This is a genomic window from Caenispirillum bisanense (assembly GCF_039523075.1).
GTDB lineage: Bacteria > Pseudomonadota > Alphaproteobacteria > Rhodospirillales > Rhodospirillaceae > Caenispirillum > Caenispirillum bisanense.
This window is the reverse complement of record NZ_BAAAEP010000034.1, coordinates 1-50,780: the sequence shown is the minus strand read 5'-3', so window position 1 is coordinate 50,780 and position 50,780 is coordinate 1. Positions and strand designations below refer to the sequence as shown.

Sequence of the window (50,780 nt, the reverse complement as noted above, 5' to 3'; positions counted from 1 at the left end):
CGCAGCACGCCGCCCCGGCGCCGCAGCCGGCCCTCCACCGCCCGGTGACCGCGCCGCCGCGTCCGCAGCCGCTGCAGGCGGCGGTGCAGCCGCGCCCGCAGGCCGCCGCGCCGATGGCCGCCGAGCCGGAAGAGCACCGCACCCTGGCCCAGGGCCTGCTCGCCCGCATGACCGGCCTCGCCCGCCGCACCACCGGCACCGCGGCGCCGCACCAGGAACCGGAAGTGCGCACCGCCGCCCCGGTCGGCCATCCCCAGGCGCCGCAGCCGCGCGCCACGGCCGCCGACCAGATGCGCCTGAACGTCGACCCCGATGACCGGGTCCAGACCTCGTCGCAGGACGACGATGAGCTGGAGATCCCGGCTTTCCTGCGCCGTCAGGCCAACTGACCTGACCGGCGCCCCCGGCAGCCTCTGCCGGACGTCTGAACCAAACTTGTCGGCCCGCCCGCAACGGCGGGCCGATCCTTTTTCCTCCGGCGCCATCTCCACGCTTGCCCGTAACATTCTGCAACAATGATTGATTTGTGCAGTTGCGAGCCCGGGCGTTAGAACAGCAGCGTCAAGAACCCAGAACGGAGCAGGGCCCGCCGCCTCCCCATCCCGGCACACGATCATGCCGGCCAGCGAGTGAGGGCGTGCCTGCCGAAGGGAAGAGAGAATGTTTGACGAGACCGCTCGTGACGACATGTCCACCTGGACGGCGCCGGCCCGCGACGACAGCCGCGGCGTTGCCCATGCCCGCCAGCGGACGCTGAAGAGCGCCATCTCCTGCACCGGCACTGCCCTGCACTCGGGCCAGAAGGTCACCATGACCCTGCTGCCGGCCGCCCCCGACACCGGCATCATCTTCCGCCGCACCGACATCGCCGGCCGCCGCGCCGAGATTCCGGCGCTGTGGAACGCGGTCGCCGACAGCCGCCTGTGCACCGTCATCGCCAACGCCGATGGCGTCACCGTCGCCACCATCGAGCACCTGATGGCCGCCCTGGCCGGCTGCGGCCTCGACAACGTGGTGGTGGAGCTGAACGGCGGCGAAGTGCCGATCATGGACGGCTCTGCGGCGCCCTTCGTGTTCCTCATCGAATGCGCCGGCACGGTGGAGCAGGAAGCGGTGCGCAAGGCCATCCGCATCCGCCGCGCCGTTTCTGTCCGCAACGACCAGACCGTCGCCTCGCTGGCGCCGGGCCGTGGCGGCCTGACCATCGACTTCGAGATCGACTTCGCCGCCCGCGCCATCGGCCGCCAGCGCGATGCCTATCTGGTGACGCCGGCGACCTTCAAGCAGGACATCGCCCGCGCCCGTACCTTCGGCATGCTGGAAGACATTCCGAAGATGCGCGCCGCCGGCCTCGGCCTCGGTGGGTCGCTGGACAACGCGGTGGTGGTCAACGACGACCAGATCCTCAACGAGGACGGCCTGCGCTTCAGCAACGAGTTCGTCCGCCACAAGATCCTCGACGCCGTGGGCGACCTGGCGCTGGCCGGCTACCCCATCATCGGCCGCTTCGACGGCGTGCGGTCCAGCCACGCCCACAACAACAAGCTGCTGCGCGCCCTGTTCGCCGATACCACCGCCTGGACGCTGGAGCCCATGCCGGCCGCCCAGTCGGCGGCCCCGGCGCCCGCCGGGCGTGCCCTGGAGCGGCTGAGCGCCTGAGGCGCCCGCCCCCACATCCCTGCCAGAGGGCGGCCTTCGGGCCGCCCTTTGCACGTTTCGCGGCGGGAAACGCGGACTGTTGCCCGCGCCCCACACTCCCTGCTGACACCTCCGCCGCCAGTGCGGTATAGTGCCGCGCTGCCGAACAGCCTGCGAACAGTAGCGAGCCGAGATGACCGTCGAGTTCAGCCCTTCCGCCGCCGGCCTCCGTTGGATGCGCCGTACCGTCGTCGCCGCCGCCGTGGTCGCCGCGCTGGCCGCCTGCTCCGGCAGCGACCCCGAGCCCTATGTCGAGCGGCCGGTGGAGGAACTCTACAACATCGCCATGTCGGAAGTGGGCAGCGGCAACTACAAGGCCGCCGCCAAGGCCTTCGACGAGGTGGAGCGCCAGCACCCCTATTCGTCGTGGGCGACGCGGGCGCAGCTCATGGCCGCCTATTCCTACTACGAGGCGGAAGACTACGACGACGCCATCATCGCCCTTGACCGCTTCATCCAGCTGCACCCCGGCAACCCGGACGTGCCCTACGCCTACTATCTGAAGGCGCTGTGCTATTACGAGCAGGTCAGTTCGGTGGCGCGCGACCAGAAGATGACCCGCCTCGCCCACGATGCGCTGCAGGAGGTGGTCAACCGCTTCCCCACCAGCGAATACGCCCGCGATGCCAAGCTGAAGCTGGACCTGACCGTCGACCACATGGCCGGCAAGGAAATGGACGTCGGCCGTTACTACCTGCGGCAGAAGCAGTATCTGGCCGCCATCAACCGCTTCAAGGCGGTGGTGGACGGCTTCCAGACCACCAGCCACGTGCCGGAAGCGCTCTACCGCATGGTGGAGGCCTATTCCCTGCTCGGCATGCAGGAAGAGGCGATGAAGACCGCCGCCGTGCTCGGCCACAACTATCCGGGCAGCGAGTGGTATGAAGACGCCTATTCGGTCGCCCAGGGCGGACAGCCGGTGACCGATACCGCCCGTTCCCGCGGCTGGCTGCCGAGCCTGCCGTCCCTGTGGTAGGCCCTGCGCGGGAGCCATCATGCTTGTCAGCCTGTCGATCCGCGACGTCGTCCTGATCGACCGCCTGGACCTCCACTTCGAGGGCGGGCTGGGCGTGCTCACCGGCGAGACCGGCGCCGGCAAGTCGATCCTGCTGGACAGTCTCGGCCTCGCCCTCGGTGATCGCGCCGACAGCGGCCTGGTGCGCCACGGCGCCGATCAGGCCTCGGTGACCGCCGTGTTCGACCTCGCGCCCGACCACCCGGCCCGCGCCCTGCTGAAGGAACAGGGCCTGGATGGCGGCGAGGACGTGCTGACGGTGCGCCGCATCGTCAGTCGCGACGGCCGCTCACGCGCCTTCGTGGACGATCAGCCGGCTTCCGTCGGGCTGCTGCGGCGGCTGGGCGACACGCTGGTGGAGATCCACGGCCAGTTCGACACCCACGGCCTGCTCAACCCCGCCACCCACATGGGCGTGCTGGATGCCTACGCCGCCCTGGAGCCCCAGGCCGCCGCCGTGCGCACCGCCTGGAAGGCGTGGCGCGATGCCGCCGCCGAGCGCGCCCAGGCGGAAGCAGACCTGGAGAAGGACCGGCAGGAGGAAGAAGCCCTCCGCCATGCCGTCGAGGAGCTGCGGGCCCTCAGCCCCAAGGCTGGCGAGGAAGCCGAGCTTGCCGCCCGCCGCAGCCAGCTGATGCACGGCGAGCAGATCGCCGAAGGCCTCAACGGCGCGCTGGCCGCCGTCACCCAGGCCGCCGACGTGGAGGCCGCCTTCCGCACCGCCCAGCGGTCGCTGGAACGCATCCTCGACAAGGCGGAGGCGGTGGCGCAGCCCATCCTCGACGCCCTCGACCGCGCCGCCATCGAGGCGTCGGAAGCCCTCAACCTGTTGGAACGGGCCGCCGCCGAGATCGACCTCGATCCCCGCCACCTGGAACAGGTGGAGGAACGCCTGTTCGACCTGCGGGCGCTGGCCCGCAAGCACGGCGTCGATGCCGACGGGCTGGCCGAGGTGCAGGCGCGGCTGGAGAAGCGTCTGGCGGCGCTGGAGGGCGGCGGTGCCGACATCGCCCGCCTGATCCGCGCCGAGCAGGCCGCCCGCCAGACCTACGTCGAAGCCGCCCGCGCCCTGCACAAGGCCCGCGCCGCCGCCGCCGGCACCCTGGATGCGGCGGTGAAGACCGAACTGGCGCCGCTCAAGCTCGACAAGGCCACCTTCATCACGCGGGTGGAGGAACTGCCCGAGGACGGCTGGAGCGCCGACGGCCTCGACCGCATCGCCTTCGAGGTCGCCACCAACCCCGGCGCACCGCCCGGCCCCATCGCCAAGATCGCCTCGGGCGGTGAGTTGTCGCGCTTCACCCTGGCGCTCAAGGTGGTGCTGGCGAGCATCGGCCCGGTGCCGACCCTGGTGTTCGACGAGGTCGACGCCGGCATCGGCGGCGCCACCGCCGCCGCCGTCGGGGACCGCCTCGGCCGGCTGGCCCAGGGGCTGCAGGTGCTGGTGGTCACCCACAGCCCGCAGGTGGCGGCCCGCGGCGCCCACCACTACCGCGTCTCCAAGCGGGAGGCCGACGGCCGCGTCACCACCACCGTGGAGCGCCTGGACGCCGCCGCCCGGCGCGAGGAAGTCGCCCGCATGCTGGCCGGCGAGCGTATTACCGACGAGGCGCGCGCCGCCGCCGACAGTCTTCTGAACACGACAGCCGCATGACCGACAGCACCCTCCGCAGCAAGGACCCGGCCGACCTCACCGCCCAGGAGGCGGCCGAGGAACTGGCCGCGCTCGCCGCCGAACTGGCCGAGCACGACCGCCGCTATCACGCCGAGGACGCGCCGGCCATTTCCGACGCCGCCTACGACGCGCTGAAGCGCCGCAACAGCGCCATCGAGTTCCGCTTCCCGGAACTGATGCGCGACGACAGCCCCTCGCGCTCGGTCGGCGCCGCGCCGGCCGCCGGCTTCGCCAAGGTGCGCCACCGGGTGCCCATGCTGTCGCTCGACAACGCCTTTTCCGAAGAGGACGTGCGCGATTTCGTCGGCAGCATCCGGCGGTTCCTGTCGCTGGGCGAGGATGCACCGCTTGAGATCGTCGCCGAGCCCAAGATCGACGGCCTGTCGTTCAGCGCCCGCTACGAGAATGGCGTCTTCGTCCAGGGCGCCACGCGCGGCGACGGTCAGGAGGGCGAGGACATCACCGCCAACCTGCGCACCGTCGCCGAGTTGCCGGAGCGCCTGAACGGCGACGCCCCGGCGGTGCTGGAGGTGCGCGGCGAGGTCTACATGAGCCGCGACGCCTTCTTCGCGCTGAACGAGCGGCAGGAGGCGGCGGGCGGCAAGATCTTCGCCAACCCGCGCAACGCCGCCGCCGGCAGCCTGCGCCAGAAGGACCCGGAGATCACCCGGTCGCGGCCGCTGTCGCTGTTCGCCTATTCCTGGGGCGAGGTGGTGGGCTACGAGGCGACCACCCACTGGGACTATCTGCAGCAGTTGCACGCCTGGGGCCTGCCCACCAACCCGCTGGCCCGCCTGTGCCGGTCGGTGGAGGAGGTGATGGACCTCTACCGCACCGTCTTCGAGCAGCGGCCGAGCCTGCCCTACGACATCGACGGCGTGGTCTACAAGGTCAACCGTATCGACCTGCAGAAGCGCCTCGGCTTCGTCAGCCGCAGCCCGCGCTGGGCCATCGCCCACAAGTTCCCGGCCGAGCAGGCCCATACGGTGCTGGAGAAGATCGAGATCCAGGTCGGCCGCACCGGCGTGCTGACCCCGGTCGCCCATTTGGCGCCGGTCACCGTCGGCGGCGTGGTGGTCAGCCGCGCCACCCTGCACAACGAGGACGAGATCAGGCGCAAGGGCGTGCGGGTGGGCGACACCGTCATCGTCCAGCGCGCCGGCGACGTCATCCCGCAGATCCTCGGCGTGGTGGAAAGCCAGCCGCGCGGGGCGGCGGAGTACGAGTTCCCGGAGGTCTGCCCGGTGTGCGGCAGCCAGGTCAACCGCGAGGAGGGCGCCGTGGCGCGGCGCTGCACCGGCGGTCTGGTGTGCGCGGCCCAGGTGGTGGAGCGCCTGAAGCACTTCGTTTCCCGCGACGCCTTCGATATCGAAGGGCTGGGGGCGAAGCAGATCGAACTGTTCCACGAGCGGGGCTTCCTGAAGGCGCCGGCCGACATCTTCCGCCTGCGCGACCTGGAAACGCCGGGGCAGAAGCGCATCAGCAGCCTGCCGCGCATCGGCGAGAAGTCGGCCCAGAACCTGTTCGACGCCATCGACGCCCGCCGGCAGATCGGCCTCGACCGCTTCATCCACGCGCTCGGCATTCCGCAGGTCGGCCAGGCGACGGCCCGGCTGCTGGCGCGCGTCTACCGCGACCTCGACACCCTGACCGACGCCATGCGCGCCGCCGCCGACAAGGACAGCGACGCCCACAAGGAACTGCTCGGCATCGAGGGCATCGGCGAGAGCATGGCCGACGACCTCACCGGCTTCTTCACCGAACAGCACAACATCGACGTGCTGGAGGACCTGAAGGCGGCCGGGGTGAGCGTGCTGCCGTTCGAGCAGCAGGTGGCGAGCGACAGCCCGATCAAGGACAAGACCGTCGTCTTCACCGGCACGCTGGAAACCATGAGCCGCGGCGAGGCCAAGGCGCGCGCCCAGGCGCTGGGGGCGAAGGTGGCCGGGTCGGTGTCGAAGAAGACCGACCTGGTGGTCGCCGGCCCCGGCGCCGGATCGAAGCTGAAGCAGGCCCAGGACCTGGGCGTCGCCACCATGACCGAAGCCGAGTTCCTCACCCTCATCGGCGGCTGAGGGCGGCGGCACTCCCGCGCCCTCCCCTCCTCTCCTTCCGCACTCCTGCCCAAAGAAAAACCGGCGCCCCCTGTGGGAGGCGCCGGTTCATCCGGTCACGCGCGCGGCCCGAAGGCCGCGGAGTGTCAGCCAGCGATCTCGGTCTGCGCGAAGAAGAACGAGATTTCGCGAGCGGCGTTTTCCAGGCTGTCGGAGCCGTGGACGGAGTTCGCTTCGATGCTCTCGGCGAAGTCCTTGCGGATGGTGCCCTCGGCGGCGTTGGCCGGGTTGGTGGCGCCCATGATCTCGCGGTTGCGGGCCACCGCGTTCTCGCCCTCAAGCACCTGCACCACCACCGGGCCGGAGATCATGAAGGAGACCAGCTCGCCGAAGAAGGAGCGCTCGCGGTGCACGTCGTAGAAGCCTTCGGCCTGGGCCTGGGTCAGCTGCAGACGCTTCTGGGCAACGATGCGCAGGCCGTTTTCTTCGAAACGGGCGTTGATCTTGCCGGTCAGGTTGCGACGGGTGGCGTCGGGCTTGATGATCGAGAGGGTGCGTTCGATAGCCATTACGGTATCCCTGCGTTTGTTGTGCGGCCAGCGGCCGGGCTGTGGCGGGTCGCGGTCGCGACGCGGCCGTTCGCGACAGACTCCATACACGGTCTTTGCACCGGCCGCAAACGGTGCGCGGTTATACAGAACGCGCCAGCCCCTGACAACCGCCAAACCATTACGCCTTCCGGCCGGGCCGGACGTGGCCGTTTCCGGCGGCGTCGAGGTATGGTAGGAAGCGGTCCATGCTGCACGTCAACGACCTCGTCTATCGCATCGGCGGCCGAGTCCTGCTCGACGGCGCCACCGCCCACATCCCCGCCGGGGCGCGGGTGGGTCTGGTGGGCCGCAACGGCACCGGCAAGTCGACCCTGCTCAAGCTCATCCTCGGGGAGATCGCCCCGGATGCCGGCGACATCACCGTGCGCCCGCGCGCCAGCGTCGGCCGGGTGGCGCAGGAAGCGCCGGCCGGCGACCGCACGCTGGTCGACTGCGTGCTGGCCGCCGACCTGGAACGCGACCGCCTGCTGGCGGAGCTGCCCGCCGCCGAGGCCGCCGCCGACGCCCACCGCATCGCCGAGATCCACGAGCGGCTGAACGCCATCGACGCCCACTCCGCCCCCGCCCGCGCCGCCAGCATCCTGGCCGGCCTCGGCTTCACGGCGGAGGCACAGGAGCGGCCGGTGGGCGACTTCTCCGGCGGCTGGCGCATGCGCGTGGCGCTGGCCGCCGCCCTGTTCGCCCGCCCCGACCTGCTGCTGCTGGACGAACCGACCAACCACCTGGACCTCGAAGCCACCATCTGGCTGGAGAACTACCTGGCGGTCTACCCCGGCACGCTCATCATCGTCAGCCACGACCGCGACCTGCTGAACAAGGTGTGCCAGCGCATCGTCCACCTGGACAAGGGCAAGCTGGTTTCCTACCAGGGCGGCTATGACGACTTCGCCCGCCAGCGGCGCGAGATGATGGAACTGCGCGAGAAGGCGGCGGTGAAGCAGGAAGCCCGCCGCGCCCACCTGCAGTCCTTCGTCGACCGCTTCCGCGCCAAGGCCACCAAGGCCCGCCAGGCCCAGAGCCGCCTGAAGATGCTGGAGAAGATGGAGCCGGTGGTGCCCATCGTCGAGGATCGCGGGGTGTCGTTCGACTTCCCCCAGCCCGACGAACTGGCGCCGCCGCTGATCCAGGTGGAGGCCGGCAAGGCCGGCTACGACGGCCGCCCGGTGCTGTCGCGGCTGTCGTTCCGCATCGACATGGACGACCGCATCGCCCTGCTCGGCGCCAACGGCAACGGCAAGTCGACGCTGGCGAAGATCATCACCGGCCGCCTGGCGCTGATGGACGGGGAGATGAAGGCCAGCCCCAAGCTGCGCGTCGGCTACTTCGCCCAGCACCAGACCGAGGAACTGAACCCCCAGGGCACGCCGTTCCAGCACATGGCGAAGCTGATGCCGGGGGTGGCCGACGCCAAGGTGCGCGCCCACCTCGGCCGCTTCGGCTTCGGCGCCGACCTGGCCGACAACCGGGTGGAGCAGCTGTCGGGCGGCGAGAAGGCGCGTCTGCTCATCGCCCTCATGACCCACGACGCGCCGCACATCCTGGTGCTGGACGAACCCACCAACCACCTGGACATCGACACCCGCGACGCCCTGATCGAGGCCCTGAACACCTTCGACGGGGCGGTGGTCATCATCTCCCACGACCCGCATCTGGTGGAACTGGTGGCCGACCGCCTGTGGCTGGTGGCCGACGGGCGGGTGATGCCGTTTGACGGCGACATGCAGGACTACCGCAAGCTGCTGCTCGACCGCGCCCGCGATGCCCGCCGCGAGGCCAAGGCGGAAGCGCGCGCCGACGCCGAGGCGCCGGCCCAGTCCGCCGCCGCCCGCAAGGAGGACCGCCGCCTCGCCGCCGAACTGCGGCAGAAGGCGGCGCCCCTGAAGAAGCAGGCGCAGGCGGCCGAGAAGAAGCTGGAAGACCTGACCGCCCGCCGCGCCGGCGTCGAGGCCAGGCTGGCCGACCCCAAGCTCTACGACGGCCCCGGCGACAAGGTGGCGGCCCTGCAGAAGGAACTGGGCGAACTGTCCAAGGCCATCGAGGAAACCGAACTGGCCTGGATCGAAGCCCAGGAAGCCTACGAAGAGGCGATGGCGGCGGCCGGCTGAGCATCGCCGCCGCCGCCGCCCTTGCCCCCGGTCCCGCCGAAGCCCGCCGTCGTCAGCATCAGCCAGAAGTCGCGGACGGCGGTTTCCTTGTGGGTCGGGTCCTTGATGTCGGCGGTGAAGTCCTCGATGAAGTTCGGCCGCTTCAGGTGCTCGACCACGCGGGAGCGGGCCAGCGCCATGGCCTTGCCCTCGATGAGCAGGCCGGAGGCGACGAAATGCACCAGCCGCTTGGCGCGGATGCGCAGGGAGTCGGTAGGGTCGTCCAGGCGCTCGATCACCCGTTCCTGCACCAGATAGCGCGCCACCAGCGTATCCAGCCGGTCCACCAGGGCATCGCGCAGCTGCGGCGGCAGCGCCGTGCCGCGCAGCGCCCGCTGCAGGGTGCCGATGGCGGCCAGCTTCTCGTGGGCGCTTTCGTCGACGCGGACGAAGGCGTGGATGTCCGCCGCCTCCATCACCGTCATCTGGATGGCCTGGCCCAGCATCGGCAGGCACTGGCGACCGCTTTCGGTCTTCAGCATGTCGAGGTAGTAGTGCACCCGGCGCGAGCGGTCGGCGATCATGCCGCCCATGGTGCCGATGGCCAGTTGCAGGCCGGTCTTGCCGCCTTCGGCGAACTGGCGGCTGCAGCGACTGGTCAGGGCTTCCGCCATCTGCGGCCCGGTGCCGAGGCGCGGGAAGCGCAGCAGGCGGGTGACGAGCGCCTGGAACGCCTCCGTCTCCTTGGCCGGGTCGTTGCGCGACAGCGGCCGGGCGCCCGACACCTCGTTGACCACCCGGTCGCGCAGCACCAGCCAGGCGGACTTGAGCCGCCCTTCGGCCATCATGCTGCGCAGCACCGCCACCGTTTCCGGCTCCCGCCGGCCGGCGGGCGGCTTGCCCTCCATGATGTCGATGAGCGCCACCAGCGCGGCCGACAGGTTGGGCCGCTCGCCCAGGATGTCCTGAATGGTCTGCGGCGAGCCGAGGACGTCGGCGATGAACTCGTCGAGGATGCCGAAGTCTTCCTCGCATAGGTCGGGGGTCACCGTCGCCAGCAGCACGTCGAGCTTGGCGAGGTACGACCCCTGGCCGATGAGGTCGCGGGCAACGGCGCTGCGGATCAGCAGGGCGCGGTCCTGCGGCACCCAGGCCACCTGCTCGGCGGTGCGGCAGAGCTTGGCATAGCTGGCGAGGCCGAGCTTCCACACCGCCTTTTCCCCCTCCGCCCGGCGGGCGCGGGAGGCGGCTTCCTCGACCAGCCGGTACAGCTCGTCGCGGCGCTGGCGGGCGTCGGTGCCGCGCGCCTTGGCCTGCAGGGTGGCGACCCGGTCCACCGCCGAGGGGTAGACCTGCGGGTCGGAATCCATCAGCCGGCTGAGGGCGCGGTAGTTGTGCAGGGTCTCCAGCGGCGTCAGCTTGTTGGCGTCGAGCCAGCGGCGCAGCACCTTGGCCGCCGTCATGCGGGCGGGCAGCGCGTAAAGGTCTTCGACGTCGGCGCAATCCGCCGCCTCGGTGATCGCCGATGCCGCCACGTTGGCGCCATTGGCGCTGCCGCCGCGGTCCTTTTCGTAAACGGTGGTCTCGCGCCCCAGGCGGTCGCGCACCACCCGCACCGCCTGACAGTTGGCGCGGGCGAGGATCTTGTCGGCCTCGCGGATGGCCGGACCTTCGTCCTCCACCACGGCCTCCACGATCCAGCGGCCGTCGCGCTGCACCTGGACCTCGAACTTAGCCCGACCCATTCCCCTGTCCCCCTGGTCCGTTCTGGACCCGCCCTCTCGTCCCCCGACAAGTGGATGCGGTATCGTCCTGTTTACCGACAGAGCCCGGCGAAAAACAGGCGCAGATGTTCGACCGACAGTTCAGCGGCCGGCGGGGGCGGCGACGCCGATGTTCGCACTGGCCTTTTCGGTCCAGCCGCCGCGTTCGGTCTGCTGCCAGTAGTGCAGTTCCCAGCCGGCATCCCGGCAGGCGACCCAGCGCCGGCGGGCGGCCTCCACCGCCGAGTCGTCGCGGCCGTCGAACAGGTCGAGGCAGCGGTCGTACTCGTCCATGCGGGCGGTGGTCATGCCGTCGGTGAGGAGAAGGATGCCGGCGCCGTTGGGGCGGTCGTCGCTGTCGGTCAGCCAGACCGGCTGGTCGGCCTCGAAGCCGTCGCCGGGCACGCCGTGGGGCAGCCAGCCGTCGGGGCGGAAGGTCCACAGCACCGCCGACAGGGCCTCGGCCCGCGGTCGCGAGGAGGTAAGGACCACGGCCCGCTGGCCGCTCTCCAGCACCTTGCCGAGCAGGGGCGGCAGCGCCTGTTCCAGCGGCCATTGCAGCAGATGATAGAAATCGACGCGCCTCATGCGGCGCAGTCTAGCCGAGGCGGCGGCGGGCGGAAAGTGGGGCCGCCGGGCGGCGGCCCCCTTTCTTCGTTCTTCTCCCGCCGGATGGTCACGCGCTCAGCGCGGGGCGCCGGCGGTGGCTTCCAGGAACGCCCGCAGGGCCTTGCGCTGGCGCTGGTCCAGCTTGAGGTAGTCGTTGGCCAGCTGCACCACCTCGGTGGAGGTCATCGGGTCGCTGCCGGCATCCACCGGGCGCACCAGGCGGGTGCGGCCGGGGCGGGAGGCGGCGGCACCGGCACGGGCGGCGCGCTCGCGCACCACCTCTTCCGGCAGGTCTTCGAAGAAGAAGGCCACCGGCACGCCCAGCACGCAGGCCATGTCATACAGGCGGGAGGCGGAGATGCGGTTGGTGCCGCGTTCGTACTTCTGTACCTGCTGGAAGGTGACGCCGATGGCATCGCCGAGCTGCTGCTGGGTCATGCCGAGCAGGGTGCGGCGCAGACGCAGGCGGACGCCGACGTTGACGTCGATGGGATCGGGGGCGCTGTCGTCGGCGGCGGCGTCGATCGGACGGATGGAGCGGGCGGTGAGGCTGGACATGATGGTGTCTCCGGCGGTTGGGGGTGTGACAGCCATCACATAGCAGCCGGCGTGCCATCCGCCGCCGACACCCGCCCGGCGTTTGCCACCGCCGCCACAAGTGGAGGGAAAACTTCACTTTTCACGGAAGTGTAACGATGCCGCCCGACCCGCCCCGCGGCTGTACCGCCATACCGCCGGCCGCACCGTGCCCATGCAGCCTGCGGTTTTGCGTCGCTTCCTGAGAGAATTTCCAAACTGCAAAGGGCCTCCCGGTTTCCCGGAAGGCCCCTTGCCATGGTCGGACATGGGCGGGCGATCAGCCCTCGGTGATGCGCACCGCGACGAAGCGGCTGCCGGCCTCGCTCTGCACCATCAGCAGCACGGACTTGCGGCCAGCCTTGCGCGCCGCATCCACCTGGGTGCGGATTTCGTCGGCTGAGGTCACCTGCTTCTGGTTGACCTCGACAATCACATCGCCCGGCCGAATACCCTTCTGCGCCGCATCACTATCGGCATTGAGATCGGCCACCACGACGCCACGGCCGACGTCTTCGGGGATCTGGAAGGTGGTGCGGGCCTGGTCGTCCAGCGGCTGCACCGACAGGCCGAGGGCGGGGATGTCGGCCCCGGCCGCCGGACCGGCCGGCGGGGCGCCGTTCTCCTCGGTGGCGAAGGCGGTCTCGGCTTCCTCCTCCAGCTCGGCGACGGTGACGCGCACGGTCTTGCGGGCGCCGTCGCGCCACACGTCCACCGCCACGGCCTTGCCGATTTCGGTTTCGGCCACCGCCTTCGGCAGGTTGCGCATCTCGCGGATGTCGTTGCCGTCCCAGGTGAGGATCACGTCGCCGGCCAGGATGCCGGCTTCGGCCGCCGGGCCGCCCTCCTGCACGCTGGCCACCAGGGCGCCGCGCGGGCGGTCGAGGCCCAGGCTGTCGGCGATTTCCTCGGTCACCGTCTGGATGCGCACGCCAAGCCAGCCGCGCTTCACCTCGCCGTACTTGCGCAGGTCGTCGATGACGGCGCGGGCCAGGTTGGACGGGGTGGCAAAGCCGATGCCCACCGAGCCGCCGCCGGCCGGCGAGTAGATGGCGGTGTTCACGCCGATCACCTCGCCCCGCATGTTGAACAGCGGGCCGCCGGAGTTGCCGCGGTTGATGGAGGCGTCGGTCTGCAGGAAGTTGTCGTAGGGGCCGGCATTGATGTTGCGGGCGCGGGCGGAAATGATGCCCGCCGTCACCGATCCGCCCAGGCCGAACGGGTTGCCGATGGCGATGACCCAGTCGCCGACGCGGGCCTGCTCGCTGTCGCCGAACTTCACGAACGGCAGGTCGCGCTCGGTGGTCACCTTCAGCAGCGCCACGTCGGTCTTGGGGTCGCGGCCCACCACCTCGGCCTTCAGGGCGGTGTCGTCCTGCAGGATGACGGTGACTTCCTCGGCGCCCTCGATGACGTGGTTGTTGGTCACGATGAAGCCGTCGGCGGCGATGATGAAGCCGGACCCGAGGGAGGTCGCCCGCCGCGGCATGGACGGCGCCTGCTGGCGGTCGAAGAACTCGCGGAAGAAGTCCTCGAACGGGCTGCCGGGCGGGAACTGCGGCATCTGCGGGCCGCGCTCGCCGGTCAGGCTCTGGGTGGTGGAGATGTTCACCACCGCCGGCAGCAGCTTCTCGGCCAGGTCGGCAAAGGACTCGGGCGCCTCGCGCGCCGCCGCCGGGGCGATGCCGTGACCGACGGCCAGGGCGACGAGCACCACCAGCGACGCAAGCCAGCGCACCGCAGCGGCCCGACCGGCGCCCCGCCGGCCGGAGGACATGCGCTGGTCAGCCGGCGCGGGGGTTCGGAACGATCCTCTCACGGACACTTCTCCATTACAGCGGACGCAGACAGGCCGGCTCTCCACCAGACCCTGAAGAATCATGGCTTCCAATCTAGGACGGCAACCGGGCGGGTTCCAGAGACACTATGCTTTTCAGGTAAAGGACGTTGCGGCAAGTGCGGAAACCGCCGCCGCGCCCTGCCCCTGTGGCCGGTGCCCCCGGCCTCAGCCGCCGCCCGCCCGCAGCAGCCATACCGCCGCCACGCCAAGGGCGCAGCCGACGACGCCAGCGGCGCGCAGGGTGCTGTCGGGCAGGGTGAGGATCTGCGCCAGCATGGCCTTCATGCGGCCGGGAAACAGGGCGTAGACGGCGCCTTCCAGGGCGATGGCGAGGGCAAGGGCGGTCAGCAGGTCGGTCATCGGATGTCGTGTCGTGTCGTGGCGCCGGCAGGAAAAAGGGGCGCGCCCGGCAGGAACCGGACGCGCCCCGAGGATAGGGAACCCTTAAGGCAGCCGTCGTCAGCGCTGGGCCGCCGGCAGCGGGCTCGGCAGGTTGCCGCCGGCCGGACCCTGGCCGAAGAAGCGGAAGAAGTCGCTTTCCGGGCTCAGGACCATGGTGGTGGTACCGTTGCCCAGGGCCTCGCGGTAGGCCTGCATGGAGCGGTAGAAGGCGAAGAACTGCGGGTCCTGGCCGTAGACCTCGCCCAGGATGCGGTTGCGGTCGCCGTCGCCCTGACCGCGGAGGATTTCCGCCGTCTTGCGCGCCTCGGCCAGGATGACGGTGCGGTCGCGGTCGGCTTCCGCCTCGATCTTGGCCTTCAGCTCGGCGCCTTCGGCGCGCAGCTGGGCGGCCTGGGCGATTCGGCTGGAGCGCATGCGGTTGAACACCGACTGGCTGGTTTCCTGCGGCAGGTCGGTGCGGCCGATGCGGACGTCCACAACCTCAATGCCGAACTCGCCGGCGCGGCGGCGCACGGTCTGGGTGATTTCCGACATGACGCGGCCGCGGCTCTCGGCCAGCAGGTCGGTCAGGTCGGCCTCGCCCAGCTGGTCACGCACGGCCGAGTTGAGGATGGAGCCGAAGCGGTCGCGCAGGCCGGCTTCGCTGCGCACCGTCTGGTAGAACGCCAGCGGGTCGACGATGCGGTAGCGGGCGTAGGTGTCGACGATGATGCGCTTCTGGTCGCGCAGCGGCACTTCCTGGCCCGGCGGGTCCAGGTCGAGCGTGCGGCGGTCGTAGGTGATGACGTTCTGGATGAACGGCATCTTGAACTTCAGGCCCGGTTCCGTCTCCACCCGCTGCGGGCTGCCGAACTGCAGCACCAGCGCCTGCTGGGTCTGGTGGACGGTGAACATGGAGCTGAACAGGATGACGGCTGCCACCGCGATGATGACGCCGACGACGGCGAGACTGGTCCGTTTCATCGAGCGGCCTCCTGCTGAGCGGACGAGAGCGTGGGCGCCGGCCGGTCATTGGGAGACGGCTGGGAGAAGGTGTTGGGCGTGGCCGAAGAGCCGGCCGCACGGGCCGCCGGCACCTGCTGGGCGCGGCGCTGCAGTTCCGGCAGCGGCAGGTAGGGCACGACGCCGTTGGTCCCGGCGGCGCCGTTCTGGCCATCCACCAGCACCTTGTCGCTGCGCGACAGGACGTCCTGCATGGTTTCGAGATAGAGACGCTGGGTGGTCACGTCCTGGGCGGTCCGATAGCTGTCCAGCACCGAGCCGAAGCGGTCCGCCTCACCCTGGGCGGCGGCGATGACCGACTGCTTGTAGGCCTGGGCTTCCTGGATCATGCGTTCCGCCTCACCCTTGGCGCGCGGCACGATGTCGTTGCGGTAGGCCTGGGCTTCGTTCTGCAGGCGCTCCTTGTCCTGGCGGGCGCGCTGCACGTCGTTGAAGGCGTCGATGACTTCCGCCGGCGGGTCGGCCTTCAGCAGCTTCACGTCAAGGACCGTGATGCCCGAGTTGTAGCCGTCGAGGATCTGCTGCAGCAGCCGGGCGGAGCGGGCCTGGACCTCGGCACGGCCTTCGGTCATGGCGGTTTCCAGCGGCGTCTGGCCGATCACTTCACGCATGGCGCTTTCGGACGCCGCCTTCACCGTCGCTTCCGGGTCGCGGATGTTGAACAGGAAGTTGCCGGCGTCGGAGATGCGCCACTGCACGATGAAGTCGGTGTCGATGATGTTCTGGTCGCCGGTCAGCATCATGCTTTCCTGCGGCACGTCGCGGGCGCCGCCGGAGCGCGGATCAGCGCTGCCGCGGAAGCCGATGGTCAGCTGGTTGGTCAGCGTGACCTTGGGCGTCTGCACCTCGCCGATGGGGCCGGGGAACCAGTAGTTCAGGCCGGGCCCGGTGGTCTTGACGTACTTGCCGAACAGCAGCTCGACGCCCTGTTCGTCCGGCTGCACGCGGTAGAAGCCGGTCAGGCCCCAGGCGATGAGCACGCCCGCCGCGATCAGCACCACCGTGCGCGCGCCGATGCCGCCGCCGCCGCCGCCACTGCCGCCGCGACCGCCGCCCGGCACCCACTTGCGCAGGCGTTCCTGGCTCTTGCGCAGCAGCTCCTCCAGGTCGGGGGGCTGCTGACCGCCGCCACCGCCGCCGCCGCCGTTGCCGCCGCCGCCCGGACCCCGGCCACCCCATGGGCCGCCGCCGTTGTTACCGCCGCCGCCCCAGGGGCCGCCCTGTTGATTCCAGGCCATTGAACAAATCCCTCTTCGCTTACAGATACCCGAGCGTTTAAGGTGCACAACCGGATCGCCCGGAGGCTTCCTCCGTGCGATCCCGTGCCGGAAGCCCGCCTGCGCGGACACGAAACCATCCCTGCCTTATAGGGCACCAGGATAACCCGTGCAACGAAGGGGGGTTCCGACGATCCCTTCACGCGCTACGCGCCCGGTCCTTCACGCGCTACGAGACCCGGTCGGCACAACGCGCCACTCGGGTTGAGATATCGGGCAGTCTCAGGAGTTTTCAAGGATGGCGGAAATCGATAAGGGTGCAGTGGTAGAGGCACTGAAGGCCGTGCGGGTGGACCAACTGGGCACCGACATCGTCTCGGCCGGGTGGGTACGGGATGCGGTGGTGAGCGGCGGCCACGTCACCTTCGCCATCGAAGTCCCGCCAGAGCTGGGCCCGCAACTGGAACCCGTGCGCGCCGAAGCGGAGCGCGTGATCGCCGCCCTGCCCGGCGTGGCACAGGTGACGGCGGTGCTCACCGCCGACCGTGCCGCCGGCTCCGCCCCGCCGCCGCCACCGCCACCGCCGCCCGCCGGCGCCGCCGGCCATGGTCACGGGCACTCGCACAGCCACGCGCCGCGCGGCCCGGCGCCGGGCATGATGGGTCACGGCGGCGGCACCGGCCGGCTTGAGCTGCCCAACATCAAGCACATCGTCGCCGTCGCTTCCGGCAAGGGGGGCGTCGGCAAGTCCACCACCGCCGCCAACATCGCGCTGGCGCTGGCCCGGCTCGGCCTCAAGGTCGGCCTGTTCGATGCCGACATCTACGGCCCCAGCGTGCCGCGGGTGATGGGGCTCGCCGGCCAGAAGCCCATGGCCCGCGGCGACCGCATCGTGCCGCTGCGCAACCACGGCGTCACCGTCATGTCCATCGGCTTCATGGTCGAGGAGGATTCGCCGGTGGTCTGGCGCGGCCCCATGGTGGTGGGCGCCCTGGAACAGTTGCTGCGCGACGTGGAGTGGGGCGAGCTGGACGTGATGATCGTCGACATGCCGCCCGGCACCGGCGACACCCAGCTGACCATGAGCCAGCGCGTGCCGCTGGCCGGCGCCGTCATCGTCTCGACGCCGCAGGACATCGCCCTGCTGGACGCCCGCAAGGGCCTGTTCATGTTCCGCAAGGTGGAGGTGCCGGTTCTCGGCATCATCGAGAACATGAGCTACCACCAATGCCCCAAGTGCGGCCACCGCGAGGAGCTGTTCGGCCACGGCGGCGCCCGCCGCACGGCGGAGGAACTGGAAGCGCCGTTCCTGGGCGAGATCCCGCTCGACCTGAAGATCCGCGAAGCCACCGACGCCGGCCGCCCCATCGTGGTCGCCGAGCCGGACGGCCCGCACGCCACCGCCTACCTCGACATCGCGAAGTCGATCTGGAGCACCCTGAGCGGCGACAGCCCGGAAGCCCAGCCGGCGAAGAAAAAGCCGCGGTTCTGGTTCCGCTGAAAGCGGGTCAACTCCGCATCAGGCGCGGGTCCAGGGTGGCGGGTGTGATGCCCGCCACCCGGACCAGCCCTCACCCTTCGCGGTCGAGGCTGTCCATCAGTTCGCGCCATTCCCGCGGCGACAGGCCGGAGGTGGCCTGCGTCACCGGCTCGCCGGCCAGCAGGCGGCGGACGATGTCCAGACCGCCGCGCGACAGGTGGACGCCGCCCATGCGGTAGTCGCTGAAGGCCTCGTGGGTCAGCGGCACCCAGCGCTTCACCGTCTCCAGCATGGCTTCGGCGTAGACGCGGATTTCGTACTGGGCGTGGCTGTCGGCGCGCAGGGACAGGAAGTGCAGCAGGTTGTGCAGGTCGATCTTCCAGTACCACTGCGTATAGCAGTTCATGGTCAGGTTCATGCGCGCCAGCTCGCGGGCGAGGCCGCGGCGGGAGGGGTCCTGGCCCTCGTTCAGCATCCATTCGTAGTTGGCGTAGCAGCGCTCGGCATCCTCGCGCAGCAGGGTGAGGACGCGGTGGGCTTCCTCGCCGGTCAGGGGCTCGCCCTCGGCGCGGCCCTGGTGGTTCTGCTTGGACTGCGGCGCCAGCGCGTCCGGGCCCGGTATGTAGAATTCCTTGTCGAGGATGGAGTACCGCGCCGAATACTCGTTCACGTTGGCGGTGCGGTGGCGGATCCACTGCCGCGCCACGAAGATCGGCATCTTCACGTGGTACTTGATCTCGCACATCTCGAAGGGCGTGGTGTGGCGGTGCCGCATGAGGTAGCGGATGAGGCCGCGATCCTCGCTCACCTTCTTCGTCCCCTTGCCGTAGGAGACGCGCGCCGCCTGCACCACCGCCGAGTCGTCGCCCATGTAGTCGACCACCCGCACGAAACCGTGGTCGAGCAGCGGAATCGGCTCGTACAGAATGTCCTCCAGCGCCGGCACGGTGGCGCGGCGGGTGGGAGTCTCGATCCCCCGCAGCTGGGCGATCTCTTCCTTCTGCGCGTCGGTGATCGACATGGGCGGCCGGTTCCTTGGTATGAGGGCGTCGCGCCCTTTCTAGACCGACAGGGCAAGCCGTGGAAACCCTCTTTGCAAGTCGGGGCGCCCGCTCTATATAGAACCCGTCGGGGCAACCCGACTATGGGGCTAAACCCATTGCGGAATAAGCGTTACGGACCCGGGGGCAGTACCCGGCGGCTCCACCAGTTCCGCCGGCGCAGCACGCGCCGGCTTTCGGGGCCGACACAGGATCGACGTGCGTGGTAAAGGCATTGGCTGTCCCCGGCATGGCTCCACCGTTATCGGGCCGAACGCAATAGTTGCCAACGACAACTTTGCTGAGGTTCGCGCTGCTGCGTAATGCGGCATCGTAAACCACCTTAAAGCCCTGGCGGTTAGCCCCGTCAGGCGGGGTTCGGGAGGCACCTGGCAACAGAAGCCTCCCACTTCTCTCGCCTCCGGCCCCCTGCCGGGATACCCGGTGGCAGTAGCGCGCATCACCGGAGGGGACACGAGGCCTTGAACGAGCACGACGACCAGACCGACGGCTTCAACTACGAGGAAATGGTCGAGGATGCCCTGCGCGGCGTCCTGCGTCGCGCGCTCGAAAAGACCGCGGCCGAAGGCCTGCCCGGCCAGCACCACTTCTACATCACCTTCCGCACCGATGCGCCGGGCGTCACCCTGCCCGACCGCCTGAAGGCGCAGCACCCCGAAAGCATGACCATCGTCCTGCAGCACCAGTTCTATGACCTGGGTGTCACGCCGGACGAGTTCACGGTGACGCTGTCGTTCAATTCCCGCCTTGAAAAGCTGGTGATCCCCTTTGCGGCGGTCACCGCCTTCGCCGACCCCTTCGCCAAGTTCGGCCTGCAGTTCCACGTCGGCCTCGACGACGACATGGACGAACTGGACGACGAGGAATTCGAGGACGAGGACGACGACGACAGCCTGATGCGCCACGAAAACGCCGACGACCACCCCGAACAGGCGGGTGACGGCGAGGACGACAAGGGCGGCGACAACGTGGTCACCCTGGACGCCTTCCGTAAGAAGTGATTTCGCGGTAAACACTCCCTCGCAGAGTTCCTGATCCTACCCGCTCGGGCGGGCGGACCGTCCGTCGGGACGGCCGCCGCCGGCGGGCGCCGCCTGTGTCGCGAACCCGAGTGCGAGGCCTCATCGCCATGACCATCGACGTCGCTTTCTCCGAAATGTTCCCCCTGGGCAAGGACTCCACGCCCTACCGCAAGCTCACCTCCGACTTCGTGTCGGTGGATACGGTGGGCGGCCGCGAGGTGGTGGTGGTCGACCCGCGGGCGCTCACCCTGCTGGCGGAGGAAGCCTTCCGCGACGTCAGCCACCTGCTGCGGCCCGGCCACCTGGCGCAGCTGCGCAAGATCATCGACGACCCCGAGGCGAGCCCCAACGACCGCTTCGTCGCCATCGAGATGCTGAAGAACGCCAACATCTCGGCCGGCGGCATCCTGCCCATGTGCCAGGACACCGGCACCGCCATCATCATGGGCAAGAAGGGCCAGGCCATCTGGACCGGCGCCAACGATGCCCTGGCGCTGTCGGAAGGCGTCGCCAATGCCTACGCCAGGCTGAACCTGCGCTACTCGCAGATGGCGCCGCTGACCATGTATGACGAGGTCAACACCGGCAACAACCTGCCGGCGCAGATCGACCTCTACGCCACCGAGGGCGACGCCTACAAGTTCATGTTCATGGCCAAGGGCGGCGGCTCGGCCAACAAGACCTTCCTCTACCAGCAGACCAAGGCGCTGCTGAACCCGGCGTCGCTGCGCAAGTTCCTGGACGAGCAGATCCGCACCCTCGGCACCTCTGCCTGCCCGCCCTATCACCTTGCCATCGTCATCGGCGGCACCTCGGCGGAAACCTGCCTGAAGACCGCCAAGCTGGCCTCCGCCCGCTACCTCGACAGCCTGCCGACCGAAGGCAGCAAGGCCGGCCACGCCTTCCGCGACCTGGAGGCCGAGGCCATGGTGCTGGAGATGACCCAGCAGATGGGCATCGGCGCCCAGTTCGGCGGCAAGTACTTCTGCCACGACGTGCGCGTCATCCGCCTGCCGCGCCATGGCGCCTCCTGCCCGGTGGCCATCGGCGTGTCGTGCTCGGCCGACCGCCAGATCCTCGGCAAGATCACCCGCGACGGCGTGTTCCTGGAGCAGATGGAAACCGACCCGGCCAAGTACATGCCGGAGGTGAAGACCGAGAAGCTGTCCGACGAGGTGGTGAAGATCGACCTCAACCGCCCCATGGACGAGATCCGCAAGACCCTGTCGCAGTACCCGATCAAGACCCGCGTCAGCCTGACCGGGCCGATGATCGTCGCCCGCGACATCGCCCACGCCAAGCTGAAGGAACGGCTGGACAAGGGCGAGGGCCTGCCCGAGTACTTCAAGCAGCACGCCGTCTACTACGCCGGCCCGGCCAAGACCCCGGACGGCATGGCCTCCGGCTCCTTCGGCCCGACCACGGCGGGGCGCATGGACGCCTATGTCGAGCAGTTCCAGGCCGCCGGCGGCAGCATGGTGATGATCGCCAAGGGCAACCGCAGCAAGGCGGTGACCGAGGCCTGCCACAAGCACGGCGGCTTCTACCTCGGCTCCATCGGCGGTGCCGCGGCCATCCTGGCGCAGAACTCCATCAAGAAGGTGGAGGTGCTGGAGTACGCAGAACTGGGCATGGAAGCCATCTGGAAGATCGAGGTGGAGGACTTCCCCGCCTTCATCATCGTCGACGACAAGGGCAACGACTTCTTCCAGAAGCTGTAACGGCCGGGTGACCTCGGCCTGAGGGAAGGGCGCCGCTCCACCAGGGGCGGCGCCCTTTGCCGTTGCGGGCCGCGCCCTACGCCATCACCTGCCGCGCCACGTCGCGCACCTCCGGCCGGATGGCGCCGGTGGTCGGGGTGTCGGCGAGGGTGGTGAACCACTCCTCCGGCGGGTTGCGGCCGCGGCGGTGCGGCCACCACAGGCCACGCAGCACGCTTTCCGCCGCCGCCGGCAGGCGCTCGGGGATCGGTAGGCCGTTCAGGGTGGCCCACACGCCGGTCCAGCAGCGCGCCACCGACCACGGGTTATAGCCGCCGCCGCCAAGCACGATCACCCGCGGCGCCAGGTCCTTCAACCGCGCCACCGCCTGCCAGTAGCCGCGGTTAGACAGTTGAAGCCGGCTCTGCGGATCGTCGGCGAGGCCGTCGCAGCCGCACTGGATCATCAGCGCCGCCGGCTGCAGACGCTCCGCCAGCGGCACCAGCACCGTCTCGGTCAGGTAGTCCAGTTCGCTGTCGGTGAACCCCGCCGGCACCGGCAGATTGCGCGCGGCGCCGCCGGCGCGGTCGTCCGCCGCCCCGGTGCGGGGCCAGCGGCCGGCCTCGTGGATGGAGACGGTGAACACCCGCTCGTCGGCATGGAAGGCATCCTGCACGCCGTCGCCGTGGTGGGCGTCGAGGTCGATGTAGAGAATCGGCGCCACCCCGAGATCGAGCAGCCGCAGCAGCCCCAGCACCGGGTCGTTGAGGTAGCAGAAGCCGCTCGCCTGCGCCGCCCGGCCGTGGTGGGTGCCGCCGGGCGGATGGTGGACGATGCCGCCGTCGCGCACCAGCTCCGCCGCGCGGATGGAGCCGCCGCAGGCGGTGGCGGGGCGGCGGAAGACTTCCGGGTAGATCGGGTTGTTGTTGACGCCGATGTTGTAGCGCGCCCGCAGCTCCGCCGGCAGGTCCTGGTCGCGCTCCGCCGCCTGCAGGGCGGCGACATAGTCGGGATCATGGAAACGCGCCAGCTGCTCCGGCGTCGCCTGGGGGCTGTCCACATACTGCGCCTCCGGCAGCCAGCCCAGCGCCCGCCCCAGGTCGAGCACCGTCGACACCCGCGGGATGGCGAGCGGGTGGCTGCGGCCGTAGCGCGACAGGCGGTAGATCTCGTGGGCGATGAGCAGCGGGCGGGACAGCATGCCGCTGAAGGTAGGATGCCGGGCCAGCCGCCTCAACGGGCGTCGGGCAGGCCGCCGCTGTTGAGGGCCATCTGCAGATAGCGGTCGGTGATGACCTCGGCGGTGCGGTCGGAGCCGGTGATCAGGCCGGCGCGGCGCAGCAGCAGGTCGTGCCGCCGCACCGACCGTTCCAGCGGCCCGCCGGCGACGAACAGGAAGCGCTGCTCCGCCGAGCGCAGGATCTTCATGCTCGCCAGCGCCTGTTCCATTTCCTCGACGCTGACCTTCTCGCGCTCGGCCATGCGGCGCACCGCCTCGTCGTGGTTTTCCCGCCACCACACCACCGCCCGGTCCCAGGCGCGCACCAGGGCTTCCGCCTGCGCCTCGCGGCCGGTCAGCCAGTGGGGGTCGATGGCCACCACGTCCACCACCTCCCCCGGCACGTCGGCGGAGGAGAAGATGGTGCGCAGGCGGCCGCTGCGGGCGAGGTCCAGCGCCGCCGGCGGATAACTGACCACCGCGTCGATGCGGCCGTCGCTCACCGCCTTGAGCATGTCGCGCTGCCGCAGCGGCACCACCGTCACGTCGGCCAGGCTGAGCCCGGCCGTTTCCAGCGCCCGCGACAGCAGGAAGGTGGTGGCCGAGTCGGGCTCCACCGCCACGCGCCGGCCGCGCAGGTCGCCGGGCACCTTGATCGGCGGCACCGCCATCACCACGTCGGCGCCGTCGGAATAGTCGGCGGCCAGCACCACCCGCGGGCAGCGGGGGCCGCGGTCGCAGGCCTGCAGCACTTCGGTCAGGGTGACGGTCATGGCGTCGGCCTTGCCGCCTTCGAAGGCGGCGCGGACGCTGCCGAGGTCCGGCCGTTCCACGAACTCCACCGTCAGGCCCTCTTCCTCCAGGAAGCCGAGGTCGCGGGCGAGGTAGAGGAATTCGTACCCGGGCCAGGGGTTGATGGCCAGCCGCAGGGTGGCGGAGTCGTCGTCGCGGCAGGCCACGACCGCCAGTGCCGTCAGCGCCGCCACGGCGACGGCTGCTGCCAGTCTGCCAATGCCGCCGCGCAACCGCGCGTGCCCCTGCATGATCGTCCCCCGCCTGCCGACGCCTCTCCCCTTAAACCATAGGCACGGCGCGGACACCCGGAAAGCACTTTTTACCTCAAAAGTTCAGGATGAACGTCGGGTCATGAAGGGGTTGGGCGGCGGCGGGGCCGCCCGCCCCTCCTGGCCTGCCGCCGTTACAGACGCTCCAGACCGCACCAGCGGGCGATGAACAGGGCCAGCACCTTGGTCACCGTGTGCAGGCTGTCCAGGCTGACGCTTTCGTCGATGCCGTGGATGCGCGTCGCCTCCGGCCCGTAGCAGGTGGCGGGGGTGTCGCCATAGAGGATGAAGAAGCGGGCGTCGGTGGTGGCGGTGGAGGCCAGATGCTCGATGGTGCTGCCGGTGATTTCCTGGTGGATGGCCGACAGCGACTTCATCATCGGCCAGTCGAGGTCCATCACCGCCCCTTCGGCATGGAAGCCGCCGTAGGAGACGGTGGCGGTGATGCCGTTGGGGGTGCCGGCATGGATGGCGTCTTCCACCTCGCGCTTCACCTCCTCCAGCGGCTTGCCGGGGAAGAAGCCGACCCGCAGGTCGAAACGGGCGACGGCCGGCACCGACGACGTCCAGTCGCCGCCGCTGATCTTGCCGACGTTGAAGTTGATGGGGTGGCGGTGGCCCTCATAGCAGGCATGGCGGCAGTCGGCGCCGTTCCAGGCTTCCTCCAAGCGCTTGAGGCTCTGGACGATGGGGAACAGGGCCTCGATGGCGTTGCTGCCGGCGGAGGTGTCGAGCACATGGGCCGGCGTCCCCTGCAGGTCCACCGTGAACCACATGACGCCCAGCTGCGCCGTCATCAGGGAGTGGTTGAAGGGCTCCGGGATGATGGCGGCATCGGCGCGATAGCCGCGATGCAGGCAGGCGAGCGCGCCGTTGCCGGTGCATTCTTCCTCGATCACGCTCTGCAGGTAGACCGGCGCCGCCGGCCGGAAGCCGAGCCGCGCCAGCGCCTTCATGGCCGCCACATAGGCGACGATGCCGGCCTTCATGTCGCCGCCGCCGCGGCCATACAGGCGGCCGTCGCGCACCACCGGCGAGAACGGCGGATCGGTCCACTGGCTTTCATCGCCCGGCGGCACCACGTCGATATGGCCGTTGAGGATCAGGCTGCGCCCCCGGACCGGGCCCTTGGGGCGGCTGATGCCGACCACGTTCTCCCGCCCGGAATAATCCACCAGCGGCGGCGAGAAGCCGGGCAGGTGGGAGATGGCGGCGAGGTCCACCTCGAAGCGATCCACCTCCAGCCCCATGGTGCCAAAGACGCCGGCCATGATGTCCTGCGCCCCCTGCTCCTGCCCCAGCATGGAGGGCTCGCGCACGAGGTCGGCCAGCAGGTCCACAGCGTCCGCCTGTTCGGCGGCGACGGCTTCGAGAATGGCGGCATCGGTGGGGGTGGCGGTGGAGGTGTCGGGGGCCATGGTCACACGATCCTGTCTGGGGAGAGGGTGGTTTCGGTGATGCCGCGGGCGGCGATATGCTCCGGCACCGGCTTGCCCTGGGCCAGCGCCGAGGCCAGCTCGCCCATGGCGGCGCAGGTCTGGATGCCGTAGCCGCCCTGCCCGGCCAGCCAGAAGAAGCCGGGCTCGCCAGCACGGGCACCCACCACCGGCACGCCGTCGGCGACGAAGCTGCGCAGGCCGGCCCACTTGTGGTCCACCGCCCGCACGTCGAGGTCGAGCGCCCCCATCAGCCGGTCGATGGCGATGGCGACGTCCAGTTCCTCCGGCTGCACGTCGTGGGCCGGCACCGGGGTGGCGTCGGCCGGGCTGACCAGCAGTTTGCCGGCGTCGGGCTTGGCGTAGAAGGTTTCCTCGGCGTCGAGCACCATGGGCCAGCGGTCCGGGCTCATGCCCGCCGGCACCGACACCAGGCAGGCGGTGCGGCGCTTGGGCTGCAGGCCGATGGGGCGGACGCCGGCGAGGCTTCCCACCTCGTCGGCCCAGGCACCGGCGGCGTTGATGACCACCGGCGCGGCGAAGCTGTCGCCGGCGCGGGTGGTGACGGTCCAGCCGCTGTCGCTGCGGGTGACCGCCTCCACCTCCGCCCGCGTCACGATCTCGCCGCCGTGGCGCTTCAGCAGGCGCAGGAAGCCCTGGTGCAGGGCGTGGACGTCCATGTCCTTGGCGCCCGTTTCCAGCATGGCCGCCTTCACCTGGTCGCGGCGCAGCAGCGGCAGCAGGGCGCAGGCCTCCTCGGGCGTGATCTCCGTCAGCGGCGCCCCGGCGGCGCGGCCTTCCTCGGCGGCTCGGGCGAGCGCCGCTTCCTGTCCCTCCGGCGCGAAGAACAGCACGCCGCGGTCGGTCAGCACCGGCGCCTCCGTCAGTCCCTCCGGCGGGTTTTCGAAGAACGGCCGGCTGGCGATGGACAGGGCCCGGATGGCGCGCGGGCCGTAGTTTTCCGTGAACAGGGCGGCGGAGCGGCCGGTGGAGTGGTAGCCCGGCTGCGCCTCGCGCTCCAGCACCGCCACCCGGCGGCCGTCGCGGGCGAGGAAATAGGCGGCGGAGGCACCGGCAATGCCGCCGCCGATGATGACGAAATCAAACAGCCGGGTGTCGCTCATGGTGGTCCTGTTCACTGTCCTGGGTCGGTCGGTCGCCGTGGCCGCCGGGCGGGCCATCAGAACGCTACGAGATCAGCCCCCTTGAGGTCGAGCATCGTTCTGGCTTCGGCGGGGGAGGCCACTTGCAGGCCGAGGCTTTCCAGGATGCCGCGCACATGGCTCACCTGCTCGGCGTTGGAGACCGCCAGCCGCCCCGGCCCCATGGTCAGGCTGTCCTCCAGCCCGACGCGGACGTTGCCGCCCATCACCGCGCCCATGGCGGCAAGGCCCATCTGGTGGCGACCGCCGCCGAGCACGCTGAAGCGGTAATCGCCGCCGAACAGGCGGTCGGCCACCGACTTCATGTGGGTCAGGTTGTCGGGGTCGGCGCCGATGCCGCCCAGGATGCCGAAGATGAACTGGCAGAACAGCGGCGTCCTCACCAATCCCTTGTCGAGGAAATGGGCCAGGGTATAGAGGTGGCCGACGTCGTAGCACTCGAACTCGAACCGGGTGCCGCAGCCTTCGCCCAGGTCCTTCAGGATGCGTTCGATGTCGCCGAAGGTGTTGCGGAAGATGAAGTCCTTGGAGCCTTCGAGGAACGGCTTTTCCCAGGCGTGCTGCCAGTCGCTGTAGCGATCCGCCAGCGGGTGCAGGGCGAAGTTCATGCTGCCCATGTTGAGCGAGCACATCTCCGGCTTCGCCGTCAGCGCCGCCTGCATGCGGTCCTCCACCGTCATGCCCTGGCCGCCGCCGGTGGTGATGTTCACCACCGCGTCGGTCTGCTGCTTGATGCGCGGCAGGAAGCGCATGAACACGTCCGGGTCCGGCGACGGCCGCCCCGTCTCCGGGTCGCGGGCGTGCAGGTGCAGGATGGCCGCCCCCGCCTCCGCCGCCGCCACCGCCTGCTCGGCGATCTGGTCGGGGGTGACGGGCAGGTGCGGGCTCATGGTCGGCGTGTGGATGGAGCCGGTGACGGCGCAGGTGATGATGACCTTCTCCCGCCCGCGCTTCTGGCGGCGCGGCGGTGCGGGAGGGGGGGACGTTTCCAGGGCTGCCATGGGTGTCAGTACCTTCCCGCGATCTCGGTCTGAAGGGCGCGCAGGGCGTCGCGCAGGCGGTTGAGCATCTCGTCCACCTCCGCCGCCGTAATGGTGAGCGGCGGCGTGACCATGATGTGGTCGCCCTCCGCCCCGCCGCGGGTGCGGCGGAAGTAGACGATCAGGCCGCGCTCGTAAGCCAGGTCGACCAGCCGGTTGGCGGCGTTCAGGCCCGGCGGCAGCACGGCCAGCGTCTCCCGGTCGGCGACCAGTTCCAGGGCCTGCAACAGCCCCTTGCCGCGCACGTCGCCGATGAAGGGGAACTCGGCCATCAGCGCCGTCAGCCCCGCCATCTGTCGCTCGCCCATGGCGGCGGCATTGGCGCAGAGGTCGCGGTCGACGATTTCCCGCACCACCGCCCGCCCAGCGGCGCAGGCGATGGGATTGCCCGCATACGTATGACCGTGGGCGAAACCGCCGGCATCCAGCACCGGCCGCACCATGCGCCCCGGCGCGATCATGGCGCCGAGCGGCGCGTAGCCGGCGGCGAAGCCCTTGGACATGGCGACCAGATCGGGCGTGATGCCCCAGTGCTCGGCAGCCAGGAAGCGGCCAGTGCGGCCGACGCCGGTCATCACCTCGTCGTAGATCAGCAGCACGCCGTGGCGGTCGCAGATCTCGCGGATGCGCGGGTAATAGCTGTCGGGCGCCACCACCGCGCCGGTCGAGGCCCCGCCCACCGGCTCCATGATGAAGGCGAGTACCGTCTCCGGCCCCTGCCGGAGGATTTCCTGCTCCAGCAGATCGGCCATGCGGCGGCCGTAGGCGTCGGGGTCTTCGCCGCGCCCGTCGAGGTAGTGGCGCGGCGTGGCGATCTTCGGCATTGCCCGCATCATCGGGTCGAACGGCGCCGTCAGCGGCGTGTAGCCGGTGACCGCAAGCGCCCCGAGGGTGCAGCCGTGGTAGCTGGGGAAGCGGCTGATCACCTTGTAGCGGCTGCCCTGCCCCACCGCGATGGCCCACTGGCGGGCGAACTTGAGGCAGGTTTCCACCGCCTCCGACCCGCCGGAGACGAAGAACACCTTGTCGAGCCCGGCCGGCATCAGGCGGGCGATCTCCGCCGCCAGCCCCTCCGACGCCTCCGACTGGAACTGCAGGCGGTAGGCGAAGGTGCAGCGGTCCAGCTGCTCCTTCATGGCGGCGATGACGCGCGGGTTGGAGTGGCCGATGTTGCACACCATGGCGCCGGAGGCGGCATCCATGTAGGTCTTGCCGTCCTGGCCGTGCATCCAGATGCCTTCGGCGCGGTCGATGAACGGCCGCGTGCCGTGGGCCTGATAGAACAGATGGCTTTCCGCGGGGGCCGCGGGGTCGCGCGCAAGGGTGTCGGCGGCGCCGGTCATGGTTCGGGTGTCCTGGTTCAGTGGTGAACGCGGCCGGTTTCGTCGAGGATCACCGCATCCTCCGCCCGCAGGTGGAGCATGACGCGGTCGCCGTCGCGGAACGGGGCGCGGTCGATGGGGTTGATGACCTGCAGGCGCTGGCCGCCGGCCTCCACGAAGTAGCGGGCGTTGAGGCCCTGGTAATCGACGGTGGTGACCACGCCGGCGACGCTGTTCAGCGGCCCGCCGAGCGGTTCCGGCTCGCGGCCGAGGCTGATGCGCTCGGCCCGCACCACCACCTGCACCACCTCGCCGGGCCTGAAGCGGCCGCCGCTGGCGATGACGAGGCGCAGGTCGCCCTGGATGAGCGCGACCGTCACCAGCCCCGGCGCCACCGCCTCCACCCGCCCGGCGAGGAAGTTGGAGTTGCCGAGGAAGTCGGCGACGAAGTGGCTGGCGGGGCGGTTGTAAACCTCCTCCGGCGTGCCGACCTGCTCCATGCGGCCGTTGGACATGACCACCACCTTGTCGGACATGGCCAGCGCCTCGCCCTGGTCGTGGGTGACGAAGACGGTGGCGATGCCCAGCTCGCGCTGGATGCGCTTCAGTTCCAGCCGCATGTCCTCGCGCAGGTTGGCATCCAGCGCCGACAGCGGCTCGTCCAGCAGCAACACGTCGGGCTCCACCACGATGGCGCGGGCGAGGGCGATGCGCTGCTGCTGGCCGCCCGACAGCTGCGACGGGCTGCGGTCCTCCAGGTGCGGCAGGCGCACCATCTGCAGGGCACGGCGCACCTTCTCCCGCGCCTCCGCCTTCGCCACCTTGCGGTACTTGAGGCCGAAGGCGACGTTCTCCGCCACCGTCATGTGCGGGAACAGAGCGTAATTCTGGAACACCACGCCGAGGTTGCGCTTGTGGATCGGCACCTCGTTCACCCGCCGGCCCTTGATGGCAATCTCGCCGGCGGAAATGCTCTCAAGCCCGGCGATCATGCGCAGCGTCGTCGTCTTGCCGCAGCCGGAGGGGCCAAGCAGGGTGACGAAGCTGCCCTCGGGGATGTCGAGGGTCATGTCCGTGACGGCCTGGACGTTGCCGTAGTGCTTTTCCACGTCGGTCAGGCGGACGGCGATGTCGGTCATGGCAGGCGGGTCCTCTGGTGCGGCGGAAGGAGGGACGGCGGCGGCAGCGGCGCAGGGGGGGGGGAAGGACCGCCGCCGCCACCGTCCCGGTTCGGGCTCAGTAGCCCTTCTCGATGCGGCCGAACATCTTCGCCCACTCCTGTTCGTTGCCGTTCCAGTAGTCCGGCCTGGCGAAGGTCAGGTGGGCGAGCTGGCCGGTGGCGTCATAGGCCGGCAGCTTGGGGATCTTCTCGCCCAGGTCCACCTTTGTGGGGTCGAGCGACGGCGGGTAGTTCTGGCCTTCCGCCACGGCGATGGCGACCTCCGGCTCCAGCATGAAGTCGAGCAGTTCCTCGGTGGCCGCCATGGGGCTGCCCTTCAGCACCATCAGGCATTCCTGCCAGGCGAAGCCGTTCTTCGGGTCATGGTAGCCGATGTTGTGGCCCTGCTGCTGCAACGCCGCCACCCGGCCCGACCACGCCTCGGTGACATGGATCTCGCCGGAGGCCAGCAGGCTCATCAGCTCGGCGCCGGAGGTCCAGTATTTCAGGATGTTCTTGCGGTGGTCGCGCAGGGCCTGCCACACCGCGTCCATGTCCTGGATGTCGTTGGGGTCCTGGCCGGTGTACAGCGCGGCATACCAGATTCGGGTGCGCCAGTCGTTCCAGCCGCCGATCTTGTTCTTGTACTTTTCCGCCCACAGGATGCCGGCGCCCAATTCCTTCACCTCCTCGTCGGAGATGTGGTCGCGGTTGTAGGCGATACCGGTGGTGCCGTAGTCGTAGGGCACCGCCGACAGCGTGCCGCCGGTGACGCCGCGATAGGGCTCCATCAGCGCCGGCATGACCAGGGCGAGGTTCGGGATGTTGGCCTCGTTCAGCTCCACGGCGTAGCCGAGCCCGGCATAGCGGGCGTAATCGAACACGCCGGAGGCATGGAAGACGTTGAACTCGCCCTCGCGGCCGGCCTTGACGCGGGTCAGGAACTCGTCGCCGGAGGCGAAGGTACCCTCCACCACCTTGATGCCGGTCTTGCTTTCATAGGGATTGAAGGCGTGCTTGCGGAAGGCTTCCGACGTGACGCCGCCCCAGCCGTCGAACCGCACCGACTCCGGCTTGGCCGCCGCCTGGGCCAGGGCCTGGCGGCCGGCCAGGGTGAGGCCACCGCCGACCACGCCGGCGGCGATGCCGGCGATGCCCAGCAGGCCGAAGAAGCCGCGGCGGGAGAGATCGCCGTTGCGATAGCGCTCAAGAAGCCTTTGGTACCGGATGCTGTCGTCCATGATGAAGCCTCTTCTGTCCTGTTCGGGTGGTTTGTTTTTTTGAGTAGGCGGGTCAGGTCCGGCCGCCCCTGGCGAAGCGGCGGGCGAGGAAGCCGGCGATCAGCGGCAGGGAGACGGTCAGCACGATCATCACCGTGCCGAGGGCGTTGATCTCCGGGCTGATGGAATTGCGCAGCATGGCGAAGATCTGGGTGGGCACGGTCTCGGTGCCGCCCGACTTCCAGAACAGCGTCGCCGTCACGTCGTCGAAGCTGATGGTGAAGGCGAACAGCATCCCGGCGAACACCGCCGGCATCAGCAGCGGCAGGGTGACGCGGAAGAAGGTCTCCCACGCATTGGCGCCGAGCGAGCGGGCGGCTTCCTCGTACACCGGCTTGATGCCGGTCAGCCGCGCCTGGACCACCAGCACCACGAAGGGCAGCGTGATCAGCACATGGCCCATCAGCAGCAGCGCGAAGCTGCGGGGAATGGACATCCAGCGCAGGAACAGCAGCAGGGCGACGCCCAGCACCACCTCCGGCACCAGGATCGGGGTGATCAGCAGGGTGTTGATGAGCCCCTTGCCGGGGAAGTCGTAGCGGACCATGGCAAGGCTGGCGGCAATGCCGATGGCCGTCGAGATGATGGCCGTCAGCGCCCCCAGCAGCAGCGAGGTCTGGAAGGCGGAAACGATGGCATCGTTGGCCCACAGCGCCTCGAACCAGCGCAGGGAGAAGCCCTCCAGCGGAAAGGTGCCGAAGCGGCTGGAATTGAAGCTCAGCAGCACCACCACCACGATGGGCGCGAACATGAAGACATAGACCAGCACGGTCAGCAGGCGCAGGACGCTCCAGCCGGTCGGCCGCGGCAGACGGAACCGGCGGCGGCGGGCGGGCGCCTGCACGGTGGACGCGGCGGCGGCCGGCGCTGCGGGGGAAGCGGCGGTGGTCGTCTGCATCATCCGAAGCTCTTCGACAGCTGGTTGAGGCCCATGAGGCGGCCGTAGAGGGTGACCACGGTGCCCAGCACCACCAGCAGCACGATGGAGAGCGCCGCCCCCAGCGGCCAGTTCAGCTGGATGATGATCGCCTCGAAGATCAGGTTGGCGAACATGGCGTTGGTCGGCCCGCCCAGGATCAGCGGCGTGATGTAGGTGCCGGCCGCCAGCACGAAGCACAGCAGGCTTCCCGCCGCCAGACCCGGCAGCGACAGCGGCAGCGTCACCTTCAGGAAGGCCCCGAAGGGCGTGGCGCCCAGGGTGCGGGCGGCGGAGACCAGATTGCCGTCGATGCCCACCACGCTGACGTAGACGTTCAGGATCATGAACGGCAGCAGGTAGTGGACGAGGCCGAGGATCACCGTCGCCTCGTTATACAGCAGTTGCAGCGGCGTATCGGTCAGCCCGGCCCACTGCAGCAGCGCGTTCACCGCCCCGCTGGTGCCGAGAATATTGATCCACGACAGGGTGCGGATGATGTAGCTGATCCAGAACGGCAGCATCAGCAGCATCAGCAGCAGGCCCTTGTTCTTCATGCGCGTGTTGGCGATGAAGTAGGCCGGCACATAGCCGACGACGGCGCAAACGACCGTCGTCATCAGGGCGATGCGCACCGTGTAGACCAGGATGTCGTGGTAAAAGACGTCCGACAGCACTTCCGCCCAGTTGTCCAGGTGGAAGCCGCCGACATCGGCGCCGGTGGCCGTCCGCAGCCAGAAACTGTAGACGACGATGAAGCACAGCGGCGCCAGCAGCAGGAAGCCCAGCGTCCCCAGCGCGGGGGACAGCAGAAGCCACGGGCGCGCCTTGGTTTCGGCAAGGCTGCTCACGGAATGAAGATCCCTGTTCCCTGTTCGGTCGATGGCGGCTTGGGCGCCGCAGGCGGCTTCTGGCGGCCGCCTCTGAGGATGGGGAAAGTCTAACCAGCGGCGTCGACATTTAGGAAATAGATAGTCACAATCCCCGGCATAGCGTTCGGGAATGTGGCGGAGGCGATGGCATGGGGGATGGCAGCGGGCGCGGCCTGGACGACCTGAGCGACGCCAGCGACGGCGCCGACGCCCTCGACCGGCTGGCGGCGCTGGAACGCTTCACCCGCCAGCTGGACTGGAACCTGCTGCGCACCTTCATGATGATCGTGCAGGAAGGCGGCATCACCCGCGCCGCCGACCGCATGCTGCTGGCCCAGCCCACCGTCTCCAACCGCCTGAAGCGGCTGGAACGGCAGCTGGGCCGCCGGCTGGTGGAGCGCGGCGCCGGCACCTTCCGCGTTACCGCCCATGGTGACCTGCTGTACCGCGAGTGCGTGGAGATCTACGGCAACATCTCGCGCCTGAACGTGCTGCTGCGCGACATCCGCGAGGAGATTTCCGGCCACGTCTCCATCGTCATGGCCAGCCACGTGCAGACGCCGCTGCTGGACGACGTGCTAGCGGAGTTCCACCAGCGCCACCCGCTGGTCACCTTCTCCATCGACGTCACCACCTCCACCGACGTCACCCAGCAGGTGCAGCACAAGACCGCCAGCTGCGGCGTCTGCCTCGTGTATGACCGGGTGCCGGGGCTGCGGTACGAAGTGCTTTTCCGCGAGCACTTCCAGTTCTTCTGCGGCCGCCGCAACCCGCTGTTCGGCCGCACCGACCTGACCATCGCCGATCTGCGCGACCAGCCGCTGGTCAGCTTCAAGACCGATCAGTTGTCGGGCGTGCTGCGCCCGGTGGCCCTGCTGCGCACGCAGGAGCGCATCGAGGGCCGGGTGGTCGGCACCACCTCGAACCTGGAGGAGGTGCGGCGGATGATCCTCGCCGGCCTCGGCATCGGGCCCATGCCCATGCACGTGGTGGAGGCCGACGTCCGCGACGGCCGCCTGTGGCCGCTGCCGCCTTACGACTCGCCGCCGGCGGTGGACGTCTATCTGATCACCAACCCTGCCGCCCACCTCAACCGCGCCGAAGCGGCCTTCGTGGAGGCGCTGCGGGAGAAGGTGGCCGCCACGCCGGCCCGCGAACGCATCTACCCCTACCCCATGCCCGGCCGGCCCCGCGACACGGCGGCACCGGACGTACCGTGACCGGTCCGGGCAAGGGAAGAAGGCGGCAGCCGCCAGGGCTACCGCCTTCCCCTCACGCGCGCTCGTTCCCGGAGTGCTACGCCGTCACCTCCACGACCCGTCGCCGCCACCGATGCCCGTCACGGTGGAGATGGCAGCCGCATGGTAGTGGCCGAGCAGGTTCCAGTCGTCATCGAAGAAGTTGACGTTGAAGTAGATCGGAGTGGAGTTGAACTGGAAAGTCGTAGTGGCCTTGTACAGGCGTTCGATGTCGTCCGTATAGACATCACCGAAATTGGCCCCGCCGCCCGGAAAACTGATCCCGAAGGCGCGACCCTGAAACTGCTTGCCGCCGTCGATGGCAACCTGAATCTGCAGATAGAAGACCATGCTCCACAGGTTGCCGTTGGCTGCATGCCTCTTGGACAGCTTGCGCATCGTCTCCACCGCGGCCTCCAGCTTTTCGTCCGGAATCTTGCCCTGGAGGTACGACACCATGTCGTGCGCCAGGACTTCCTTGGTGGTCACCAGCTTGTCGAACATGCAAATCTCCCCTTGCTGGCCGGTTTCCCCAACCGGCCTGTTCACGTTATGCGCGCATATGTCGGATCTGCCCTTGCAGACGAGACGGCGGATGATCCTCGCCGGCCTCGGCATAAGGGCCATGCCCATGCGTCCCCTCACGCGCCCCGTCCTCGGGGCGCTCCGCCGTCAGCTCCACGACCCGGTGCCGCCACCGATGCCCGTCACGGTGGAGATAGCACCCGCCTGGTAGTGGCCGAGCAGGTACGAATTGCGATCGAAGAAGTTGACGTTGAAGTACGTGTAGGTGGAGTTGACCTGGAAGCTCACGGTATCGCGGTACAGGCGGTCGATGTCGTCCGTGTAGACGTCACCGAAATTGGCCCCGCCGCCCGGCAGAGCGGCACCACCGGCATTGCCGTTAAAGGTCTTGCCGCCGGTGATGGAGACCTGGACCTTCAGATAGAAGATCAGGCTCGCCACGTTGCCGGTCGCCGGATACTTGTTGGTCAGCGCGAGCAACCTCTCCACCGCAGCCTGCAGCTTGTCGTCCGGAAGCTTGCCCTGGAGGTGCGACACCATGTCGTGCGCCAGGATCTCCTTGGTGGTCACCAGCTTATTGAACATGCAAAATCTCCCCTTGCTGGCCGGTTTCCCCAACCGGCCCGTTCACGTTAGACGCGCATAAATCTCTTCATGCACGCCATGGAGATAGTTGCACCACTCGCCCTCACGCACAATAGGGTTGTTTTCCGTCCGGATCTGACGCCACAGGCGAAATAGCCAGTCTTGGGTTGAACAGCCCGCCGGAAAAGCGCCGTCTGGCTGCCGTTGACAGCGGGGACACCTGCTGCTCCTGCGTGCTCTCGGCGCGAGAAGTCCACCGCGCTTCCCCGCCATTTTCGCGTAACGGGCCTTTCCTCCCGGACCTGAAGGCGTACTATGTCAGTCGGATGATCGGCGGCTGCCGGCTCCGGGGGATCATGCATGGGGAGGATGAGCCGATGGCGGACGAGTATCTGAAGCAATGGCAGGGGGCCAAGGCGGCGTTCGAGCGGGCCACGGGCAAGAAGAAGCCGAGCGGCAAGTTCCTCGGCATCTTCAGCCGCAGCGGCATGGCCGACGCCTGCCGGGGACTCGACAAGGCCGCCGACGGCGATGCCGCCACCATGGAAAAGGCCCTCGCCGCCTTCAAGAAGACTGCCACGGCCTACGAGAAGGAACTGGTGGCCGCCGAAAAGGCCGACAGCAACGCCGACTACAAGAAGGAAGTCCAGAAGCTGGTCGGCGAGATGGACACCATCGAGACCCTGTTCCGCTCGGCGCTGGAGGAAAAGCTTCCGGTCAACATCCGCCTGCCCAACGCCATCAGCCGCAGCGACAACGTGTTCGGGCGGGTGAAGTCCAAGCAGGTGGAGCTGAAGCCGGTAAGCTTCACCGTCGGCTTCGCCGAAACCTCCGTCCGCCTGGCGAAGATGGTGGAGGACGAGATCGACGGCCTGGTGCAGACGCTGATCACGCGCTGCAGCAACAAGATCCGCGACCTGGAGGAGGAACTGGCGACTTACGTCGACTCCACCGCGCCCAAGGCGGTGGCGGCGAAGGACAAGGACAAGGCCGTCCAGGCCATGATGAAGGAATGCACCAACATCATCGCCCGCTATCGGGTGGACGTGGATGCCATGGTGGATTCCATCTGCAAGGACTGGTTCACCAAGTTCAAGATCGCCTCCGACTACAAGAAGGGCTTCGCCTTCACGGTGGTGAAGGGGGTGGTGGGCATCACCCTGTCGGTGACGGCGACGGTGCTGACCGGCGGCGCCGCGCTGGCGGTGATCCTTCCCGCCATCGCCACCAACGGCAAGACGCTGGTGACCATGCTGTCCGCCACCTACAAGTACGCCCGCGACATCGCCACCACCGAGGAAAAGCTCATCGAGGCCAACAAGGAGGTGGTGGAGATGTACGAAACCGCCACCCGCGCCAAGGTGGAATGGACCGAGTTCCAGTCCTTCCTGGGGGCGCCGTGGGTCAACGGCATCCAGGACCTGTCCAAGACCACCGACGAATACACCAAGAAGTGCGTCGACTACGAAAAGAAGGTCCTGCCGCAGATCCGCACCAAGTTCCGCGAGCTGGAAAAGCAGATCGGTCAGGTGGCCGACATCGACGCGGCGCTGGCCCGCAAGCTGTCGGCGGCCTATGACGAGGCTTTCGAGGCCGTCGCCAACGAGAACAAGGTGATGGAAAAGCGCATGGACCTGCGCATCAAGGCGCGCAGCGACGTGGAGGTTCTGACGGCGACGCGGCCGGGGGTCATCAAGCTCTACAAGATCATCGACGGTGGCAGCAACATTGCCTCCGCCGGATCGGCGGTGAAGAATCTGGTCTCCATCGTCACCGCCCTGATCTGACCCGCCGCCGGCAGGATGACGCCGCCCGCCGGAAGTGGTAGGACAGACTGGCCAAGCCAGGGGCTTCCGCCATGATCAGCCGTGTCCTCATCCTTGCGGCCACCGCCGCCCTTGCCCTGCTGTCGGGGCTGGCGGCGGGGGTCCGGCCGGCCGATGCCGCCGACGTGCGCATCGGCACCCTCGCCATCCGCGGGCCGGAGGCGACGGTGGCGGCGTGGACGCCCACCGTCCAGGCCCTGGCCGCCGCCCTGCCCGACCATCAGCTGGTGCTGGTGCCGCTGGACCTGGAGGCGATGCGGCGGGCGGTGATGAATGACGAGGTCGACTTCATCATCACCAACCCCGGCCATTACGTGGAGCTGGAGGCGGCCCATGCCGTCACCCGCCTCGCCACCCTGGAGACCACCGACCACGGCACGCCGCGGGCCGCCATCGGCTCGGTCATCTTCACCCGCGCCGACCGCGACGACCTGCAGACCCTGTCGGACCTCAAGGGCTCCGTCTTCACCGCCGTGGAGCGGCACGCCTTCGGCGGCTTCCAGGTGGCATGGCGGGAGTTGCAGGCGGCCGGCATCGACCCCTTCAGCGACTTCAAGGACCTGCGCTTCACCGGCTTCCCGCTCGACCAGCTGGTCTATGACGTGCGCGACGGCCGCACCGATGCCGCCGCCGTCCGCGCCTGCCTGCTGGAGGAAATGGCCGCCGAGGGACGCATCGCCCTGGCCGACTTCCACATCCTGAACCCGATGCCGGCCGACGACTTCCCCTGCCTGCTGTCGACCCGCCTCTACCCCGACTGGCCGTTCGCCAAGCTGCGCCACACCGACCGCGCCCTGGCCAAGCAGCTGGCGGTGGCGCTGCTCAGCCTCGGCACCACCGAACCCCTGCCGCGCGGCGCCACCCAATGGACGGTGCCGCTCAGCTACCAGCCGGTCTACGATCTCTACGCCGACCTGCGCATCGGCCCCTTCGCCCTGGAACCCGGCGAGGTGATGGCGGAAATGCTGCGCCGGTACTGGGAGTGGCCGGCCCTGGCGGGGGCGCTGCTGCTGCTGGCCGGCCTGTTCCACCTGCGCACCGAGCGGCTGGTGGCGCGGCGCACCGCCGAACTGCACCGCGAGATGGACGAACGCCGCAAGGCGCAGGAGGAATCGCAGTTGCGGCTGGCCGAACTGGCGCATGTTTCCCGCCAGTCGACCATGGGGGAACTGGCGTCCGGCCTCGCGCACGAGATCAACCAGCCGCTGGCCGCCATCACCAACTACGCCAATGGCTGCATCCGCCGGCTGGAACAGGGGCGCGGTGACGGTACCGGGGGCAACGGCGGCGGCACCGACGAGATCCTGACCGCCATCCGCAACATCGTCGCCCAGGCCCAGCGGGCCGCCGGCATCATCCAGAACATCCGCAGCTTCCTCCGCAAGGGAGAGGACGCGCGCCAGCCGCTCGACGTCAACCAGGTGCTGCGCAATGCCGCCGACCTGCTGGCGGTGGAATGCCGCCACGGTCAGACCCAGGTGCAGCTGACCCTCGGCGCCGACCTGCCGACCGTCAACGCCGACCGCATCCAGCTGGAGCAGGTGGTGGTCAACCTGATGCGCAACGCCGTCGAGGCCATGCAGGCGGTGCCGCCGGCGGAACGGCGGCTGGTGCTGCGCAGCGCCCTGGATCGCGAGGCGGCGGCGGTGCTGGTGGCGGTGCACGACAGCGGCCCCGGCCTTTCCGCCGACGGCCGCGACCACCTGTTCGAGCCCTTCTTCACCACCAAGCCCAACGGCATGGGCCTCGGCCTGCCCATCAGCCAGAGCATCATCGAAAGCCACGGCGGCTGGCTGACGGTGGAGAACGAGCCGAGCGGCGTCGGCACCGTGGTCGCCTTCGCCCTGCCGGTGACGGAGCCCCCTACAGCGCCCGCGGCGCCTGATCGATGACGCCGTACCAGCCGAGCCCGCGGTAGGTCTCGTAGCCGGGGGTGACGGCGAAGCCGACCATGCGCCCGGCCTCGTTGACATAGGCGCCGCTGGCCTTGCCGCCGCACACCAGGGGATAGGTCTCGGTGAGCACGCCGGCGCCGTCGCTGCTGGCGATGATGCGGTGGCGGCTGTCGAGCAGCAGCACGCGGGTGCGGGCGCGCTCCTCGTCGGTGAAGCGCAGGCCGCGGACGATGGCGTCGGCCTGCTGTTCCCAGTCGAAGAAGATGCCGAGCACGCCGGTCACCGGCCCGCGCGCCTCGCCGTCGCGGCGGACGGCGGTGGCGTAGGCGCCGCCGTCGCGGGTGGCCATGGCATCGCGGAACCACGCCTCGCCGGCCACCGAAGCGCCGACGGCGCCGGGGTAGCGATCCGGCCGCCCGTTGGCGATCACCCGCCCGTCGCGGTCCACCACCCACAGGTCGAGGTAGACCGTATAGCTGTCGAGAATGACGCCGAGGCGGCGGGAGGCATGGCGGCAGCGCTCCGGCGTCGGATCGGCGCAGGCCTCCACCACGGCGCTGTCGGTCGCCCACCAGCGCACGTCGCACGACCGCTCGTACAGGTTCCGGTCGATCAGTTCGATGGCGTAGCCGGCCAGATCGGTGAGGCGGGAGCCGCGCACCCGCTGCGCCGTCTCCTGCAGGTCGATCACCTCCTGCCGGAACAGTTCGCGCAGTTCATCGGCGATGACGGTGACCCGGCCGGAGATTTCCTTCACCTCGTTGGCGACGACGGCGAACCCTCGCCCGGCCTCGCCGGCGCGGGAGGCCTCGATCAGGGCGTTCAGAGCCAGGATGTTGGTGGCCTTGGTGACCTTCTGGATCTCGTCGACCTTCACGGTCGCCAGCGTGCTTATTTTTGTCGCAAGCGTCAGAATGCGTTCCGGCATGCGCCCCCTCCCCAGTGGACGACTTCCCCCAGGCGGTGACACTAGCATGACGTGAACAAATCTTAAGCGGCAGCAGCGGGTGCCTATACTTCAGGCATAACCGGCCGATGCGCCGGTATGATATCCGTGTGCGGGAAGTCGTCGCCCTTGAACAGCAGCGGCAGCGCCCGGTCCCGCGCCAGCGCGTAGGAAAAGCAGTCGCCGTAGTTCAGCCGCGCCGGATGCCCCGATCCCCGGCCATAGCGGCGGTACGCCTCCCGGGCGAGGCGGGCCTGGGCGGCGGTGACGGGGGCAATCCTGATCGCCGCCCGCATCAGCAGCCGATCCACCATGGCACTGTAGGCAGGGTCCCGCAGCTTGTCGATCACCAGCCCGAGTTCCACGTAGGATGCTGCCGACATGATGCGGAGGGTCGCCTGCTGCAGCGTGCGCATCAGGTCGACGGCATCCTCTTCACCCTGAAGAATGGCCACCAAGGCAGAGGTGTCGATGATCACCGCGGCAGGCCGTCCCTGTCGTAGAGGTCGTCGGTATCGAGACGGCGATCCCCAAGGTGCCTGGCGCAGTCCCGCGCCAGCACCATCAGTTCGTCGAGGCCGGCGGGCTCGCCCGCGCCTTCACGCTCACCCTCCCCCTCCACGCGCTGCCACTGCTCGTCGAGGGCATCCTCCACCACCTGGGAGATGCTCTTGCCCGTGCGCTCGGCGAGCTTGCGGGCGAGGTCTTCGGCGCGCTGGCTTCTCACGTACATGGGGGTCTCCGGGCGTTGCTTGCCTCTCCTGCACTTTACGCCTGCGGCGGGCGGGCGTCCACCTTGGCCGGGCGGTCGAGGCGGCCGGCGTGGACGCTGTGGACCTTGTCGCGTCCGGTGAGGAACACGGTGAAGTCGCGCCCGAACAGGGTGCGGATGGCCGGATCCCACACCTCCAGCCCGCCGGTGAAGGCGCCGAAGGCCGGCAGCAGCAGGCGGCGGGTATCGGTGATGAAGCAGGGCCGCGACAGCCGCTCGCCGCGCACCGTCACCGCCGCCTTGGGGTGCAGGTGGCCGGCGACCTCGCCGTCGGCGCGCGGGCCGGGGGTGGGCTCGTGGCGGAACACCAGCGGGCCGAGGCGTTCTTCCGCCGCCGCCCGGCCGCCCAGGTGCAGCGGCGCCACCGGGTCGTGGTTGCCGGTGATCCACACCCAGTCGGTGGCGGCCGTCAGCTTGCGCAGGCGGGCGGCATCGGTGTCGCTCAGGCGCTTGGCCGCCTCGGCATCGTGGAAGGCATCGCCCAGGGCGATGAGCCGCTTCGGCGCGTGGCGGCGCATCAGCATCTCCAGCAGGCCGAGCGTCTCCCGCGTGTCGTAGGGCGGCAGCAGGCCGGCGCCGCGCCGCGCCAGGGTCGCCGCCTTCTCCAGGTGCATGTCGGCGACCACCAGGGTGCGTTCCTTGGGCCACACCAGAGCGCCGGTGGGGTCCGGCAGCAGCATCACGCCCTTGACCAGCATCAGCCCACCGCCTCGGCGATCAGGTCCGCCGCCGCTTCGTCCAGAAGATCGTCCACAATGGCGCCCGCCATGCTTTCCTTCCCGATGTCCAGCAGCACCGGCACGGCCAGCGGCGAGACGCGCGCCAGCCGCCGGTGCTCGATGTTCCCCTGCGCCTTATAGAGCATGTCGGTCAGCCTGTGCAGGTCGATCAGGCCGCCTTCGGCATCGGCGCGGGTGGCGCGCAGCAGAACGTGATCGGGCTCGTACTTGCGCAGCACGTCGTAGATGAGGTCGGAGTTGAAGGTCACCTGCCGGCCCGACTTCTCCGCCCCCGCCACCCGCCGCTGCACCAAGCCGGCGATCACCGCCACCTGCCGGAAGGCGCGCTTCAGCATGGGGCTTTCGGCCATCCACTCCTCCAGGTCGTCGCCGAGGATGTCGTAGTCGAACAGGCGGTTCACATGGTCGGCGGCGCTGCCCACCGACCACACGGCGATGGCGTAGTCGTTGGCGATGAAGCCGAGCGGCTTGAGGCCCAGGCGCTGCATCCGCCGGGTCAGCAGCATGCCAAGGGTCTGGTGGGCGTTGCGGCCGGCGAGGCTGTAGGCCACCAGGAACTCCCGCCCCTGGCGCGGAAAGGTCTCGACCAGCACCGTGCCGGGGCGCGGCAGGGTGGAGCGGGCGTCCTGGATGTCGGCCCAGTCGCGCACCGCCGCCGGCAGCGCCGCCCGCCGCGCCGGATCGGCCAGGATCGCCACCACCCGGTCGGCGAGACGCTGCGAGATCGGCAGCCGCCCGCCCATGTAGGCCGGCACCTTGGGGTCGCTGCCGGGGGCGCGGGTGGCGATCACCGTCATCTCGCGCACGCCCTCGAACCGCAGGGTCTGGCCGGCGAAGATGAAGGTGTCGCCGGGCGACAGCCCCATGACGAAATACTCCTCCACCTCCCCCAGATAGGGCCCGCGCCCCAGCCGCACCTTCAGCGTCTCCGCCTCCACGATGGTGCCGACGTTCATGCGCCAGTCGCGCACGAAGCGGGGGTTGGCGACCTTCAGGCGGCCATCGGGCAGCGGCGCCAGACGGCGATACTGGTCGTAGGTCTTCAGGGCATAGCCGCCGTCCTTCACGAAGCGCACCACGGCATCGAAGGTATCGCGGTCGAGGTCGGCATAGGGCGCCGCCGTGCGCACCTCGGCGAACAGGGCGTCGGGATGGACGGCGCCGCCGCAGGCCACCCCCATCACATGCTGCGCCAGCACGTCGAGCGCCCCGACCCGCGGCGGCGGATCGTCCAGCTCGCCGGCCCGCATGGCATCGAGCGCCGCCTCGCACTCCAGGTACTCGAAGCGGTTGCCCGGCACCAGCAGGGCCCGGGACGGCGCCTCCAGCCGGTGGTTGGCGCGGCCGATGCGCTGGATCAGGCGGGCCGAGCCCTTGGGCGCCCCGATCTGGATGACCAGATCCACCGCCCCCCAGTCGATGCCGAGGTCGAGCGAACTGGTCGCCACCACCGCCCGCAGCTTGCCCGCCGCCATGGCCGCCTCCACCTTGCGGCGCTGCTCGGCGGCGAGGCTGCCGTGGTGCAGGGCGATGGGCAGCGCCTCGTCGTTCAGCTTCCACAGGGCCTGAAAGACGATCTCGCCCTGGGCGCGGGTGTTGACGAACACCAGGGTGGTGCGATGGGCGCGGATCTGCGCCATCACCTCCGGCATGGCGTGGTGGGCCATGTGGCCGGACCACGGCGGGTCCTTGGCGGCGTCGAGGATGCGCACGTCGGCCACCGCCCCGGCACTGCCGCGGATCACCACCGCATCGGGGGCCACATGCCGGGCCAGCGCCTCCGGCTGCGCCACCGTCGCCGACAGCCCCACCGCCCGCACGCCCGGCCGCAACGCCCGCAGCCGGGCGAGGCCCAGCGCCAGCTGGTCGCCGCGCTTGGTGCCGGCCAGGGCGTGCAGCTCGTCCACCACCACCGCCGCCAGCCCGCCGAACAGCGCCGCCGCATCGGGATAGGACAGCATGAGGGCGAGGCTTTCGGGCGTCGTCATCAGCAGGTTGGGCGGATGTCTGCGCTGCCGCGCCCGCTTGGCGGCGGGGGTGTCGCCGGTGCGGGTCTCGTGGCTGACCGGCAGCCCGGCCTCGGCGATGGGCTGTTCCAGGTTGCGGTGAACGTCCACCGCCAGCGCCTTCAGCGGCGAGATGTAGAGCGTGTGCAGGCCCTCGCGCGGCGCCCGCGTCAGGTCGGCGAGGCTCGGCAGGAAGCCGGCCAGCGTCTTGCCGCCGCCGGTGGGGGCGATCAGCAGGGCGCTGCGCCCGGCCGCCGCCGCCTCCAGCATGGCGCGCTGGTGGTCGCGCAGGGTCCAGCCACGGGCGGCGAACCAGCGGGCGAGCGGCGGCGGCAGAGGATCGGCAGGCGGCATCGGCGGCGGCGGATGGTGGTGATGCCTCTACCTAATGCCGAGGACGGGCGGCGGAAAGTGGCCCTGGCGCCGGAAAGGCGCGGCGGGCATCCTTGCCGGCAACCATAAGACCACGACCAGGGACGCCAGCCGCCATGACCGAGCTTCGCATCACCACCGTGCTCATCGGCACGCCGCGCCCCTTCGGGCCGCCGGGCCGCACCAGCACCATCGCCAGCCGCTACCCGGTCGCCGCGCCGGTGGCCGTCGGGCCGGAGGGGTTCGCCGGCGATCAGGTGGCTGACACCAAGAACCATGGCGATGCCGACAAGGCGGTCCACCACTACCCGCGCGACCATTACGCCACCTGGGTGGAGGATCTGCAGCCGGGGGCGCCGGCCATCCTCAACGTGGTCGGGGCGTTCGGCGAGAACCTGTCCACCACCGGCATCACCGAGGCCGACGTCTGCGTCGGCGACACCTACCGCATCGGCACCGCCCTGCTGCAGGTCAGCCAGGCCCGCCAGCCGTGCTGGAAGCTCAACGTCCGCTTCGACACCGCCGACATGGCCAGGCGCGTGCAGACCACCGGCCGCACCGGCTGGTACTACCGCGTGCTGGAGGCCGGCGAGATCGGCCCCGGCAGCCCCATGACCCTGGTGGATCGGCCGCAACCGGACTGGAGCCTCGCCCGCGTGCTGCACGTCCTCTACCACGACATGCTCAACCGCGAGGCGCTGGCCGCCATCGCCGATCTGCCGCAGCTGGCGGCCGGCTGGCGGCGGCTGGCGGCGCGGCGGCTGGAGACCATGGCGGTGGAGGACTGGTCGGAACGCCTCGGCAGCCGACAGCCGGCCTGACCTCCGGCCGGGTTGACCGCACGGCGGGCGCGGCCTAGGGTGCCCCGGCGACCACTGATGCGGGAGTATGGGATGCGTGCGCTCGGCCGGTTTCTGCTTGGTCTCCTCGCCGTCGTCGGCCTGCTGACCATCGGCATCGTCGGCCTGCTGTGGTGGGGGGTGGCGAGCCTCGACCTGCCGCGCACCATGACCGACGCCAAGCGGCCCGACAGCTTCGTCCTCACCGTCGACCTGCGGCGCCCCTTCCCCGAAGGCGAGGCGGCCGGCTTCGGCGGCTTCGGCGGCGGTGGCGGCGCGACCCTGGCGGCGACGGTGCGGGCCATCGACCACGCCGCCGGCGACCCCGCCGTCACCGCCCTGCTGGCCGAGGTGGGCGGCACCGGCGCCGGGCTCGCCCAGGCGCAGGAACTGCGCGCCGCCGTCGCCCGCTTCCGCGCCGCCGGCAAGCCGGCCTGGGTGTTCGGCGAAACCCTGAACGAGGGTGGCGACGTCCTCGACACCTACCTCGCCGCCGCCTTCGATCAGGTGATCATGCAGCCGTCGGGCGGCGTCGGTCCGCTCGGGTTCGCCAGCGAGGTGCCGTTCCTGCGCGGCCTGCTGGAAAACATCGGCGTGCAGCCGCAGGTCGACGCCCGCGAAGACCACAAGAACGCCTTCGACAGCGTCACCCGCCGCAGCATGAGCGACGCCCAGCGCGAGAGCCTGACCGCCCTGCTCGGCGGGTTCTGGGACCAGGTGCGGGGCGACATCGCCACCGACCGCGGCCTGACGCCCGACGCGGTGGAGAAGGCCGCCGTCGCCTCGCCGCTGCTGCCGGGCGAAGCGGTGGAGGCGGGGCTGGTGGACCGCCTCGCCTACCGCGACGAGACGGAAAACGCCCTGTTCGCCGACCGCGGCACGCGGGAGACGGTGAGCCTGGAGGATTATTCCCGCGGCCTGCCCGACCCCACCGCCGGCAACCGGCCGCAGGTCGCCCTCATCCACGCCACCGGTCAGGTGCTGCGCGGCGAGGCGGAAGACAGCGTGTTCGGCGGCGAAACCGCCATCCACTCCGACACCATGGCCCGCGCCATCCGCGACGCCGCCGACGATACCGCCACCCGCGCCCTCATCATCCGCATCGACAGCCCCGGCGGCTCCTACGTCGCCTCCGACACCATCTGGCGGGAGATCCGCCGGGTGCGCGAGAACGGCCTGCCGGTCATCGTCTCCATGGGCAACGTGGCGGCTTCCGGCGGTTACTTCATCGCCATGGCGGGCGACCACATCGTCGCCGAGCGCGGCACCGTCACCGGCTCCATCGGCGTCATCTCGGGCAAGTTCGTGCTGCAGGACATGTGGCAGAAGCTGGACGTGCAGTGGGATGCCGTCTCCGCCGGCGGCCCGGCCACCATGTTCAGCCCGCACCAGTCCTTCACCTGGGAGGAATGGCAGAAGTTCCAGCGCCACCTGGACTGGATCTACGACGACTTCGTCACCAAGGTCGCCGACTCCCGCGGCATGACCAAGGAACAGGTGCTGAAGGTCGCCGGCGGCCGCATCTGGACCGGCGTGGCGGCGGCCGAAGCCGGGCTGGTGGACGAGCTGGGCGGCCTGGATGCGGCGCTGGCCGAAGCCAAGCGGCGGGCCAACATCGCCACCGACCAGCCGGTGTCGCTGGTGCCCTTCCCGCGTCCGCGCTCGACCCTGGAGCAGCTGATGGCGCTGTTCGAAAGCGGCCCGCTGATCGGCAGCGACGCCCGCGCCCTGGCGCAGCTGGCGCGTATCGTCGGCGTGCTGGAGCCGGTGGCGGCGCGGCTGCAGGCGGCCGAAGGGGCAGCCGGCCACGGCGGCAGCCTCAGCACCCCCCTGCCCGCCTACACCGGCGACGGCCGCTGACGGCTCCGGCGGTGCCGGTCCCGCCGGCGGCGGGCCGGCGGCGGGATCAGCGCACCAGGCTGTCGAAGGGCAGGAAGTCGAGCACCATGCCCGGCTCGATGGCGGCGGCGTCCTCGGGCAGCGCCAGCAGGCCGTGACTGGTGACGACGCTGCGCAGGATGCCGGACCCCTCGCTGGGGAAGCGCTGCGCCACCGGCAGGCCGTCGTCGCCCGGCTCCAGCGAGGCGCGCAGCCACTCGCGGCGGCCCTCCCGCTTCTTGAAGGCGAAGCCGGCGCGCACCGGCAGCGGCTGCGGCATCACCTCGCGCAGGCCCATGCGCCGCAGGATCAGCGGCCGGGCGAACATCATGAAGGTGACGAACACGGCCACCGGATTACCCGGCAGGCCGATGAAGGCCGCCTCGCCGATGCGGCCGACGGCCAGCGGCCGGCCGGGGCGGATGGCGACGCGCCAGAACTCCAGCGAGCCCAGCTCCCTCAGCACCGCCTTGACGTGGTCTTCCTCGCCGGTGGAGACGCCGCCGGAGGTCAGCACCACGTCCGACCGCGCCGCCGCTTCGGCCAGTGCACTGCGGATGCGGCCGGGATCGTCGGGCAGGATGCCGAAATCCTCCACCACGCAGCCGAGGTCGCGCAGCAGGCCGATGAGGACGTAGCGGTTGCTGTCGTAGATGGCGCCCGGCGGCGCGTCGGCGCCGGGGTCACGCACCTCGTCGCCGGTGGAGAACACCGCCACCCGCACCGGCCGGTAGACCAGCGGCCGTGCCGTGCCGACGGAGGCGATGTAGCCCGCTTCCTGCGGCCGCAGGCGGGTGCCGGCGCCCAGGATGCACTGGCCGGCGACGATATCCTCGCCGGCCCGGCGCAGGTTCTGCCCGGCCTTGCGCACCGGCGGCAGCACGACGGCGCCGCCGTCCTCGCGGCAGGGTTCCTGCGGGATGATGGTGTCGGCGCCGGCCGGCACCGGCGCGCCAGTGAAGATGCGCGCCGCCTCCCCCCGCGCCAGCGGCCGCGGCGGCATCTGGCCGGCGGGGATGCGGAAGGCCACCGGCAGCCGCGTCTCCGCCTCCGCCGACAGGTCGGCGAAGTGGACCGCGTAACCGTCCACCGCCGAGTTGTCGTGCGGCGGCACGTTGCGGTCGGAGGTCACGTCTTCCGCCAGCACCCGGCCGTAGGCCTCGGTCAGCGCCACCCGCTCGGTCTCCGCCACCGGCGTCACCAGCGCCAGCAGGCGCGCCACCGCCTCGTCGGCGCGCAGCATGTCGGCGGAGGGGGCGAAGGCGTCGACGGAGGCGGGCGCGTCGGGGCGGCTCATGCGGCGGTCTCCTTGCGGCGCGGCAGGGCGAGGCGGTCGAGGATGAAGTCGGCCACCGCCTCCGGGGCATTGAGATCAAGCCGCGCCCGGTCCAGCCCCGGCAGATCCTCGTCGCTGGCGACGGCGACGATGGACGGATCGCCCGGCCACAGCGGCTCCTTGCCGACCGACGGGCGGTGAACCTCGATCTTGTCGTGGGGGTGGCGCTTGAAGCCCTCGATCAGCACCAGGTCCACCGCCGCCATGCGCGGCAGCAGTTCTTCCAGGGCCGGTTCCGCCTCGTCGCGCAGCTCATGCATCAGCGCCCAGCGGGCGCCGGAGGTGATGAGCACCTCCGTCGCGCCGGCCTCGCGGTGGCGGAAGCTGTCCTTGCCCGGCTGGTCGACGTCGAAGCGGTGGTGGGCGTGCTTGACGGTGGACACGCGGAAGCCGCGCGCCGTCAGCACCTGCACCAGGGCGATCATCAGGGTGGTCTTGCCGCTGTTGCTCCAGCCGGCGAGGCCGAAAATCTTCATGATGCGGTCTGTTCCTCAACACTGTCGGAGGCGGCGGCGACGGGCAGGCCGAGGCCCGCCACCCACGCCCACATGGCATCCGGCCGCGGCGCGATCTGGGTGCCGAGGCCGCCGGCGGCGGCCAGCCACGCCGGCAGGTAGCGGCGCGACACCAGCAGCATCACCGGGATGCCGCGGCTGACCGCCTCGAAAATCTCCGGCGCCAGCCCTTCGCCGTCGGCTTCGGCGCCGGCGAACTTGTTGGCGATCAGCAGGTCGACGCCGCTCTCCAGCACCGCCCGCAGGTGGGCCGAGGCATCGGCCAGCCCGCGCGGATCAAGGCAGCAGGAATCGGACCCCGAGCCCAGCCGCTGCGAGATGGCGAAGCGGGCCCCGCTGCCGACGTCCACCAGCTCCATCAGGTTCGGGCCGGCGGGGTTGCGGACGGTTTCCTGATACAGGCCGCCGATGCGGCAGTCGCCGGCGCGCGGCAGCAGGACGTCGCGGATGAAGGCGGCGAAGACGTCCTCGCCCTCGTCGCCGCGATCGTGCACCACCACGCCGATGCGGACCTGCTCGTCACTGTTCATGGCGTCGGCTCCTCACACCGGCAGGAGGTGGGCATAGGGAATGAACGACACCAGATCGCCGGGGGCAACGCCGGTGCAGTCCTCGCGCAGGTCGACCAGCCCGTCGCTCAGCACCAGCGACGACAGCACGTGCGGCTCCTGGCTGGGGTAGAGGCGTACCTGCGGGCCGGTGGCGGTGGCCTCCAGGCAGGCCCGCACGAACTGGCGGCGGCGGTGCTTCTTGGCGAAGCTGAAGGCGGCCGGCAGCGGGTAGGCGGGTGGGAACAGCGGCTCCGCCGTGGCCCCCGACAGCCGCAGGATCACCGGCCGCGCCACCATCATGAAGGTGGCGAGGGTGGAGACGGGGTAGCCCGGCAGGCCGACGAAGGCCGCCTTGCCGACGGTGCCGAGGGTGGTCGGCTTGCCCGGCTTCACCGCCATGCGCCAGACATGCACCTCGCCCAGCGCCCGCACCGCCGCCACCACATGATCCTCGCCGCCCACCGACACGCCGCCGGAGGTGACGACAAGGTGCTGGCTGTCGCCGGCTGCCCGCAGGGCCGCCTCGGTGGCGGCACGGTCGTCGGGCAGGTGGCCGAGGTCGGACGGGGCGACGCCGAGGGTTTCGAGCGCCGCCAGCAGGCCGTAGCGGTTGCTGGCGTAGATCTGCGCCGGGCCGAGCGGCCGGCCGGGCTCCACCACCTCGTCACCGGTGCCGAGCACGCCCACCTTCAGGCGCTCGAACACGGTCAGGGTGGCGCAGCCGGCGGCGGCGGCCATGGCGATGTCCTGCGGCCGCAGGCGGCGGCCGGGCTCCAGCACCACCGCGCCATCGGCGAAATCCTCCCCCACCCGGCGGACGAAGTTGCCCGCCGCGATGCCGGCCGGCACCGTCACGCGGTCGCCGTCGAGGCTGCAGTCCTCCTGCATCACCACCGCATCGGCCCCCGGCGGCAGCGGCGCGCCGGTGAAGATGCGGGCGGCGGTGCGCGGCGCCAGCGGCGCCCCCGGCTCCTCGCCGGCGGCATGGCGGCCGATGACCGGCAGGGTGGTGGGACCGTCCACCGCCAGATCGGCGGCGCGCAGGCAGTAGCCGTCCATGGCGGCGTTGTCGAAGCGCGGATTGGCCGTCACCGCCCGCACCGGCGCCGCCAGCACGCGGCCGAGCGCCCGGGCCAGCGGCACGGTCTCGGTGCCGACCACCGGGAACAGCCGCTCGGCCAGCATCGCCAGCGCGTCGTCAAGGCGCAGGAGCTGGTCCGGCGCCTTGAAGCAATCGTTGAGATCCTGCATCGGGAAGAACATCGCCATCTCGTTGATCGCGGAGGATACTCCACCGCCGCCTCCCACCACAACGCCGGAAAGGCCGCTGCCGGCGCCGGGGCTACCTCCTCCCGCCTGCGCCGTTCGCGCCGGCCGCCGCGCCGGATGCGCCTTTGCCGGGGCGCCGGCGGCAGCCGACCATGCCGCCGTTGCTGCGCCATTTCCAGGTGTCCCGCATGACCGCCCTGCCTTTCC

General features: G+C 70.1%; 43 protein-coding genes, 1 other RNA gene and 1 pseudogene. 15 read left to right on the top strand and 30 right to left on the bottom strand.

Features of this window, described 5'->3' with window-relative positions:
• The 5 genes and pseudogenes from ABD056_RS15185 to ligA all read left to right on the top strand — a co-directional run.
• Nucleotides 1-389, top strand: a pseudogene (locus tag ABD056_RS15185) (hypothetical protein); the annotation flags it as partial.
• 271 nt (nucleotides 390-660) lie between these two features.
• On the top strand, nucleotides 661-1,659 hold the full coding sequence (gene lpxC / locus ABD056_RS15180; protein ID WP_343867948.1) for a UDP-3-O-acyl-N-acetylglucosamine deacetylase: 999 nt from the start codon (nucleotides 661-663) through the stop codon (nucleotides 1,657-1,659).
• A 214-nt stretch (nucleotides 1,660-1,873) separates the two neighbouring features.
• The gene (locus tag ABD056_RS15175; protein ID WP_343867946.1) at nucleotides 1,874-2,674 is read left to right on the top strand and encodes an outer membrane protein assembly factor BamD; all 801 of its coding nucleotides are present in this window, start codon (nucleotides 1,874-1,876) and stop codon (nucleotides 2,672-2,674) included.
• 19 nt (nucleotides 2,675-2,693) lie between these two features.
• Complete coding sequence (gene recN / locus ABD056_RS15170; RefSeq protein ID WP_343867944.1) at nucleotides 2,694-4,367, top strand: DNA repair protein RecN; 1,674 nt, start codon at nucleotides 2,694-2,696, stop codon at nucleotides 4,365-4,367.
• Nucleotides 4,364-6,463: an NAD-dependent DNA ligase LigA gene (gene ligA, locus ABD056_RS15165; RefSeq protein WP_343867943.1), complete on the top strand. Its 2,100-nt coding sequence runs from the start codon at nucleotides 4,364-4,366 to the stop codon at nucleotides 6,461-6,463. The genes recN and ligA overlap by 4 nt, the downstream gene beginning before the upstream one ends.
• 125 nt (nucleotides 6,464-6,588) lie before the next feature.
• Here ligA and ndk read toward each other — a convergent pair whose 3' ends face one another.
• Complete coding sequence (gene ndk, locus ABD056_RS15160) at nucleotides 6,589-7,011, bottom strand: nucleoside-diphosphate kinase (RefSeq protein WP_343867941.1); 423 nt, start codon at nucleotides 7,009-7,011, stop codon at nucleotides 6,589-6,591.
• Between the two features lie 227 nt (nucleotides 7,012-7,238).
• Between ndk and ABD056_RS15155 the strand changes: the two genes are divergently transcribed.
• Nucleotides 7,239-9,158: an ABC-F family ATP-binding cassette domain-containing protein gene (locus ABD056_RS15155; RefSeq protein ID WP_343867940.1), complete on the top strand. Its 1,920-nt coding sequence runs from the start codon at nucleotides 7,239-7,241 to the stop codon at nucleotides 9,156-9,158.
• On the opposite strand, the gene ABD056_RS15150 is transcribed toward ABD056_RS15155, so the two are convergent.
• The 7 genes from ABD056_RS15150 to hflK all read right to left on the bottom strand — a co-directional run bounded on the left by ABD056_RS15150 (nucleotide 9,128) and on the right by hflK (nucleotide 16,567).
• Nucleotides 9,128-10,882, bottom strand: a complete 1,755-nt coding sequence (locus ABD056_RS15150; protein WP_343867938.1) for a hypothetical protein — start codon at nucleotides 10,880-10,882, stop codon at nucleotides 9,128-9,130. The two genes, ABD056_RS15155 and ABD056_RS15150, sit on opposite strands and share 31 nt — an antisense overlap.
• A gap of 120 nt (nucleotides 10,883-11,002) precedes the next feature.
• The gene (locus ABD056_RS15145) at nucleotides 11,003-11,488 is read right to left on the bottom strand and encodes a DNA polymerase III subunit chi (RefSeq protein ID WP_343867936.1); all 486 of its coding nucleotides are present in this window, start codon (nucleotides 11,486-11,488) and stop codon (nucleotides 11,003-11,005) included.
• 96 nt (nucleotides 11,489-11,584) lie between these two features.
• A complete protein-coding gene (locus ABD056_RS15140; RefSeq protein WP_343867934.1) occupies nucleotides 11,585-12,067 on the bottom strand; it encodes a helix-turn-helix domain-containing protein in 483 nt (160 codons plus the stop codon).
• A gap of 298 nt (nucleotides 12,068-12,365) precedes the next feature.
• Nucleotides 12,366-13,862, bottom strand: a complete 1,497-nt coding sequence (locus ABD056_RS15135) for a DegQ family serine endoprotease (RefSeq protein WP_343867932.1) — start codon at nucleotides 13,860-13,862, stop codon at nucleotides 12,366-12,368.
• Nucleotides 13,863-14,090: 228 nt separating this feature from the next.
• On the bottom strand, nucleotides 14,091-14,285 hold the full coding sequence (locus tag ABD056_RS15130; protein WP_343867931.1) for a DUF2065 domain-containing protein: 195 nt from the start codon (nucleotides 14,283-14,285) through the stop codon (nucleotides 14,091-14,093).
• A 99-nt stretch (nucleotides 14,286-14,384) separates the two neighbouring features.
• Complete coding sequence (gene hflC / locus ABD056_RS15125; RefSeq protein ID WP_343867930.1) at nucleotides 14,385-15,290, bottom strand: protease modulator HflC; 906 nt, start codon at nucleotides 15,288-15,290, stop codon at nucleotides 14,385-14,387.
• Nucleotides 15,287-16,567: an FtsH protease activity modulator HflK gene (gene hflK, locus ABD056_RS15120; protein WP_343867928.1), complete on the bottom strand. Its 1,281-nt coding sequence runs from the start codon at nucleotides 16,565-16,567 to the stop codon at nucleotides 15,287-15,289. Before hflK ends, hflC begins: the two co-directional genes overlap by 4 nt.
• Nucleotides 16,568-16,844: 277 nt before the next feature.
• On the opposite strand from hflK, the gene ABD056_RS15115 reads away from it, so the two are divergent.
• A complete protein-coding gene (locus ABD056_RS15115; RefSeq protein WP_343867926.1) occupies nucleotides 16,845-18,047 on the top strand; it encodes an Mrp/NBP35 family ATP-binding protein in 1,203 nt (400 codons plus the stop codon).
• Between the two features lie 70 nt (nucleotides 18,048-18,117).
• Here ABD056_RS15115 and thyX read toward each other — a convergent pair whose 3' ends face one another.
• The gene (gene thyX, locus ABD056_RS15110) at nucleotides 18,118-19,047 is read right to left on the bottom strand and encodes an FAD-dependent thymidylate synthase (RefSeq protein WP_343867925.1); all 930 of its coding nucleotides are present in this window, start codon (nucleotides 19,045-19,047) and stop codon (nucleotides 18,118-18,120) included.
• A gap of 67 nt (nucleotides 19,048-19,114) precedes the next feature.
• Here thyX and ssrA point away from each other — a divergent pair.
• From ssrA to ABD056_RS15095, 3 genes are all read left to right on the top strand, one after another.
• Nucleotides 19,115-19,477, top strand: a transfer-messenger RNA (tmRNA) gene (ssrA, locus tag ABD056_RS15105).
• 71 nt (nucleotides 19,478-19,548) lie between these two features.
• Nucleotides 19,549-20,088: an SspB family protein gene (locus ABD056_RS15100; protein WP_343867924.1), complete on the top strand. Its 540-nt coding sequence runs from the start codon at nucleotides 19,549-19,551 to the stop codon at nucleotides 20,086-20,088.
• A gap of 128 nt (nucleotides 20,089-20,216) precedes the next feature.
• Complete coding sequence (locus ABD056_RS15095) at nucleotides 20,217-21,830, top strand: fumarate hydratase (RefSeq protein WP_343867922.1); 1,614 nt, start codon at nucleotides 20,217-20,219, stop codon at nucleotides 21,828-21,830.
• A 76-nt stretch (nucleotides 21,831-21,906) separates the two neighbouring features.
• Here ABD056_RS15095 and ABD056_RS15090 read toward each other — a convergent pair whose 3' ends face one another.
• The 10 genes from ABD056_RS15090 to ABD056_RS15045 all read right to left on the bottom strand — a co-directional run bounded on the left by ABD056_RS15090 (nucleotide 21,907) and on the right by ABD056_RS15045 (nucleotide 33,259).
• Nucleotides 21,907-23,010: an arginase family protein gene (locus tag ABD056_RS15090; RefSeq protein ID WP_343867920.1), complete on the bottom strand. Its 1,104-nt coding sequence runs from the start codon at nucleotides 23,008-23,010 to the stop codon at nucleotides 21,907-21,909.
• A 32-nt stretch (nucleotides 23,011-23,042) separates the two neighbouring features.
• The gene (locus ABD056_RS15085; protein ID WP_343867918.1) at nucleotides 23,043-24,071 is read right to left on the bottom strand and encodes an ABC transporter substrate-binding protein; all 1,029 of its coding nucleotides are present in this window, start codon (nucleotides 24,069-24,071) and stop codon (nucleotides 23,043-23,045) included.
• 155 nt (nucleotides 24,072-24,226) lie between these two features.
• On the bottom strand, nucleotides 24,227-25,510 hold the full coding sequence (locus tag ABD056_RS15080) for a M20 family metallopeptidase (protein WP_343867916.1): 1,284 nt from the start codon (nucleotides 25,508-25,510) through the stop codon (nucleotides 24,227-24,229).
• Between the two features lie 2 nt (nucleotides 25,511-25,512).
• On the bottom strand, nucleotides 25,513-26,652 hold the full coding sequence (locus ABD056_RS15075) for an NAD(P)/FAD-dependent oxidoreductase (protein ID WP_343867914.1): 1,140 nt from the start codon (nucleotides 26,650-26,652) through the stop codon (nucleotides 25,513-25,515).
• 56 nt (nucleotides 26,653-26,708) lie between these two features.
• Nucleotides 26,709-27,692 (bottom strand): 3,5-dioxohexanoate:acetyl-CoA acetone transferase, encoded by a 984-nt coding sequence (gene kce, locus ABD056_RS15070; RefSeq protein WP_343867912.1) that lies wholly within the window; start codon nucleotides 27,690-27,692, stop codon nucleotides 26,709-26,711.
• Nucleotides 27,693-27,697: 5 nt separating this feature from the next.
• Nucleotides 27,698-29,074 carry an aminotransferase family protein gene (locus ABD056_RS15065; protein WP_343867909.1) on the bottom strand — a complete coding sequence of 459 codons (1,377 nt, stop codon included), beginning with the start codon at nucleotides 29,072-29,074 and terminating at the stop codon, nucleotides 27,698-27,700.
• A 17-nt stretch (nucleotides 29,075-29,091) separates the two neighbouring features.
• Nucleotides 29,092-30,192 carry an ABC transporter ATP-binding protein gene (locus tag ABD056_RS15060; RefSeq protein ID WP_343867907.1) on the bottom strand — a complete coding sequence of 367 codons (1,101 nt, stop codon included), beginning with the start codon at nucleotides 30,190-30,192 and terminating at the stop codon, nucleotides 29,092-29,094.
• 97 nt (nucleotides 30,193-30,289) lie between these two features.
• On the bottom strand, nucleotides 30,290-31,453 hold the full coding sequence (locus ABD056_RS15055; RefSeq protein WP_343867905.1) for an extracellular solute-binding protein: 1,164 nt from the start codon (nucleotides 31,451-31,453) through the stop codon (nucleotides 30,290-30,292).
• 52 nt (nucleotides 31,454-31,505) lie between these two features.
• Complete coding sequence (locus ABD056_RS15050; RefSeq protein ID WP_343867903.1) at nucleotides 31,506-32,393, bottom strand: ABC transporter permease; 888 nt, start codon at nucleotides 32,391-32,393, stop codon at nucleotides 31,506-31,508.
• A complete protein-coding gene (locus ABD056_RS15045) occupies nucleotides 32,390-33,259 on the bottom strand; it encodes an ABC transporter permease (protein WP_343867901.1) in 870 nt (289 codons plus the stop codon). The genes ABD056_RS15050 and ABD056_RS15045 overlap by 4 nt, the downstream gene beginning before the upstream one ends.
• Before the next feature lie 170 nt (nucleotides 33,260-33,429).
• On the opposite strand from ABD056_RS15045, the gene ABD056_RS15040 reads away from it, so the two are divergent.
• Nucleotides 33,430-34,500, top strand: a complete 1,071-nt coding sequence (locus ABD056_RS15040; protein ID WP_343867899.1) for a LysR family transcriptional regulator — start codon at nucleotides 33,430-33,432, stop codon at nucleotides 34,498-34,500.
• Nucleotides 34,501-34,584: 84 nt separating this feature from the next.
• Here ABD056_RS15040 and ABD056_RS15035 read toward each other — a convergent pair whose 3' ends face one another.
• The gene (locus ABD056_RS15035) at nucleotides 34,585-35,022 is read right to left on the bottom strand and encodes a VapA/VapB family virulence-associated protein (RefSeq protein ID WP_343867898.1); all 438 of its coding nucleotides are present in this window, start codon (nucleotides 35,020-35,022) and stop codon (nucleotides 34,585-34,587) included.
• A 168-nt stretch (nucleotides 35,023-35,190) separates the two neighbouring features.
• Complete coding sequence (locus tag ABD056_RS15030; RefSeq protein WP_343867896.1) at nucleotides 35,191-35,628, bottom strand: VapA/VapB family virulence-associated protein; 438 nt, start codon at nucleotides 35,626-35,628, stop codon at nucleotides 35,191-35,193.
• Nucleotides 35,629-36,005: 377 nt separating this feature from the next.
• Here ABD056_RS15030 and ABD056_RS15025 point away from each other — a divergent pair, with 377 nt between their 5' ends.
• Both ABD056_RS15025 and ABD056_RS15020 read left to right on the top strand, forming a co-directional pair.
• Nucleotides 36,006-37,415 (top strand): hypothetical protein, encoded by a 1,410-nt coding sequence (locus ABD056_RS15025; protein ID WP_343867895.1) that lies wholly within the window; start codon nucleotides 36,006-36,008, stop codon nucleotides 37,413-37,415.
• A gap of 71 nt (nucleotides 37,416-37,486) precedes the next feature.
• Complete coding sequence (locus ABD056_RS15020; protein ID WP_343867894.1) at nucleotides 37,487-39,346, top strand: sensor histidine kinase; 1,860 nt, start codon at nucleotides 37,487-37,489, stop codon at nucleotides 39,344-39,346.
• Here ABD056_RS15020 and ABD056_RS15015 read toward each other — a convergent pair.
• The 5 genes from ABD056_RS15015 to ABD056_RS14995 all read right to left on the bottom strand — a co-directional run bounded on the left by ABD056_RS15015 (nucleotide 39,318) and on the right by ABD056_RS14995 (nucleotide 44,167).
• Nucleotides 39,318-40,277 (bottom strand): methyl-accepting chemotaxis protein, encoded by a 960-nt coding sequence (locus ABD056_RS15015; protein ID WP_343867893.1) that lies wholly within the window; start codon nucleotides 40,275-40,277, stop codon nucleotides 39,318-39,320. The genes ABD056_RS15020 and ABD056_RS15015 overlap by 29 nt on opposite strands.
• A gap of 83 nt (nucleotides 40,278-40,360) precedes the next feature.
• Nucleotides 40,361-40,774, bottom strand: coding sequence for a type II toxin-antitoxin system VapC family toxin (locus ABD056_RS15010; protein ID WP_343867891.1), 414 nt, complete (start codon nucleotides 40,772-40,774; stop codon nucleotides 40,361-40,363).
• Nucleotides 40,771-41,028 carry a type II toxin-antitoxin system VapB family antitoxin gene (locus tag ABD056_RS15005; RefSeq protein WP_343867890.1) on the bottom strand — a complete coding sequence of 86 codons (258 nt, stop codon included), beginning with the start codon at nucleotides 41,026-41,028 and terminating at the stop codon, nucleotides 40,771-40,773. The genes ABD056_RS15010 and ABD056_RS15005 overlap by 4 nt, the downstream gene beginning before the upstream one ends.
• Before the next feature lie 35 nt (nucleotides 41,029-41,063).
• Complete coding sequence (gene pdeM / locus ABD056_RS15000; protein ID WP_343867889.1) at nucleotides 41,064-41,765, bottom strand: ligase-associated DNA damage response endonuclease PdeM; 702 nt, start codon at nucleotides 41,763-41,765, stop codon at nucleotides 41,064-41,066.
• Nucleotides 41,765-44,167: a ligase-associated DNA damage response DEXH box helicase gene (locus ABD056_RS14995; protein ID WP_343867887.1), complete on the bottom strand. Its 2,403-nt coding sequence runs from the start codon at nucleotides 44,165-44,167 to the stop codon at nucleotides 41,765-41,767. The genes pdeM and ABD056_RS14995 overlap by 1 nt, the downstream gene beginning before the upstream one ends.
• Nucleotides 44,168-44,301: 134 nt before the next feature.
• Between ABD056_RS14995 and ABD056_RS14990 the strand changes: the two genes are divergently transcribed.
• Nucleotides 44,302-45,006 carry an MOSC domain-containing protein gene (locus tag ABD056_RS14990; RefSeq protein WP_343867885.1) on the top strand — a complete coding sequence of 235 codons (705 nt, stop codon included), beginning with the start codon at nucleotides 44,302-44,304 and terminating at the stop codon, nucleotides 45,004-45,006.
• A gap of 72 nt (nucleotides 45,007-45,078) precedes the next feature.
• Entirely contained in the window at nucleotides 45,079-46,884 is a 1,806-nt protein-coding gene (gene sppA, locus ABD056_RS14985; protein ID WP_343867883.1) for a signal peptide peptidase SppA, read from the top strand.
• A 46-nt stretch (nucleotides 46,885-46,930) separates the two neighbouring features.
• Here the strand turns inward: sppA and ABD056_RS14980 are convergent, their stop codons facing one another.
• From ABD056_RS14980 to ABD056_RS14965, 4 genes are read right to left on the bottom strand one after another with little or no spacing between them, the layout of a single operon-like run.
• Nucleotides 46,931-48,199 (bottom strand): molybdopterin molybdotransferase MoeA, encoded by a 1,269-nt coding sequence (locus tag ABD056_RS14980; protein ID WP_343867881.1) that lies wholly within the window; start codon nucleotides 48,197-48,199, stop codon nucleotides 46,931-46,933.
• Nucleotides 48,196-48,714, bottom strand: coding sequence for a molybdopterin-guanine dinucleotide biosynthesis protein B (gene mobB, locus ABD056_RS14975; RefSeq protein ID WP_343867879.1), 519 nt, complete (start codon nucleotides 48,712-48,714; stop codon nucleotides 48,196-48,198). The genes ABD056_RS14980 and mobB overlap by 4 nt, the downstream gene beginning before the upstream one ends.
• Entirely contained in the window at nucleotides 48,711-49,283 is a 573-nt protein-coding gene (locus tag ABD056_RS14970) for a DUF2478 domain-containing protein (protein WP_343867877.1), read from the bottom strand. Before ABD056_RS14970 ends, mobB begins: the two co-directional genes overlap by 4 nt.
• A gap of 12 nt (nucleotides 49,284-49,295) precedes the next feature.
• Nucleotides 49,296-50,573 carry a molybdopterin molybdotransferase MoeA gene (locus tag ABD056_RS14965; RefSeq protein WP_343867875.1) on the bottom strand — a complete coding sequence of 426 codons (1,278 nt, stop codon included), beginning with the start codon at nucleotides 50,571-50,573 and terminating at the stop codon, nucleotides 49,296-49,298.
• Nucleotides 50,574-50,780 lie beyond the last annotated feature (207 nt).

Excerpts from the sequence above, each read along its gene's own strand:
- lpxC (WP_343867948.1), top strand. The coding sequence starts at position 661 with ATGTTTGACGAGACCGCTCGTGACGACATGTCCACCTGGACGGCGCCG.
- ABD056_RS15175 (WP_343867946.1), top strand. The coding sequence starts at position 1,874 with ATGCGCCGTACCGTCGTCGCCGCCGCCGTGGTCGCCGCGCTGGCCGCC.
- recN (WP_343867944.1), top strand. The coding sequence starts at position 2,694 with ATGCTTGTCAGCCTGTCGATCCGCGACGTCGTCCTGATCGACCGCCTG.
- ligA (WP_343867943.1), top strand. The coding sequence starts at position 4,364 with ATGACCGACAGCACCCTCCGCAGCAAGGACCCGGCCGACCTCACCGCC.
- ndk (WP_343867941.1), bottom strand. The coding sequence starts at position 7,011 with ATGGCTATCGAACGCACCCTCTCGATCATCAAGCCCGACGCCACCCGT.
- ABD056_RS15155 (WP_343867940.1), top strand. The coding sequence starts at position 7,239 with ATGCTGCACGTCAACGACCTCGTCTATCGCATCGGCGGCCGAGTCCTG.
- ABD056_RS15150 (WP_343867938.1), bottom strand. The coding sequence starts at position 10,882 with ATGGGTCGGGCTAAGTTCGAGGTCCAGGTGCAGCGCGACGGCCGCTGG.
- ABD056_RS15145 (WP_343867936.1), bottom strand. The coding sequence starts at position 11,488 with ATGAGGCGCGTCGATTTCTATCATCTGCTGCAATGGCCGCTGGAACAG.
- ABD056_RS15140 (WP_343867934.1), bottom strand. The coding sequence starts at position 12,067 with ATGTCCAGCCTCACCGCCCGCTCCATCCGTCCGATCGACGCCGCCGCC.
- ABD056_RS15135 (WP_343867932.1), bottom strand. The coding sequence starts at position 13,862 with ATGTCCTCCGGCCGGCGGGGCGCCGGTCGGGCCGCTGCGGTGCGCTGG.
- ABD056_RS15130 (WP_343867931.1), bottom strand. The coding sequence starts at position 14,285 with ATGACCGACCTGCTGACCGCCCTTGCCCTCGCCATCGCCCTGGAAGGC.
- hflC (WP_343867930.1), bottom strand. The coding sequence starts at position 15,290 with ATGAAACGGACCAGTCTCGCCGTCGTCGGCGTCATCATCGCGGTGGCA.
- hflK (WP_343867928.1), bottom strand. The coding sequence starts at position 16,567 with ATGGCCTGGAATCAACAGGGCGGCCCCTGGGGCGGCGGCGGTAACAAC.
- ABD056_RS15115 (WP_343867926.1), top strand. The coding sequence starts at position 16,845 with ATGGCGGAAATCGATAAGGGTGCAGTGGTAGAGGCACTGAAGGCCGTG.
- thyX (WP_343867925.1), bottom strand. The coding sequence starts at position 19,047 with ATGTCGATCACCGACGCGCAGAAGGAAGAGATCGCCCAGCTGCGGGGG.
- ABD056_RS15095 (WP_343867922.1), top strand. The coding sequence starts at position 20,217 with ATGACCATCGACGTCGCTTTCTCCGAAATGTTCCCCCTGGGCAAGGAC.
- ABD056_RS15090 (WP_343867920.1), bottom strand. The coding sequence starts at position 23,010 with ATGCTGTCCCGCCCGCTGCTCATCGCCCACGAGATCTACCGCCTGTCG.
- ABD056_RS15085 (WP_343867918.1), bottom strand. The coding sequence starts at position 24,071 with ATGCAGGGGCACGCGCGGTTGCGCGGCGGCATTGGCAGACTGGCAGCA.
- ABD056_RS15080 (WP_343867916.1), bottom strand. The coding sequence starts at position 25,510 with ATGGCCCCCGACACCTCCACCGCCACCCCCACCGATGCCGCCATTCTC.
- ABD056_RS15075 (WP_343867914.1), bottom strand. The coding sequence starts at position 26,652 with ATGAGCGACACCCGGCTGTTTGATTTCGTCATCATCGGCGGCGGCATT.
- kce (WP_343867912.1), bottom strand. The coding sequence starts at position 27,692 with ATGGCAGCCCTGGAAACGTCCCCCCCTCCCGCACCGCCGCGCCGCCAG.
- ABD056_RS15065 (WP_343867909.1), bottom strand. The coding sequence starts at position 29,074 with ATGACCGGCGCCGCCGACACCCTTGCGCGCGACCCCGCGGCCCCCGCG.
- ABD056_RS15060 (WP_343867907.1), bottom strand. The coding sequence starts at position 30,192 with ATGACCGACATCGCCGTCCGCCTGACCGACGTGGAAAAGCACTACGGC.
- ABD056_RS15055 (WP_343867905.1), bottom strand. The coding sequence starts at position 31,453 with ATGGACGACAGCATCCGGTACCAAAGGCTTCTTGAGCGCTATCGCAAC.
- ABD056_RS15050 (WP_343867903.1), bottom strand. The coding sequence starts at position 32,393 with ATGATGCAGACGACCACCGCCGCTTCCCCCGCAGCGCCGGCCGCCGCC.
- ABD056_RS15040 (WP_343867899.1), top strand. The coding sequence starts at position 33,430 with ATGGGGGATGGCAGCGGGCGCGGCCTGGACGACCTGAGCGACGCCAGC.
- ABD056_RS15035 (WP_343867898.1), bottom strand. The coding sequence starts at position 35,022 with ATGTTCGACAAGCTGGTGACCACCAAGGAAGTCCTGGCGCACGACATG.
- ABD056_RS15030 (WP_343867896.1), bottom strand. The coding sequence starts at position 35,628 with ATGTTCAATAAGCTGGTGACCACCAAGGAGATCCTGGCGCACGACATG.
- ABD056_RS15025 (WP_343867895.1), top strand. The coding sequence starts at position 36,006 with ATGGCGGACGAGTATCTGAAGCAATGGCAGGGGGCCAAGGCGGCGTTC.
- ABD056_RS15020 (WP_343867894.1), top strand. The coding sequence starts at position 37,487 with ATGATCAGCCGTGTCCTCATCCTTGCGGCCACCGCCGCCCTTGCCCTG.
- ABD056_RS15015 (WP_343867893.1), bottom strand. The coding sequence starts at position 40,277 with ATGCCGGAACGCATTCTGACGCTTGCGACAAAAATAAGCACGCTGGCG.
- ABD056_RS15005 (WP_343867890.1), bottom strand. The coding sequence starts at position 41,028 with ATGTACGTGAGAAGCCAGCGCGCCGAAGACCTCGCCCGCAAGCTCGCC.
- pdeM (WP_343867889.1), bottom strand. The coding sequence starts at position 41,765 with ATGCTGGTCAAGGGCGTGATGCTGCTGCCGGACCCCACCGGCGCTCTG.
- ABD056_RS14995 (WP_343867887.1), bottom strand. The coding sequence starts at position 44,167 with ATGCCGCCTGCCGATCCTCTGCCGCCGCCGCTCGCCCGCTGGTTCGCC.
- ABD056_RS14990 (WP_343867885.1), top strand. The coding sequence starts at position 44,302 with ATGACCGAGCTTCGCATCACCACCGTGCTCATCGGCACGCCGCGCCCC.
- sppA (WP_343867883.1), top strand. The coding sequence starts at position 45,079 with ATGCGTGCGCTCGGCCGGTTTCTGCTTGGTCTCCTCGCCGTCGTCGGC.
- ABD056_RS14980 (WP_343867881.1), bottom strand. The coding sequence starts at position 48,199 with ATGAGCCGCCCCGACGCGCCCGCCTCCGTCGACGCCTTCGCCCCCTCC.
- mobB (WP_343867879.1), bottom strand. The coding sequence starts at position 48,714 with ATGAAGATTTTCGGCCTCGCCGGCTGGAGCAACAGCGGCAAGACCACC.
- ABD056_RS14970 (WP_343867877.1), bottom strand. The coding sequence starts at position 49,283 with ATGAACAGTGACGAGCAGGTCCGCATCGGCGTGGTGGTGCACGATCGC.
- ABD056_RS14965 (WP_343867875.1), bottom strand. The coding sequence starts at position 50,573 with ATGGCGATGTTCTTCCCGATGCAGGATCTCAACGATTGCTTCAAGGCG.